47 protein-coding genes and 1 tRNA gene (2 of these 48 cut by a window edge) are annotated in these 57,671 nt (G+C 36.8%); 30 read left to right on the forward strand and 18 right to left on the reverse strand.

All coding sequences use genetic code 11. The features are described 5' to 3' along the window. A protein-coding gene (locus BUL40_RS00295; RefSeq protein WP_080317614.1) for a hypothetical protein crosses the window boundary here: on the forward strand, positions 1 to 138 show its 3' end. The gene continues 795 nt to the left of window position 1, outside the view; 138 of the gene's 933 nt are visible here — the last part of the coding sequence; its start codon lies off the left edge, out of view; its stop codon occupies positions 136 to 138. Positions 139 to 239: 101 nt separating this feature from the next. After that, complete coding sequence (locus BUL40_RS00300; protein ID WP_080317615.1) at positions 240 to 479, forward strand: hypothetical protein; 240 nt, start codon at positions 240 to 242, stop codon at positions 477 to 479. Here BUL40_RS00300 and BUL40_RS00305 read toward each other — a convergent pair. Next, positions 472 to 1,092: a hypothetical protein gene (locus tag BUL40_RS00305; protein ID WP_080317616.1), complete on the reverse strand. Its 621-nt coding sequence runs from the start codon at positions 1,090 to 1,092 to the stop codon at positions 472 to 474. The genes BUL40_RS00300 and BUL40_RS00305 overlap by 8 nt on opposite strands. Before the next feature lie 655 nt (positions 1,093 to 1,747). Between BUL40_RS00305 and BUL40_RS00310 the strand changes: the two genes are divergently transcribed. Together BUL40_RS00310 and BUL40_RS00315 are read left to right on the forward strand one after the other, a co-directional pair. Continuing rightward, positions 1,748 to 2,563, forward strand: coding sequence for a hypothetical protein (locus BUL40_RS00310; RefSeq protein ID WP_080317617.1), 816 nt, complete (start codon positions 1,748 to 1,750; stop codon positions 2,561 to 2,563). Between the two features lie 20 nt (positions 2,564 to 2,583). Next, entirely contained in the window at positions 2,584 to 3,099 is a 516-nt protein-coding gene (locus BUL40_RS00315; protein WP_080317618.1) for a hypothetical protein, read from the forward strand. Positions 3,100 to 3,206: 107 nt separating this feature from the next. Here the strand turns inward: BUL40_RS00315 and BUL40_RS00320 are convergent. Further along, a tRNA-Asn gene (locus BUL40_RS00320) sits at positions 3,207 to 3,280 on the reverse strand. Between the two features lie 69 nt (positions 3,281 to 3,349). Continuing rightward, a complete protein-coding gene (rseP, locus tag BUL40_RS00325; protein WP_029511516.1) occupies positions 3,350 to 4,705 on the reverse strand; it encodes an RIP metalloprotease RseP in 1,356 nt (451 codons plus the stop codon). 153 nt (positions 4,706 to 4,858) lie between these two features. Here rseP and BUL40_RS00330 point away from each other — a divergent pair, with 153 nt between their 5' ends. From BUL40_RS00330 to BUL40_RS00345, 4 genes are all read left to right on the forward strand, one after another. After that, complete coding sequence (locus BUL40_RS00330; RefSeq protein WP_080317619.1) at positions 4,859 to 5,530, forward strand: SCO family protein; 672 nt, start codon at positions 4,859 to 4,861, stop codon at positions 5,528 to 5,530. A 63-nt stretch (positions 5,531 to 5,593) separates the two neighbouring features. Then, entirely contained in the window at positions 5,594 to 5,833 is a 240-nt protein-coding gene (locus BUL40_RS00335) for a FeoA family protein (protein ID WP_010518713.1), read from the forward strand. Position 5,834: 1 nt separating this feature from the next. After that, the gene (gene feoB, locus BUL40_RS00340) at positions 5,835 to 8,069 is read left to right on the forward strand and encodes a ferrous iron transport protein B (RefSeq protein ID WP_080317620.1); all 2,235 of its coding nucleotides are present in this window, start codon (positions 5,835 to 5,837) and stop codon (positions 8,067 to 8,069) included. Beyond that, positions 8,069 to 8,209: a FeoB-associated Cys-rich membrane protein gene (locus BUL40_RS00345; protein WP_095529361.1), complete on the forward strand. Its 141-nt coding sequence runs from the start codon at positions 8,069 to 8,071 to the stop codon at positions 8,207 to 8,209. The genes feoB and BUL40_RS00345 overlap by 1 nt, the downstream gene beginning before the upstream one ends. Positions 8,210 to 8,213: 4 nt before the next feature. Here the strand turns inward: BUL40_RS00345 and BUL40_RS00350 are convergent, their stop codons facing one another. Genes BUL40_RS00350 through BUL40_RS00360 form a run of 3 tightly spaced genes read right to left on the reverse strand, consistent with a single transcriptional unit; the run spans position 8,214 to position 11,131 of the window. Next, complete coding sequence (locus BUL40_RS00350; protein WP_010518715.1) at positions 8,214 to 8,633, reverse strand: DUF2141 domain-containing protein; 420 nt, start codon at positions 8,631 to 8,633, stop codon at positions 8,214 to 8,216. 40 nt (positions 8,634 to 8,673) lie between these two features. After that, positions 8,674 to 9,102 carry a hypothetical protein gene (locus BUL40_RS00355; protein ID WP_080317621.1) on the reverse strand — a complete coding sequence of 143 codons (429 nt, stop codon included), beginning with the start codon at positions 9,100 to 9,102 and terminating at the stop codon, positions 8,674 to 8,676. Beyond that, positions 9,089 to 11,131 (reverse strand): S9 family peptidase, encoded by a 2,043-nt coding sequence (locus BUL40_RS00360; protein WP_080317622.1) that lies wholly within the window; start codon positions 11,129 to 11,131, stop codon positions 9,089 to 9,091. Before BUL40_RS00360 ends, BUL40_RS00355 begins: the two co-directional genes overlap by 14 nt. A 175-nt stretch (positions 11,132 to 11,306) precedes the next feature. Here BUL40_RS00360 and BUL40_RS00365 point away from each other — a divergent pair, with 175 nt between their 5' ends. The 4 genes from BUL40_RS00365 to BUL40_RS00380 all read left to right on the forward strand — a co-directional run bounded on the left by BUL40_RS00365 (position 11,307) and on the right by BUL40_RS00380 (position 19,214). Continuing rightward, on the forward strand, positions 11,307 to 14,525 hold the full coding sequence (locus BUL40_RS00365) for a S41 family peptidase (RefSeq protein WP_080317623.1): 3,219 nt from the start codon (positions 11,307 to 11,309) through the stop codon (positions 14,523 to 14,525). A gap of 24 nt (positions 14,526 to 14,549) precedes the next feature. Then, complete coding sequence (locus BUL40_RS00370; RefSeq protein ID WP_080317624.1) at positions 14,550 to 15,308, forward strand: SDR family NAD(P)-dependent oxidoreductase; 759 nt, start codon at positions 14,550 to 14,552, stop codon at positions 15,306 to 15,308. A 134-nt stretch (positions 15,309 to 15,442) separates the two neighbouring features. Further along, a complete protein-coding gene (locus tag BUL40_RS00375) occupies positions 15,443 to 18,661 on the forward strand; it encodes a VPS10 domain-containing protein (RefSeq protein ID WP_080317625.1) in 3,219 nt (1,072 codons plus the stop codon). A 73-nt stretch (positions 18,662 to 18,734) separates the two neighbouring features. Next, on the forward strand, positions 18,735 to 19,214 hold the full coding sequence (locus tag BUL40_RS00380; protein ID WP_010518721.1) for a hypothetical protein: 480 nt from the start codon (positions 18,735 to 18,737) through the stop codon (positions 19,212 to 19,214). On the opposite strand, the gene BUL40_RS00385 is transcribed toward BUL40_RS00380, so the two are convergent. The 8 genes from BUL40_RS00385 to BUL40_RS00420 all read right to left on the reverse strand — a co-directional run bounded on the left by BUL40_RS00385 (position 19,211) and on the right by BUL40_RS00420 (position 31,879). Next, a complete protein-coding gene (locus BUL40_RS00385) occupies positions 19,211 to 23,209 on the reverse strand; it encodes a DUF2194 domain-containing protein (RefSeq protein ID WP_080317626.1) in 3,999 nt (1,332 codons plus the stop codon). The genes BUL40_RS00380 and BUL40_RS00385 overlap by 4 nt on opposite strands. Then, positions 23,193 to 25,175 carry a hypothetical protein gene (locus tag BUL40_RS00390; protein ID WP_141239623.1) on the reverse strand — a complete coding sequence of 661 codons (1,983 nt, stop codon included), beginning with the start codon at positions 25,173 to 25,175 and terminating at the stop codon, positions 23,193 to 23,195. Before BUL40_RS00390 ends, BUL40_RS00385 begins: the two co-directional genes overlap by 17 nt. A gap of 9 nt (positions 25,176 to 25,184) precedes the next feature. Beyond that, positions 25,185 to 25,964 carry an endo alpha-1,4 polygalactosaminidase gene (locus BUL40_RS00395; protein ID WP_141239624.1) on the reverse strand — a complete coding sequence of 260 codons (780 nt, stop codon included), beginning with the start codon at positions 25,962 to 25,964 and terminating at the stop codon, positions 25,185 to 25,187. Between the two features lie 13 nt (positions 25,965 to 25,977). Continuing rightward, positions 25,978 to 27,579, reverse strand: coding sequence for a hypothetical protein (locus tag BUL40_RS00400; RefSeq protein ID WP_080317629.1), 1,602 nt, complete (start codon positions 27,577 to 27,579; stop codon positions 25,978 to 25,980). Then, positions 27,579 to 29,126, reverse strand: a complete 1,548-nt coding sequence (gene pelF, locus BUL40_RS00405; protein WP_080317630.1) for a GT4 family glycosyltransferase PelF — start codon at positions 29,124 to 29,126, stop codon at positions 27,579 to 27,581. Before pelF ends, BUL40_RS00400 begins: the two co-directional genes overlap by 1 nt. 118 nt (positions 29,127 to 29,244) lie before the next feature. Further along, positions 29,245 to 30,273 (reverse strand): endo alpha-1,4 polygalactosaminidase, encoded by a 1,029-nt coding sequence (locus BUL40_RS00410; protein ID WP_244901795.1) that lies wholly within the window; start codon positions 30,271 to 30,273, stop codon positions 29,245 to 29,247. Positions 30,274 to 30,400: 127 nt separating this feature from the next. Further along, positions 30,401 to 31,222 (reverse strand): ZIP family metal transporter, encoded by an 822-nt coding sequence (locus BUL40_RS00415; protein ID WP_010518728.1) that lies wholly within the window; start codon positions 31,220 to 31,222, stop codon positions 30,401 to 30,403. Next, a complete protein-coding gene (locus BUL40_RS00420; RefSeq protein ID WP_080317632.1) occupies positions 31,223 to 31,879 on the reverse strand; it encodes a metal-dependent transcriptional regulator in 657 nt (218 codons plus the stop codon). Between the two features lie 192 nt (positions 31,880 to 32,071). Here BUL40_RS00420 and BUL40_RS00425 point away from each other — a divergent pair, with 192 nt between their 5' ends. From BUL40_RS00425 to BUL40_RS00435, 3 genes are all read left to right on the forward strand, one after another. Further along, positions 32,072 to 34,348 carry a TonB-dependent receptor gene (locus BUL40_RS00425; RefSeq protein WP_080317633.1) on the forward strand — a complete coding sequence of 759 codons (2,277 nt, stop codon included), beginning with the start codon at positions 32,072 to 32,074 and terminating at the stop codon, positions 34,346 to 34,348. Positions 34,349 to 34,454: 106 nt separating this feature from the next. Then, positions 34,455 to 35,393, forward strand: a complete 939-nt coding sequence (locus BUL40_RS00430; RefSeq protein WP_080317634.1) for a TerC/Alx family metal homeostasis membrane protein — start codon at positions 34,455 to 34,457, stop codon at positions 35,391 to 35,393. A 25-nt stretch (positions 35,394 to 35,418) separates the two neighbouring features. Beyond that, complete coding sequence (locus BUL40_RS00435) at positions 35,419 to 36,570, forward strand: lycopene cyclase family protein (RefSeq protein WP_080317635.1); 1,152 nt, start codon at positions 35,419 to 35,421, stop codon at positions 36,568 to 36,570. A 21-nt stretch (positions 36,571 to 36,591) separates the two neighbouring features. Here BUL40_RS00435 and BUL40_RS00440 read toward each other — a convergent pair whose 3' ends face one another. Further along, positions 36,592 to 37,566, reverse strand: coding sequence for a polyprenyl synthetase family protein (locus BUL40_RS00440; protein ID WP_080318006.1), 975 nt, complete (start codon positions 37,564 to 37,566; stop codon positions 36,592 to 36,594). Positions 37,567 to 37,700: 134 nt separating this feature from the next. Here BUL40_RS00440 and BUL40_RS00445 point away from each other — a divergent pair, with 134 nt between their 5' ends. From BUL40_RS00445 to BUL40_RS00470, 7 genes are all read left to right on the forward strand, one after another. Further along, positions 37,701 to 38,246, forward strand: coding sequence for an RNA polymerase sigma factor (locus BUL40_RS00445; RefSeq protein ID WP_080317636.1), 546 nt, complete (start codon positions 37,701 to 37,703; stop codon positions 38,244 to 38,246). After that, on the forward strand, positions 38,233 to 38,646 hold the full coding sequence (locus BUL40_RS00450) for a hypothetical protein (RefSeq protein ID WP_010518735.1): 414 nt from the start codon (positions 38,233 to 38,235) through the stop codon (positions 38,644 to 38,646). The genes BUL40_RS00445 and BUL40_RS00450 overlap by 14 nt, the downstream gene beginning before the upstream one ends. Beyond that, the gene (locus BUL40_RS15880) at positions 38,633 to 38,767 is read left to right on the forward strand and encodes a hypothetical protein (protein ID WP_262485907.1); all 135 of its coding nucleotides are present in this window, start codon (positions 38,633 to 38,635) and stop codon (positions 38,765 to 38,767) included. Before BUL40_RS00450 ends, BUL40_RS15880 begins: the two co-directional genes overlap by 14 nt. Positions 38,768 to 38,849: 82 nt before the next feature. Next, on the forward strand, positions 38,850 to 39,455 hold the full coding sequence (locus BUL40_RS00455; RefSeq protein ID WP_029511496.1) for a TetR/AcrR family transcriptional regulator: 606 nt from the start codon (positions 38,850 to 38,852) through the stop codon (positions 39,453 to 39,455). Further along, positions 39,456 to 40,796, forward strand: a complete 1,341-nt coding sequence (locus BUL40_RS00460) for a TolC family protein (RefSeq protein ID WP_176465420.1) — start codon at positions 39,456 to 39,458, stop codon at positions 40,794 to 40,796. A gap of 18 nt (positions 40,797 to 40,814) precedes the next feature. After that, positions 40,815 to 42,005, forward strand: a complete 1,191-nt coding sequence (locus BUL40_RS00465; protein ID WP_080317638.1) for an efflux RND transporter periplasmic adaptor subunit — start codon at positions 40,815 to 40,817, stop codon at positions 42,003 to 42,005. Between the two features lie 3 nt (positions 42,006 to 42,008). Beyond that, positions 42,009 to 45,515: an efflux RND transporter permease subunit gene (locus BUL40_RS00470; protein WP_080317639.1), complete on the forward strand. Its 3,507-nt coding sequence runs from the start codon at positions 42,009 to 42,011 to the stop codon at positions 45,513 to 45,515. Positions 45,516 to 45,564: 49 nt separating this feature from the next. Here the strand turns inward: BUL40_RS00470 and BUL40_RS00475 are convergent, their stop codons facing one another. Continuing rightward, positions 45,565 to 45,912 carry a toxin-antitoxin system YwqK family antitoxin gene (locus tag BUL40_RS00475; protein WP_010518740.1) on the reverse strand — a complete coding sequence of 116 codons (348 nt, stop codon included), beginning with the start codon at positions 45,910 to 45,912 and terminating at the stop codon, positions 45,565 to 45,567. 286 nt (positions 45,913 to 46,198) lie between these two features. Here BUL40_RS00475 and aspS point away from each other — a divergent pair, with 286 nt between their 5' ends. The 4 genes from aspS (at position 46,199) to BUL40_RS00495 (ending at position 50,317) form a co-directional block, all read left to right on the forward strand. After that, a complete protein-coding gene (gene aspS, locus BUL40_RS00480; RefSeq protein WP_080317641.1) occupies positions 46,199 to 47,947 on the forward strand; it encodes an aspartate--tRNA ligase in 1,749 nt (582 codons plus the stop codon). A 52-nt stretch (positions 47,948 to 47,999) separates the two neighbouring features. Beyond that, positions 48,000 to 49,781 carry a chloride channel protein gene (locus tag BUL40_RS00485; protein ID WP_080317642.1) on the forward strand — a complete coding sequence of 594 codons (1,782 nt, stop codon included), beginning with the start codon at positions 48,000 to 48,002 and terminating at the stop codon, positions 49,779 to 49,781. 1 nt (position 49,782) lies between these two features. Beyond that, the gene (locus BUL40_RS00490; protein ID WP_010518743.1) at positions 49,783 to 50,040 is read left to right on the forward strand and encodes a hypothetical protein; all 258 of its coding nucleotides are present in this window, start codon (positions 49,783 to 49,785) and stop codon (positions 50,038 to 50,040) included. Positions 50,041 to 50,125: 85 nt separating this feature from the next. Further along, the gene (locus BUL40_RS00495; protein WP_010518744.1) at positions 50,126 to 50,317 is read left to right on the forward strand and encodes a cold-shock protein; all 192 of its coding nucleotides are present in this window, start codon (positions 50,126 to 50,128) and stop codon (positions 50,315 to 50,317) included. A 59-nt stretch (positions 50,318 to 50,376) separates the two neighbouring features. On the opposite strand, the gene BUL40_RS00500 is transcribed toward BUL40_RS00495, so the two are convergent. Continuing rightward, positions 50,377 to 50,826, reverse strand: a complete 450-nt coding sequence (locus BUL40_RS00500; protein WP_080317643.1) for a nucleoside deaminase — start codon at positions 50,824 to 50,826, stop codon at positions 50,377 to 50,379. A 69-nt stretch (positions 50,827 to 50,895) separates the two neighbouring features. On the opposite strand from BUL40_RS00500, the gene BUL40_RS00505 reads away from it, so the two are divergent. Both BUL40_RS00505 and BUL40_RS00510 read left to right on the forward strand, forming a co-directional pair. Further along, the gene (locus BUL40_RS00505) at positions 50,896 to 52,662 is read left to right on the forward strand and encodes a 1-deoxy-D-xylulose-5-phosphate synthase (protein ID WP_080317644.1); all 1,767 of its coding nucleotides are present in this window, start codon (positions 50,896 to 50,898) and stop codon (positions 52,660 to 52,662) included. After that, positions 52,646 to 53,725, forward strand: a complete 1,080-nt coding sequence (locus BUL40_RS00510; protein WP_080317645.1) for a DUF3078 domain-containing protein — start codon at positions 52,646 to 52,648, stop codon at positions 53,723 to 53,725. The genes BUL40_RS00505 and BUL40_RS00510 overlap by 17 nt, the downstream gene beginning before the upstream one ends. Position 53,726: 1 nt before the next feature. On the opposite strand, the gene dgt is transcribed toward BUL40_RS00510, so the two are convergent. After that, positions 53,727 to 55,085, reverse strand: a complete 1,359-nt coding sequence (gene dgt, locus BUL40_RS00515) for a dGTP triphosphohydrolase (protein WP_080317646.1) — start codon at positions 55,083 to 55,085, stop codon at positions 53,727 to 53,729. A gap of 159 nt (positions 55,086 to 55,244) precedes the next feature. Here dgt and BUL40_RS00520 point away from each other — a divergent pair, with 159 nt between their 5' ends. Beyond that, complete coding sequence (locus BUL40_RS00520; protein WP_080317647.1) at positions 55,245 to 57,524, forward strand: inorganic phosphate transporter; 2,280 nt, start codon at positions 55,245 to 55,247, stop codon at positions 57,522 to 57,524. Then, positions 57,517 to 57,671, forward strand: the 5' end (the start) of a protein-coding gene (locus BUL40_RS00525; protein ID WP_080317648.1) for a DUF6503 family protein. Its footprint extends 559 nt past the window's final position; 155 of the gene's 714 nt are visible here — the first part of the coding sequence; its start codon is at positions 57,517 to 57,519; its stop codon lies off the right edge, out of view. Before BUL40_RS00520 ends, BUL40_RS00525 begins: the two co-directional genes overlap by 8 nt.

Consider the following 57,671-nt stretch of genomic DNA (forward strand, 5'->3'; position numbering starts at 1 on the left):
GCAATAAATCAAAAAAGAGTTCAAGCCTTTAATGACAAAAAGAAAAGATATCTAAACAGTCTAGAAAAGACAGGTTTCAATCTAACCCAAACCGTAATTGACGCTATTTGCAACAAAGCAAACCTTTTGATGGTTTAAAACGCTAAAAATTCCACAGGAGTAATATTGAAGATAAAAGGTAAATATTCTACTATAATATAGTGTGAATACTTACCTTTTGTACTTTAAATCCTGTAGCAATGAATATACCAGAAGTAATATTACCAAAAGTCAAAGAAGCCTTTAACGATATGCATCTAAACTATGATGAGGTTAATTTTCAATTCATGAAAGTTGGAGACGCCACTATACACATTTTACATGAGGGGCAATATGTATGTAGTTATAATAATGAACCTAAATTCAATCATAGGTTCGACTATGGAATGAAGCATCTACATCTAGATTATTATACCACAAACAACAAATATCTTATTTAGCCTTATCCAATTTCTTAAGACCTAAAAAAATCAATAAATGGTGGACTTCTACAAATTTTAAAAAGTTCATAATAGCAGTCAAAAAAAAATAAAAAAGTGCTATTAGAAATAATATTATAGCAGATAAGTCTTTTAACGTAATAGATTCTGTATAACCATTTGAAATATTATCAGAAATCAGAACACCTATTACATAAAAAACAAAAGCAAAGAAAAAGAAATGAGGCTTTCCTTTCCTGATATATCTATTTAGAGAATATCTTAAGATACTCCACCTACTATAATAAATCGGATAAGCATATAATTTATGCAATTTGCTATGAAAAGAGTAATCCAAAATACCTAAATCTTCAGGAGTAAGAATTACGGTAGGCATCCTGTTTTTAATAAGAATGTCCGTTTTTGTATCATAATCTTGTCTATGCAATTTAGATTTATTGTATAAACCATAATATTCAACATAGACTTTTAAAGTTGGTAAGTAAAAATCGATTACCCTATAATTTTTTACATCCCCTTTAAGATTAATCTCCTTTACTTGTTCTTTATACTTAATGCCATTTTCAATAAAATAATTGGCGATATAATCTTCTCCTAAGGTTGGTTGGTACAATTTGATTCGGTTGTTTATTTAATATCGATAAAAACAGACAAGATATTATTTTATTGATAAAATTCACATGAACATTCTACTAATCCTAACAAATCCTAACCAGTACGCGCGCGTGAGTGTGAAATATTAGAATTACATCATCAAATAACGGCATGTTTACGGCATTTAATTAATTAATCTAAATTAATAGTTAATTCAGAAATTTTGATTAATCAACTTTATTTCAAGTTTTACCCAAACAGTATTGCACTATCTGTATCGCGTATAAAAAAACTATTGATTAACAATGGTTTAAAATAAAAGTTGTTATTTTATGCCATGCGTTATTTATTGATAACAATTCTAGTAGTTGGCTGTAATACTTCCCCCGAAATAGACCGACTAAAAATTGAAAACAAGAATTTAAAGAAAGAAATAGACAGTTTAAAAACTGAACTGAATGAATGCGATATGCTATTAAAGGCATATGAAGAAATCAATTTACACCTTTAGGTTAACACTTTATTTAAGTTATAACCTGTACCTGTAGTAAGATTAATATATTTTCTATAACCGAAACCAATCAAATAATCATTAATGTATGAGTTACATTATTGTAATCACATTTTAAGAAATATTCAAAAAAATTGACCATAATCAAAACACCTTCAAAAACATGAGATTTATAATATTATTATTTCTAGCCGTAAATTTAACAAACGCCCAAACCAGTTATTCCGAAGTAAGCAACCCAGATAAAAAGATAAGGGGAAAATTTGATTCTTATACTGCTTACAACGATGAGACCTATAAAGTGGGAGATAAATTTAACCTTCAAATAGCCGCAAATAATGGTGTTTATTTATCAGTATTCAGACCAGGTTTAATGATGTCTTACAGCCCTGAAAACTTCGGTGAAATAATTGAAATTTTAAAATTTAAAGCTCAACATACTATGGGATATGGCTATATGTACGCCATTGCAAAAGGTGAAAATGAAAATACATATCAGATAGCATTTGATGAAGCATTGAGATTAAAAGAAATCAAGAAGTTTTCAGACAACATTCAAGTTAAGGAAATTTATGATGAAATGAATGAAACTACAACCTATGAGACAACAAGCGTAACAATTGCATACAAATCACAACCCTATTTGGATTTTGATATTCGTAAGTTAACAGGTGGGAAGTATTATTTACGAGTATTATATCGCTCAAGATATGACATAGATGGATGTTTTAGAAAAAATGATAAGATCCAAATAAAAACTGATAAATATGGCATTATTGAACTGAACAATGTCTTGGAAACAGTTTGTGGCGATACAGGAGTATTAGCATATGAAATCCCTAAAAACTTACTTGAAAAATTATCTAGTAGCAATTGGACGTTAATGAGAGTACATCACAGCGAAATGTATCTTGAATATAAACCTGATGGCAATGATGATTATTTTGCTCAAATTTCAAATGCAATTCTAAAATATTAATTACCTCAATACTTCAAATCATGAAAAAATTGACATTCATAATCATTCAACTAGCATTCATGTTTGTAATGAGTCAAACAATCGAAGTAAATAATGGAAAAGTGATTTGGCAAAAAATATACAACAATAACAATAGCATCGATGAAGTCTATAATGCAATGGTTAAAACTGGACATTTTTATGATTTAACAAAAACAGAAAACCAAATAACCGCAAACATCAACCAATTCTTGCTTAACCGAAAAATCAGCGATTCTAAAGGAAGTCTTTATATGTATACTGATGATATAACTGGATTTGTCTTAGTCGAGTTTAAAGAAAAACGATATAGAATTACGGTAAAAAACTTAATCTTTATTAGTAACACTGAAATAAATATTTTGGGCAATGGAGTTGGAACGAGAGTGCCAATAGAAAAATATGCCCTAAACAGTAAAGGAGAATTTAGAAATTCATTTTTAAAGAGAGACGACGATATAATTAGCGCAAATTTGAATCAACTTTTCGAATTAAATAATCCAAATAATGAATGGTAAACTTTAAAAACTAATCTATATCTAAATTTCTTGGATAAAATGTTGGATAAAAAATAATGCGAAAATAAAAAAGCCTAGTAATTACAATAACTACTAGGCATTTAATGCTCCCCCTCTTGGGCTCGAACCAAGGACCCTCTGATTAACAGTCAGATGCTCTAACCAACTGAGCTAAGGAGGAATGTTTCATTCAAAACGGGTGCAAATATAAATTTTTCTTTTTTATACTACAAAGAAAAAATGCATCAATTTATTTAAAAATCATTTTGTACAAATCGTTTCCATTCGCAAACAACAGTAAACCAATCAATAAGAAGAAACCAACCATTTGTGCATATTCTAAAAATTTATCGCTTGGCTTTCTTCCAGAAATCATTTCGTATAGTAAAAACATTACATGCCCCCCATCTAGAGCAGGTATTGGTAATACATTCATGAAGGCCAAAATAATAGATATAAGCGCGGTTGTGGCCCAAAATGCCCTCCAGTCCCATGTTTCTGGGAACATGCTACCAATGGCCTTAAAACCACCAACACCCTTATAGGCCCCCGTAGAAGGATTAAATATCTTTTTTAAATTCTTGGCATAGTTGCCCAAAGTTTCCACACCTTGGTTAATACCCGCTGGTATGGCCTCAAAAAATCCGTATTTAACAGTGGCTACTTTAAAATAACCCATCTGCTCATACTCTTCCATTGTAAACTGTTGTAGACCCAAACCTAAAGTAGCTTCTTCAGAAACTTTGGCCACAACGTTTTTGGTCTTCCCTGATTTTGATTTTAAACTAAGGGTAACCTCTTTCCCTTTGTTCGCTTCTAATAACGGTGCCACCTGATCCATATATTCTGCCGGCTCACCGTTTATTGCAAGTAAGTGGTCACCTTTTTGCAAATCTATACCTTGATTGTGGCTACCTTTAGAAATGTCTTTTACATAAAAAGGCGAACGCAAAGAGATAAACCTTGCTTTATCCTCGTCTTCAATAAGTGTAGAAATAAAATCTACCGGTAGCTCCTTTTCAATTACTTGTCCGTCCCTTTCTATGGTAAGCGAATTTCCATTAATAAGTTCAAGCATTAAACTGCCGTAAGATTCTACGGGCTCACCATCTACCGCTAAAATTTTATCACCAGATTTAAGCCCTGCTTTGTCCCCTATGGTAGGCTCTACAATAGCAATACCGTCTTTTAAGCTGTCCATAGGAATATATTCCTTGCCGTATTTATAGGCCAGACCAATATATATTATAACAGCTAGTATAAAATTCACGGTAACCCCGCCCAGCATAATTATTAAACGTTGCCATGCTGGTTTACTTCTAAACTCCCAAGGTTTTGGTTCTTCTTTCATTGCTTCGGTATCCATACTTTCGTCTATCATACCAGCAATTTTTACATAGCCGCCCAAAGGCAACCATCCAATCCCGTAAACGGTTTCTCCAATTTTCTTTTGGAACAAAGCGAATTTTACGTCAAAAAATAAAAAGAACTTCTCTACTTTGGTTTTAAACAATTTTGCTGGAATAAAGTGTCCCAACTCATGCAAAACAATTAAAATAGAAAGGCTTAGAAAGAATTGTATAATCTGTATAACTACGGGGCTCATATTTTTTTATCTCTTAAAAACCAACAAAAGTACATTTTTAAAGGAGCTTACAAAACATTGGTCAACAGCCAGCAATTGTTTTTAAGAAAGAATTGGCAAGAATTACCGCTCAACTGGTTTGATTAATAGCATGTTCCCGTTTAATTTTGCTAAATGCTACAGTTTTTTTCCAAATTCAAAAAATTCTTTATCGTTCTAGGCATTTTATCGGTGATTATACTATATCTCATGTACAATGCTTTAAAACCGGAAAAAAGACTTCCTGTTTACCAACCCAACATGGTAAACCCAGAATTGGTAGATAGCACCTTGCTAGATGTTAAAAAGTACCATACCATAGCAGACTTTTCCCTGGTAAATCAAAACGGAAAAACCATTACACAAAAAGATTATAAAGGTAAAATCTACGTAGCTGACTTTTTCTTTACTACCTGCCCTACAATTTGCCCTATTATGACCAAGAACATGGCGGCAATTCAAGATAAAATTGGCGAAGAGGTAATGCTACTATCCCACTCGGTTACCCCCCAGATAGATTCTGTTGCCCAATTAAAAAAATATGCTCTTGAAAAAGGAGTGGACGATAGCAAATGGAATTTAGTAACAGGCGATAAAAAACAAATATATGCCTTGGCACGCAAGTCTTATTTAGCGGTAAAAAACGATGGCGATGGTGGCCCTTATGATATGATACATACCGAAAATTTTATTTTGGTAGATAAAGAAAGACGCATTCGCGGTTTTTATGATGGTACCAACCCAAAGGAAATAGATAAACTATTAGGTGATATTGAAATTCTAAAAAGTTCTTATTTAAAGGACTAATCCTCTTTAGTGTCTTTTTTTTACTGTATTTTTGCTCTTACTTATATTAAATCTAAATAAGCTTTGTTAACGACGGTTGATACACTTAAGAAAGGACAGAAAGGCATCATAAAAGAGTTTACCACCAATTTACTCCCTATAAAACTATTAGAACTTGGTTGCTTACCAGGTAATGTAATAGAACTTGTGCAAACCGCCCCTTTACGAGACCCAATATACATTAACGTTAACGGCTCACACATTGCTATAAGAAAAGCTCTTGCCAAACAAATAGAGTTAGAGCTAATAGAAGAGTCCCTGTAAAATGAGTAAAAACATAAACGTAGCCTTAATTGGAAACCCAAATACTGGAAAAACCTCCGTTTTTAATCAGCTAACAGGTCTAAAACAAAAAGTTGGCAACTATCCTGGCATAACGGTAGAAAAGAAAGAGGGTATCTGCAAACTACCTAGAGGGGTAAAAGCCTATATATTGGACCTGCCCGGGACCTACAGCCTAAATACTACTTCTTTGGATGAAAGTGTAGTAGTAGAATTATTGCTTAACAAGAACGATAAGGATTATCCAGATGTTGCGGTAGTTATTAGCGATGTTGAAAATTTGAAAAGAAATCTTTTACTGTTTACACAAATTAAAGATTTAAAAATACCTTCTATTCTGGTTATTAACATGGCCGATCGTATGGACCGTAAGGGCATTAGTTTGGATGTTGAACTTATGGAACAACGCCTAGACACCAAGATTGCCTTAGTTAGCACCCGAAAAGGATTTGGCATAGACCGCTTAAAAGAACTAATTGCCAATTACAAACAACTTTCTAATAAACCAAACATCAATACGGCGGTTATTGCCCCAGAATACTTTAAAAATTTAAAAGAGGTATTTCCTAAAGAAGACTTATATAAATTGTGGCTGGTTATTACACAAGATGTAAACTTTATGCCCATTGAGCGTAATGCCGCAGCATCCGTTAATGAGTTCAAGGCTAAATCAAAAACAGAATTAAAACGCCTACAACATAAAGAGACGGTATTACGCTACCAATTCATAAATGGAATTCTTAAAGAAACGTATAAAAAAGATTTTAGAACAGCTAAAGGGTTTCGTGGCAGTCTAGATAAAATACTGACGCATAAATTTTTTGGTTATCTCATTTTCTTCGCTATTCTTTTAACCATTTTCCAAGCCATTTTTGACTGGAGTGGTTATCCCATGGATTTTATAGATGCGCAATTCGCGGCATTGGCAGATTGGACCAAGAATACCCTACCGCCCGGTATATTAACCGATCTTTTGGCAGAAGGTATCATTGCCGGTATTGGAGGGGTAGTCATATTTATACCACAAATTGCCTTTTTATTTCTGTTTATTTCCCTATTAGAAGAATCTGGCTATATGAGTAGGGTAGTGTTTTTAATGGACAAATTAATGCGTCCGTTTGGGCTTAGTGGTAAGAGTGTTGTTCCATTAATGTCTGGTACAGCTTGCGCCATACCTGCCGTAATGGCCACAAGAACAATAGAAAACTGGAAAGAACGGCTCATAACCATACTAGTTGTTCCTTTTACTACTTGTTCCGCACGTTTGCCCGTTTACTTAATTCTAATCGCCTTAGTAATCCCAGAGGGTAGGTTTATAGGATTAAGCTATCAAGCACTTACTCTAATGGGGCTCTATTTACTAGGTTTTGTTATGAGTCTATGCTCTGCCATGATTTTAAATAAAATCTTGAAAATTAAGAGTAGATCGCTCTTTATGATAGAAATGCCTGCCTACCGCTTGCCCTTGTTCAAAAATGTTTTTTATACGGTGGTAGAAAAAACTAAAAGTTTTGTTCTAGGTGCCGGTAAAATTATTCTAGCCATCTCTATTGTTTTATGGTTCTTAGGCAGCTATGGCTGGTCCAATGAATTTAAAAATGCGGAAACGATAGTCAAAGAAAGGATTGATAACGAGGGCTTTAACGCCTACAGTAAGAATTATTTACAAAACAACCTTGAAGCATTTAAATATCAATTAAAAGACAGCGCACTTTCTAAAAACGATAAAATTGATTTAACCAATATTAGAACAGCCCTGCAAGAAAGAGATGTAGAATTACATGACCGATTGGTAGAACAGGAAATTGCTAGTTTTAAACTGGAAAACTCTTTTATTGGGCAAGCTGGCAAAGCGATTGAGCCAATAGTGAAACCCTTGGGTTATGACTGGAAAATAGGCATTGCTGTAATTACCTCTTTTGCCGCAAGAGAAGTATTTGTAGGTACCTTGGCCACCATATACAGTGTAGGTAGTGACGAGGAGGAAACTATTAAAAATAGAATGGCCGCCGAAGTAAACGCCAACGGTAAACCGCTATTTAATTTAGCAACTGGGGTTTCTTTAATGTTGTTCTATGCATTTGCCATGCAATGCATGAGTACATTGGCCATTGTAAAACGCGAAACCAACTCTTGGAAATGGCCACTTTACCAATTGTTATTTATGAGTGCTATTGCCTACGTAACAGCCTTTACGGCATACCAAATTTTAAAATAATGATACAAACTATAGTAGCCGTGCTCATCCTAATATTGGCCTTAGCCTATTTGGTAAACAAATTTTTATATCCCCTGCCCTTTTTTAACTCCAAGAAAGACCCTAAAAACTGTGGCAATAGTGATTGTGGTTGTTCGTAATTTATTATAGTTCTATCACTATTTTGGTATGTTTGCCTTGGTGTAAAAAAGCACATTCTTTAAAGTTAGGTGGGCCAAATGTTTTCATCTTACCAACGGAAAATGCCACTTTTTCCTTTGGAATACCCAACCAATTCATATCTAAGCGGTCGTTGCCATTTTCGTCATGAAAAATAGCCAAGGCATATTCCCCTTCTGGCATATTTTCCAAACTTACTTTGGTAACCCCTTTTACAGCTGGCATCTTATTGTATTTATAAACATGGGCTTCTTTTAAAAAACCTTCTTCTTGCTTATATACCGCTACACTAATATTACCCTTATCTGATGGTACTTTGTGTACTTCTACCTCTACTTCTTGGCCATACCCTTGTGTTATGGCAAAAAATACACAGGCAAAAAGTAATAACTTAAACTTTATCATAGTAGCATTGCTATTTCTTGGTTATATACGCTAACAATAGTTATTCCAAAGTATTGTTCATTCTCGCTAATTTTTCTTTAATAAGTCCATACCAGCGTCTTGTTTCTAAACTATCTGCCGTATTCCAATATAGTACCAATGAGTCTTGATAAACCATTTTTATCTTAGTCTGGTTTAAATCATCTACAAAAACATAGGTTTTGGTTCCATAAAGAGAATCTTTAAAAACACCCTTTTCTTTTGCTAACCATGAGAATCCAGATTGGCGTTCCATCTTTGGAAATTTTTCTACCAGATATAAACTGTCTACTGCATCTAACGGCACATTTTTTCGGTAAACTCCACTAAAAATTTTTAATTCATCTGCTTTTATAGATACATAGTTTTGATAATGTAGGGCAAAAGCAGCAATACTTACCACCACTGCCAACACTACTAAAATGTTCCAAATCCAATTACCTTTCTGCATTTTCCTTTGGGTTTTCAAACTTATTAAACCAAGCTAAGGTATGTGCAATTTTTGAAATTAAATTACTGGGTCTATTGGCAATACCGTGGCTCGCTTCTGGTATTTCTACCAAAACCGTTTCTATTTTACGCAATTTTAGGGCATGATATAATTGTTTTGCCTCAGACGGAGGCGTACGCAAATCGTTCATACCTACCATAACCATAGTAGGAGTTTCTATATTTCCAACTAAGGATAACGGGGAAAACTTCCAGTAATTTTCAAAATTTTCCCACGGTTGGCCAGGGTATCTAGAATTTGCATACCCAAAATAATTATCGGCCACTAATGTTTTGCTAATCCAATTCATGACCGGTTTAGCTACTACCGCCGCCTTAAACCTATTGTTTTTCCCTATCATCCATGCAGACATGATGCCTCCGGCAGACCCACCGGTAACATACAGTTTATCCTCATGTGCCACACCCTTTTCTATAAGATAGTCTACCCCATCCATTACATCTTGGTAATCATCACCTGGATAATTATTCAATAATAAATTACCAAATTCTTCCCCATAACTAGTGCTGCCCCTGGGGTTTGGGTAAAACACAACAAAACCATTGGCCGCATACAGTTGCATCTCAATAGAAAAACGGTCTCCGTAATTTAATATGGGGCCGCCATGATTCTCTACCAAAAATGGATATTTTTTAGATGCATCATAATTTGGCGGATATACCACCCAACCTTGTATATCTCTATCATCTACGGTAGATTTAAACCAAACCTCTTCTACCTTACCCAAGGTTTTAAAATCTAATAAGGCTTTATTTAATTGTGTTAGGGTGTTAAGGCTTCCCTTTTTGGTCAACAAGGCAATTTCTGCCGGAAATTCTGGAGTTGTATAAGTATAAGCAATAGCTCCTGATTTAGAAACAGAAAAAGAACCGCTGCCATAAGGCCTACCCAAAGTAGTACCCCCTCTGTTATCAGCAATTTTTGAAACCTTACCGTTTAAGGAAACATAACCTATTTTACCGTTTCCTTTATCATCATAATTAAAATACAAACCCTTACTGTCTGCAGACCAAACTATACCCGAAATGTTTCTATCTAAATTATATGCCAATTTGCGCTTATTACCTCCGTCTGCATCCATCAAGTGAATTTGTCTAATTTGATAGGCTTCATACTTATCTTCATAACTTAAATAGGCAATGGTACTCCCATCTGGAGAAACCACCGGGTTACTGTCTGGGCCATCTTGCTGGGTTAATTCTGTGATAATACCGGTTTTTACCTCAACCGAATAAATCTCACTATTTCTAAAACGATATTCCCAATCTGGCACCCGGTTGGCAGAAAAATAAATTTTAGAGCCGTCTTTACTCCAAGATAAGCTACCCCGGTGATGCCAATTACCAGAGGTTATTTGCCTTACGGCACCTCCATTTGCCGGCATAACAAATAACTGATTAAAACCAGGCGCTATGTAACCCCTACCATCTGCCTCATGATACACCCTATCTGTAATTCTGGGCATATTTGCCCATTTTGCCCCCTCAGGTTTTGCGGGCAATTTTGCTAATACCGGAGCTTTTTCTGGTACGTTCATAGAAAATGCCAACTGGGTACCGTCTGGAGACCACGTTATGCTACTTGGGCTATGTGGCAATTGAGAAATTTTGGCCGTTTTCCCGGTTTTTACCCAATACATAAAGATTTCAGAACCTTCGTCCGTAGCACTGCCATAAACTATTCTATCTCCATTGGGAGACCAACTTGCAGCATACTCAGACCCTTCATGAACCGTTAATTTTTGATGCTCGCTACCATCAGATTTTAAAAGCCATAGGTTACCAAAAGAGCGGTCCTTCATAATGTCAAAACCCATTTTCCTGTAAACAATCCAATCGCCATTAGGCGAAATTTCAGGATCGGTTGCGTATTGTAATTGAAAAATGTCTAAGTAATCAAATTTTGATTTTTGGGCTGATCCGTACGTGCTCAATAAAAAACAAAACGAAATAAAAAGAAGTTTCTTCATTGTTGGTCTGTTAGTTGGTTTTAAAGGTAAATGAAACTGTTGATATAGTCAAAACACAGGGTATACCTTGCTTTCCTTCTCGCCGCAAAATCTAAAATTTAATACTTCAATAACCCATTCTAAAAACTTATTGTAAACCCGTATCTTGTAGCTATCATAATCATCACTTAAAAAAATGAACTACACCAAACTTAAAGCAGCTTTTCTTTTGCTGCCCTTACAATTACTGTTTTTAAATCAAGGCATTGCCCAAGAAACTAAATTAATGCATCAACCAGCTATTAGCGATACGCAAATAGCGTTTATTTATGCCCAAGACTTATGGGTGGCAGATAAGGACGGTAGCAATCCTAGAAGATTAACTGTTGATAAAGGCATAGAATCCAATCCGGTTTTTTCACCGGACGGGAGTTTGATTGCCTTTAATGCGGAGTATGATGGCAACCATGACGTCTATATTGTACCTGCCACTGGGGGCGTACCCAAAAGACTAACGTACCACCCATACCGCGATTTAGTAAGAGATTTTACCCCAGATGGAAAACAAGTACTATTCGCTTCTAGAAGAAATACACATACCAACCGCTATTTTAAATTATATACCGTGCCTGTTGAAGGTGGTGCTACTACAGCACTAGATGTACCTAATGCTTTTTGGGCCACCTATTCTAAGGATGGGCAACAGTTGGCCTACAACCCCTATTTTGATGCCTTTCACCAATGGAAACACTATAGAGGTGGCCGTATTTCTAAAATATGGATATATGATATTGACTCGCATAAGATTACAGAAATTCCAAAACCTAATGGCGGCAGTAACGATGTACAACCACAATGGTATGGCGACAAGGTGTTTTTTAGAAGCGACCGCGATGGCGAGTTTAACTTATTTGGTTATGACACCAAAAGCAAACAAATTACCAAGCTAACAGATTATACAGACTTTCCTGCTATAGACCCTAAAATGCATAAAGGCTTAATTATTTACGAACATGCTGGAACGTTGCATATTTATGACACCAATACGGGTAAAGACACCAAATTAAGTATAACTATAACTACGGATTTATTGGAGCTAAGGGAACGTTATGTTTCAGGACAAAACTACGTTCGTTCTGGTAGTATCTCGCCTTCTGGGGCTAGAGTGGTACTAGATTTTAGAGGAGAGGTGGTTACCCTACCCGCAGAAAAAGGAGATATCAAGAATATGACACAAACTCCAGGCGTGCATGAAAAATTTCCGGCATGGTCGCCAGATGGCAAAACTATTGCCTATTTATCTGATGCCTCTGGTGAGTATGCTTTGCATGTGCAAACCGTAGCCACAGGTACCATCAAAAAAATAAAATTAGATGGTACAGGGTTTTACGGCAATCTGCATTGGTCTCCTAACAGTAAAATGGTAAGCTATGTAGATAATGGCCGTAACCTATATGTTACCAATATAGCCACCACTAAAACTACTAAAATTGACCAAGACGAATTGTTTATACCGGGCGACTTAAGAGAGCTTTTTAGTGATTGGTCTTACGATTCTAACTGGATAGCCTACACCAAGATTATTGGAACCAATTTTGAAAAAGCCTTCTTATATTCCTTAGCAGAGAACAAATCTTACGAACTTACCGATGGACTTGCCAACGTTACGGAACCTAAATTTGACCCTAGTGGAAAGTACATGTACGTTTTAGCTTCTACGGATGCGGGCCCTGTAATTAATTGGTTTGACCAATCTAACCAAGACAAAGTAAGTACCAACACTATATACCTTTTAACCCTTCAAAAAGATGTTGTTTCACCCTTAAAAAAGGAAAACGATGTTGAATTAGGTGAAAACAAAGCTGCGGAAACAAAAAAACCAGAAACCTTGAAAATAGATTGGGATGGCCTACAAAATAGAATGCTTGCGCTGCCCATTGAAACAGGTTCTTACCGTAACCTTGCCTTGGCTAATGAGGGTGAATTATTTTATGTTTCTGCTGATATATTCAACGGGGAACGCCAACTCTTCAAATTTACCTTTGACGAACGGAAGGCCGAAGCACAATTTCCTTTAGACTATTTTGAGGTAGCCAGCGGAGGTAAAAAAATGTTTTATAACAGCAGTAACTCTTGGTTTGTGTCCGATTTAGGTAAAAAAGCTGAAAATGGCCCCTTACCCTTAAACAACATCACTGTAAAAATAAATCCGCAAGAAGAATGGAACAATATCTTTAACGAAGCTTGGCGGGTTAATAGAGATTATTTTTATGACCCGGGAATGCATGGAGCAGATTGGAATGCCATGAAAGCGAAATACGAACCCTTTTTGGCACACCTTTCTTGCAAAGATGACTTGTACCGCGTAATGCGATGGATGTTTAGTGAGTTGGCCGTGGGGCACCATAGGTTTGATCGGGAAGGAGATGCGTTTAATGAGGTCAAAAATATATCGGGCGGATTACTAGGTGCGGATTACCAAGTAAACAACAATCGCTATCAGATAACCAAAATTTACGGCGGCCTTAACTGGACACCAGACCTAAAATCGCCTCTTACAGAACCTGGAGTACATGTAAACCAAGGTGATTATATCCTAGCCGTAAACGGTAAAAATGTTTTGGGGACCGATAATTTATACCGCTTTTTTGAAAACACCGCCAACACCTTGGTAGACTTAAAAGTGAGTACCTCGCCAGATGGCAGTAATGCCAGAACTTACCAAGTAACGCCATTGGCTACAGAATGGGCCATACGCAACCGTGATTGGGTAGAAGGTAATATGAAAAAGGTACACGAAGCTACAAATGGAAAAGTAGCTTACGTTTATGTGCCCAATACCGCGAAAGCAGGATTTGAATATTTTAAAAGATATTTTTATCCACAAGCCAATAAAGAAGCTATTATCATAGATGAACGCTACAATGGCGGTGGACAGTTGGCAGATTATTATATAGACATTCTTAAAAGACCCGTGCAAGCACATTGGAATTTTAGGTATGGAAAAGATTTAAAATCGCCCAGCGCCTCTATTCAAGGGCCAAAAGTAATGTTGATAGACGAAATGGCCGGTTCTGGTGGCGATTATTTACCATGGATGTTTCGCAAATTTGAATTGGGAACCTTAGTAGGTAAACGTACATGGGGTGGTCTTGTAGGTGTATTGGGTTATCCAGAATTTATAGATGGTGGGGTGGTTACCGCACCCAATGTAGCGTTCTATTCTGATAAAGGTTTTAGAGTAGAGAACGAAGGGGTTGCTCCAGATGTAGATGTGGAACAACTACCAGAATTAGTAATTAAAGGGCATGACCCACAATTGGAAAAAGCAATAGAAATAGTCCTTAAAGAACTTAAAGATAAACCCATCAAAAAGACGGTAACACCAACATATCCAATTAGAGTAAAACAGTAAGCACAAAATTGACTTTTAATCCAAATGAATTTTCAAAATAAAAAGGTATTGATAACAGGAGGCTCCAGAGGCATTGGCAAAGCAACCGCTTTAGCCTTTGCCCAAAAGGGCGCCCAGATAGGCATCAATTTTAAAACCAACAAAGAAGAGGCTCAAAAAACATTGGATAACTTACCTGGAGAGGGCCATTATTTGTTTCAAAAAGATATTTCTGAAAAAGAAAACTGTGAGCAATTAATTGAAGAATTTATTGGTATCTATGGGCAACTAGACGTGTTGGTGAACAATGCTGGCATTTCAATTTTTCATGAAGTAGATAAGGTAAATTTAGACGAATGGTCTTCTGCGTGGGAAACAACTTTTAAAACCAATTTATTTGCTGCCGCTAACCTAACTTTTTGTGCAGCTAAAGCCATGATGCAAACCGGTGGTGGCCGCATAGTAAACGTATCCTCTAGAGGAGCTTTTAGAGGAGAACCTACCAAACCCGCTTATGGAGCCAGCAAGGCAGCCTTAAATGCTATGAGTCAGTCTTTGGCCAAAAAGTTAGCCCCGCATAAAATCTACCTAGGTGTGGTTGCTCCAGGATTTACAGAGACCGAAATGGCCGCGGTTACCCTTACACCAACAGAACGCGAAAACCTTTTGCGTGAATCGCCCTTTAAACGCATGGCGCAACCGGAGGAGGTGGCCCATGCTATCTTATTTTTGGCTTCAGAAGGGGCGGAATATTCCTCTGGTACTATAATAGATGTAAATGGGGCCAGTTACCTCCGTAACTAGCTACAATTGAATTAATTCGTTAAAATTTTATTAATACGGAGCAATAGCATGCTAAAGTGAGTGGCATCTATTGCAGCCCTACATAATTGCTTGTAAATTATTGGCTTAATTCTCATAATAACCGACTCAAGAAAATGAAAAAAATTACACTACTCCTATTTCTGGGCTTTACCTTACTACTTACGGCCCAAGAAAATGAAGGCGCCTTGTCTTCCAAAAATTTAAAAGGTTTAAAATTTAGAAATATTGGTCCGGCATTTACTTCTGGGCGTTTGGCAGATATCGCTATAGACCCTACAAATGAAAGCATTATATATGCTGCCGTTGGTTCTGGCGGGGTTTGGAAAACAACCAATGCAGGCACCACTTGGGAGCCAATCTTTGATAATGAAACAAGCTATTCTATTGGCTGTATTACCATAGACCCTAACAACCCACATAATTTATGGGTAGGTACTGGTGAAAACGTTGGTGGTCGCCATGTTGGTTTTGGAGATGGCATCTACCGTAGTACAGATGCTGGTAAAACCTGGAAAAATATGGGTCTTTCCAAAACAGAGCATTTATCCAAAATTATTGTTCACCCAGAAGATTCTAACACCATTTGGGTGGCAGCCCAAGGTCCACTATGGAGCAAAGGTGGGGAACGTGGTCTGTACAAATCTACAGACGGTGGTACTACTTGGAAAAAAACATTAGGAAACGAAGAATGGACAGGTGTTACTGATATAGTAATAGACCCTAGAAACCCAGATGTATTATATGCCGCAACTTGGGACAGACACCGTACCGTTGCCGCTTACATGGGCGGTGGTCCTGGTTCTGGTTTACATAAAAGTACAGACGGTGGTGAAACCTGGACAGCACTCACCAACGGTATACCTAAATCGAACCTAGGTAAAATTGGATTGGCCATCTCCCCTTTTAACCCAGATATTATTTATGCGGCTATTGAACTGGACCGCACCAAAGGTGGTTTATTTATTTCTAGAGATAGAGGAAGTTCATGGAGTAAGCAATCGGATATGGTTTCTGGAGGAACTGGACCGCATTACTATCAAGAGCTATACGCCCATCCACACCATGATGGTAGAATTTACCTAATGAACAATTATGTTTTAGTATCTGATGACCATGGTAAAACCTACCGTAGAATGAACAGGAATAAAACACATAGCGATGTGCATGCAATGGCCTTTAAAAAGAACGACCCTAATTACATTTTAATGGGTTCTGATGGAGGTCTCTACGAAACTTATGATGACACCGAAACATGGCGTTATTTTGACAATCTGCCAATAACCCAATATTATAAATTAGCAGTAGATGATTCTGAGCCCTTTTATAATATTTATGCCGGAACCCAGGATAATGGCTCCCACAAAGGACCCTCAAGAACCATGCGCGAAGCTGGTATTTTAAATCGTGATTGGAAGAAGGTTTTAGGGGCAGATGGACATCAGTCTGCTATTGAGCCTGGCAATCCGGACATAACCTATGGTGAATTTCAACAAGGTACATTATTTAGAATAGACCATAAAACTGGTGAAAGTGTTTACATACAACCACAAGCTGGTGAAGGTGAACCATACGAACGTTTCAATTGGGACGCCCCCATTCTAGTTAGCCCCCATGATCCCAAGCGTATCTACGTAGCCTCTTACCGCGTGTGGCGCTCAGATAATAGAGGAGATGATTGGACAGCCATATCGGGTGATTTAACCAAAGGCCTTGAGCGTATTAAACAACCTATAATGGGTGGTTTACAAAGCTGGGACAACCCTTGGGATTTAAAGGCAATGTCTACCTTCAGCACCATCACGTCTTTAGCAGAATCGCCTTTGCAAGAAGGTTTATTATATGCTGGCACAGACGATGGTATTATTCAAGTTTCTGAAGATGGTGGTGCTAACTGGCGTAAATTTAACTACCAAAATTTAAAAGGTTTGCCTGCGAATGCGTTTGTAAATGATATTAGAGCAGATTTACATGATGCCAATACCGTTTATGCCGCCTTGGATAACCATAAAAATGGCGACTTTAAACCCTACTTAATCAAGAGTACAGATGCCGGTAAAACGTGGAAATCTATTACTGGCAACCTACCCAGCAAACTATTGGTTTGGCGATTGGCACAAGATCATGTAGATAAAAACCTATTGTTCTTGGCCACCGAATTCGGCATCTATTTCACCAATGATGGTGGTAGCAATTGGATAAAACTAGAAGGCGGTATACCTACCATCTCGTTTAGGGATATAGCTATTCAACGAAGAGAAAATGATCTAGTGGGTGCTTCTTTTGGTCGTGGTTTCTTTGTTTTAGATGATTATAGCGCATTAAGAAATTTAAATACAGCGGATTTAGCCAATAATGAAGCCTTACTTTTTGATACCAGAAAAGCCTATTGGTACAATCAAATTGATGATGTTAGCAGCCAAGGAGCCAACCAATATGTTGCAGAAAACCCTAAATACGGTGCCACGTTTACGTATTTTATTAGAGACGAATACAAAACGTTGGAAGGTCTACGTAAGGATACCGAGAAAGAGTTATCTAAAAACAAGCAGAACATCCCTTTTCCTGGTTGGGAAGCCTTAGATGCTGAAGCTTTGGAAGATGGGGTAATGCTTTTATTTACCATAAAAGATAAGTCTGGCAATGTTGTAAAGACCTTAACCACAAAACCAAAGAAAGGATTTAACCGAATAACTTGGGATTTATCTACTAACAACAAAGCTATGGTTCCCTTAGAAAAACCTAACCGGGAATTTGGAGGAACAGCCGTTTTACCGGGGACATACACAGTTAGTCTTGCTAAAATGCAAGATGGAAACCTAGTAGAATTAGCAGGTCCAAAAAACTTTGAAGTTGTACCGTTGTTAGAGCCTGCCTTAAAAGGTATTTCTGACACGGAAAGAATTGCATTCAAAGAGCGTTATGAGGCATTTACTTTACGCTTAAATAAAACGAATTTACAGTTAGATAAGGCACAGAAAAGATTGGACGCCATGCAAAGAGCGTTCTTGTTGGCAGACAGCCAACCCAGTAACCTAGCAAATTCTTTATATAATCTTAAGAAAGAATTAAACGATTTAGAAATTCAATTGAATGGAAGTAAGAGTAAGGACGAAGTAGGCGCCAACCAAGCACCAACACCTAACGATGCAAGGTATTTGGGCAGAAGAGCCCTTGGTACCACTTATGGGCCCACAGGCAATCACAGCAAAGCAATTGACAGGGCATCTAAACAGTTAAATACCATAGTACCTCAAGTAAATACAGCTTTGGCAAAAATTCCGGCATTAGAAAAACAACTAACGGCTATTGGAGCGCCACCAATAGAAGATTAATACCGGTAAAGCCAACTTTAAATAAAATCCCCTTCTTTAAAAGAAGGGGATTTCTTTTGTCTATTTTTAACCTATGAAAGCTGCTACCCTTGCACAACTAAAAAAAGAATTGCAACATCTAGACCGTGAAGAACTTTTACAATTTTGTCTACGTTTGGGGCGGTTTAAGTTGGAAAATAAAGAACTTATTACCTATCTCTTATTTTACGCAGATGATGAAGACGGCTACATGGAAACAGTAAAACAACAGCTAGATAATCAGTTTGCAGAGATAAACACTACCAGCTACTTCTACATTAAAAAAAGTGTTAGAAAAATAGTAAAAGGATTAAAAAAGAACATTAGGTATTCTGGCAAAAAAGAAACCGAAGCCGAACTGTTATTGTACTTCTGCAAAAAGCTATTAACCATGAAGCCTTCCATTAAACGCAATAAGGTGCTAACCAACACTTATGAAAGGCAACTTGCCTTGGCCCAAAAAAAAATAAGCGGCCTACATGAAGATTTACAATACGATTTAAATCTATTACTAGAAGATCTTAAGTCTTTTTAGAAGTTATACTTAAACGGTTTTAAATGGTAGGTAAATCCTAAGTTAAAAGCATTAGAAAAGAAATTTTCTATGGTATAAAATTCTGCCCCAGCACTTACTGTAAAGTATTTACCAATATTAGCGTTAAGGTTGGCCAAGTACCTTTCAAAATTTGGCTGATTCTGATTTTCATAAAAATAAGTTGCGCTGCTATCCAAGTAAAATTTGTCGTCTTGTTTACCAATTATAAGATGTACCCCCGCACCACCAATAAAACGTTTATCTGCTAACCAATACGGAAAACCATCTCTTTGGTCCTTACTTGCAATACCATAAGATGCCTCTGCTAATGGCCCCAATTGCCAATTGGCATTTACAGCTAACACGTTATAGGTTGTCCTTACCGTGCCCGTAGCCATAAAAGCAGCATCCGTAAAGTAATTACCCTCTAGGTTAATTACTTGGGTAAGTTTTGGAAATAACATCAATTCATTATAACTCTCCGCTGTTGCCATATAAATTCCACGCACATATCCTGGTCCTGTAGGGACTGGATTAAAACTCAGTTTATTGCTATAAAAGTTTTTTTCCTTTGCAAAACTTATGCTGGCAGCAGCGTGGAAAAATGTATTGTTAAAGTTATCCCCTTCTATCCTTGCCCTAAAGGTTAAATCGTATTCCTTGTTCCTATCGTTCTTAAAAATATATTCCAAGCCCAGTAAATTACGCTCCTCATTATCTAGCGTATCTCCTATAAAGTTTATGGGGTATACAAAACCTCTAACACCTGCCAAAGCATGAATATTATTCTTATTATCCGTAAGATTATACCCTCCCTTAAAGTTGAGTACCGTTGGGTCTAACCTATCATTCATTGAGTTGCTCTTGAAAAAAACATCGTGGCCTTCTAAAAGTCGCTCTTTAGACCTTAATTCTGTTTTAGTATTATCACTAAATAATTTAGGATACTTACCTACCAAAAACATTTGTTCATTGATGGGAAGGTATTCTATATTTTTATTGATTTTGCCCCGTAATTCAATGTAATTTTTTCCACTTGCAATTTCATTTGCAATTTCTGAAGCAAGAGACAAATCTCCCATATACAATAGCAGAGTAGCCATATGATAACGTACTTCATTATCTTCTGGATGTAAATCCATATAATTGTGATAGACACGCCTCATTTTGGTAAAGCGCCTTACTTCGTAATTCCAAGTAAGCAAATCTTTAACGGGTACGGTTGTTGCGCAGTCTGACCATGCCAAGGCTCCCGTGTAATTTTCCCTATTTCCAAAGAGTATTGCTATTTTATCGGCAATAGATACAAGTTCCTTGGCGCAATAAGATTTATTTAGAAGCTCAGCATAAGCTCTATTTTCATCAGATTTAATTAAAATACCGTAATATTCTGCTGGGTTGGATTCTTTTAATTTTTCAAATTGGGTAGATTTTAAAAACCAAAAATCTCTAGTATCCCCATCTATAGCTTCAGAACAGTACGCCCAGGCCAAAGCATTGGAATAATCCAAGGCATCAGCATAATACCAAGCCAATTCTGTTGCCATTTCCTTGTAATTTTCTTCACAAGGTTCAATAGTTGCCAAAGCTGTATTTAAGTCAGCTTCTTTATTATCCAGTAAAAACTTTATGTATGCTTTTTGGTTTGCTCCATTAGCTGAAACCTTGCTTAATTGCCTATATGCTTCTTTAATATTTTTTAGATTGTCATCTGAGTAAAAAGCAGCTATATATTCATTTAAAAAATCTGTACTGCCTTGCTGGGTCTTAAGCATCCTATCAAACCAAAGTTTTTGTACGGCCATATTATTGTAACCGTGTTCTTGGCCAATTGAAAGTACATTATGCAAAAAGGCAGAATCTTCTGAAGTTTTAAAATACTTATCAAAATAATCCCACATGCGCTCTTGTTTGTTGGCGCCTAACATTAAATCCGCGTATTTTTTCCAAAGAGAGACTGTTAATTTATTGCCTGCCGTAACATGTTTCTCCATTTCTTCTGCGGCCTTAAAGTTTTCTCCTGTATTTACCAGTTTTTCTAATTTCATGTTTAAGGGCAAAAACTGAAATTTAAATTCTGTAAAGGTTTTTCTTTCTGCTGCAATTCTGGCAACAACAGTAGCATCATCCTCTCCTGATTTAGCTTTAAGTTTGCCTACGGCTATAAACGGATCATGAGTTTTAATTTGGTATAAATGACCATTTAAAATGGGAAGTTTGGTGAATTCTAGAATATTACCGGTTAATTCTTGTTCAAATTTAGAAGACTTTTCCGTTGGTACATAAGCAAACCACAAATGCTCTGTTTGTTCTTGACCATAACTGTCTGAAAATACCATATGCACACCATCCTCATCTGTATGTTCATATTTTGCGTAGCGCCATTTAATGGTATACTCAGAACCGTCTTTAGCGGTAACAAAGCGGGTATAAGGGTATTTACTTTTAAATGATAATAACTCTTCTTCAAAAGTTTCATACAAACCCTTTTTCCCATTCTTAGTTCGCCAAGGTAGCTGGTTGGCATTTCTATAGCGGTAATGACCACTTGTTTTTTTATTAGAACCATCTGGTATTTGAAAAACATCGTCTGGGTGCAAAAAGTGGTTCCAGATTCCAGTAAATAAAAACAAAGAATGAATCTCAATTTTTAAATCGTCCGAAATTTCAAAACCACTACTTATCCTAGGATAATCAAAAAAATGGGGATTCCATCTATCCGGGTCATATTCCCTATTACTACCCCTATCAAAATCTCCAAAATATTGACTCTGCATGTATCTTAAGGTAGGGAACGCTTCTTCTAACTTGGCCAACCCTAAACTATCAATAACATTAGATGGAGGAACATAAGAAACCGGCAATGCGCCAAATTTTGCCGTTTTCCATTTTTTTTCTGCCGAGTTCAATGCCGTAACCATATAATCCGGATTGGGCCATTCTTCCTTGGTCAAAGAAACATGGTTATAACCATGCAAACCTAGTTCGTGACCGTTATTTAGCAACTGCCTACCAAACCAATTACTTATTTCTTCTTCATAACCGCTACGGTTAAACCTATTGGCTTCCCATTCTGTAAAGATAAAGGGAGGCTTTACATTGTAATTGTAATCAAAAGCTGGGTATGCGGTATACTTAAGCTCTAGCCTCTCTGCCAAAGCCAACATGTCTGGCCACCAAACATCTGTAAAGTATTTAGACATGGTAATATTCTGATTGCTTTTTACAGGTTCCTTGTATATATTGTATACAGGCGCAGGAAAATCATCTAAATGTACATTGGCCACATTAGAAACAGGGTAAGGCATACCCTCTAAACCTAACAACAAACTAGAAAACAATACACCCCTAGAAACCTTGTAAAAGTTATCGTCCGTATTATGCACAATCACTTTTCCCCTACCAATCTTATGCTCAAAAATTAAAGGGTAAGTTTTATTGTTTTTAGCGGTTACCCAAACTTTTAAATCATCTTTAAAGTTGTCTGCAGCAAAACCGTTGTGAGCATAATTTAATCCTGGATGAACTTTACCTTTAGCTTCCGGAAATAATTCTTCCTTTAAGAAATAGCCTTTAGCAGCTACATCCCTATTTAATTTGTACGTAGGATCCATACCCATTAAATATGCCATGCGTTCATCTGCATTAACATTTACCAAAAAGAGACTACCGCCTCTGGCAACAAAAGCATGTAAGGTGTCTATAGCTCTTTCATTTAACTCAAATGTATTTGAAACGCAGAGTAGTTTTACCGAGTTGGGTATTTTTGTGGTCAGGTTAAATTGATCATTACCAATTGTTGTTAAGGGCAACTTTGCATAATCTGTAACCTTTGCCAAATTGGTATACGTATTGCTTTTTTGACCTATATAAGCTAAAACGGGATTGGAATTATTACGTTTAACCCTACTCCAATCTTTTTGCAAATCCTTACTTGGTTGACAACCATAAACCAACACCAAAACAAGACATAAAAACTTAAATCCCTTGGTCATAATTAAATATCATTTCGTTAATGCCACTAAGATTAGGCGCATTTATTATTTCTAAAACTTTTAAGTGTTCTGTTTCCTGATAGGTTTTTACGGTACGCCCTTTTGCTTTGAGGTCTTTAAGTAAGGTCTCTATACCTGTATAAGTTTCTTCTTGGGTATGAAACAAGGATTCTGAAGATTTTTCTTTGGTAAGCACAACAAAAACACTTTCTGGAAGAATCTCATCATCTTTAATTTTAACCGCACCTCCTAAGGCTTTCTTAGCATGAAAAACCGAATCTCTTTTGGCATATTCTGCCACAAATTGTTGATGTGACAAGAACAGATGCTCCTTTTGTGCTAGCTTATAACCATAGTAATTGTTAACAACTACGTAACTGTTCTGAAATTGATTTTGGTACAACTTATCATACAGGTTTACAATTTCTTTTTTTAACTCTCCCGTTTTGGCAGAATAAGTATTGGTAACATCTACCATTAAGGTAGTAATGGTTAAAAAGGCCAAGACAACTATTGTACTAACTCTTTTAAATTTTACCCAAGCGGTTTTCTTAAGTAAAATCATATCCAAAATCCTTAAAATAGCAAATAATGAAATTGCAAATTGTATAGGATAAAGTACCGTAAGTGCTTTAAAAAACAAATCTATATCCATCCATTTAAAGCCAATTACACTAATATTAAATGCTAATAAAAAGAAAATGGTAAAAGATAAATTAGGTCCAATATTCTTCTTATTCAGCCGTAAGAAAACAAGTCCTAAAAGCCCTACACTGGCGGTGATTTGGTAGAGTAGCAATAAAGTGTTAAAGTCTACCAACAAAGATGGAAAATAAGAATATGTATCTACGCTTAAAATGTTACTAGTAAAGAAAGAATATATATCTATTTTCCTGATATAACATACCAAAAGTTTTATACCCACCATAAGTAGAATAGCCAGTAGATAGGATAGAAAGCTTTTTAAAATATATTTTTTATTCCTACCAAAATCTACTAAGGACGCCACCAATAAAATTGGCATTAGCATAAATAGAACGTAGTAATTAATCAATGCAACCGCACTAGCCATTAAGAACTGAACCAAAAAATATTTTGTTTCAAAATGTGCTATTTCTTTTGGTCTGCACAGAAAAATAAAAAATATCAAAGCAAAGAACAATCCTAAATAAATAGGAGAATGTTCCATAATTATAGTGGGGTTTACTGGCAATAAATAAAAAACTGTTGCAAAAAACATAGTTCCTACAAAAGGTAATCGCCATCTAGATCCCGTAAAAGTTGCAATTAAATAGAAAATTACGGCGCAAAGCATAAAGGCTTCTATAAGACCAAAAGTATATAAAGCCATCTCCTTACTTATACCTGTTAATTTTGCATACACGTTTACAAGTGCCAACTCTCCTACCACACGGTAGTCGTCTATTAGCCAAAAATTAGCATCAAAATTTTTAACGATATCCAAAGATTCTAACCAAGATTTAGATAAGGTGTAACCATCTAAACCTACATAACCAAACCGCATAAGAATGGCTACAAAACCAATACCCAATAATAACAAGGTAGGTCTATGAAATTGTTTCGGCATATAGTTTTTTAGTTCTTTATGCCATAGTTTTTTTAAATTACGTTCCCGCTTTTCTAAGAAAATAAAAAAAGCAATCAGCATACGCCTTTTTAGATTTTTATCTTTTCCTCTAGGATTTATTAGTGAACCAATTTTAAAGTAGTTGTAGAAAGAAATACCAAATAACAATAAGATTAGGGTAAACGTGCTATACATGTTTAATTGTACTAAAACAAACATACCCAGTAGTAATGCAGCCCCGTATATTGCGGTACGTCTAACAAAATAAGAGTAAGTATAATTTTGTAAATGTTGCCTAACCGCAAATTGATGTACCACCAACAAGCCTAATAACAATAGGATAAGTCTAAAAGGCGCTATCAAAAAATTATCGAACATTCGTTATTCTTATTGTTTATATTGATTTAGGGCGATGTTGCTCACAAAATAGGAGAATGGCAATCCGCTAAGTCTTTTATGAACTTGCTGGGTCACCTCTTCCTCTATAGCATACTCCACCACCAGAACTTCAATCTTAAATTCATCTTTAGCTTGTAGAAGTTGTTGCTTTCTTTGATTAAAATCTTGCTGCTTTCTTAACCGATACGCTTTTTCCTTAAAGTTGTAATCCGTAGCAACAGATTCCACCAATACCGTACTTATAAGTTGATGCGTTTTTGGTAATAGATCCAATCCCCCATTTTGCACCCAAATGTTAGGTTTAGCCTCTTGATCTATGGTATGGATCAAGTGTAGCACCTCATTTTTTAATTCTGGTAAATTTCCCCATGCACCAACATTATCCATGGTGTCTAAAAACAAACCATCAAATCCTTTTTGCAATAGGGCCAAGGCATGCTCTTTCATAAGGTTTAATGCTCTATTGTCTTTTAAGTTGATATAACAACTGCCCCAAGTTTCATTTTCTCCCATGGTGTATGGTGCAAAATTTTTATAATCCTCATCGTCTTTACTTATCTCTGTAAAGCTTATGTATGCCAACACCAAATTGCATTTTGCTTTTAATGCTTTTACCTCTTGTGCATTGTACAGGTTCCCTTCTACAATTAATAGCTTTAAATTATTGGGTAACAAATCGGGGTTTACCTTGGCATATGTTACCACAAAATCTTGCTGCGCCCTGGTTTTTATACTCCAGAGCCCGGCCATACCTAATAGGGTTATCATCACTATATTTTTTTTAATAGGCTGCACTGTAATGAAAGTCTAGACGATTAAAAAAATTGTGTAAATGTTTATGGGTAAGAACGGTAAAGACTATTGCTCCTAGCAACATACCATACACGCTTAAATCGTGTGTAAACGTTCTGCTCAACACAAAACCAACACTAAAATTCACCAAAGTTGCAATTGCTAAAGCACGCAAACTAGGTCTCACTACATTTAGGGTAAACATGTAAAGTACATTTAGCATGCCCCAGCTCAAGAAAATATAACCTATACTACCCGCAATGGATACGTGCATACTTGTTGTTGCCAACTCCTCGCCAAACTTGGCAATATAACCCCAAGGTTCAGTAACTAAAAGGTAGATAACCACGCTAGAAATTATAGCGGTAATCCAAAGAATAAGAATGTGGCTTCTGTACAACTTCTTAAAATGATTACCAAAAATTTTTCTATCTGTAAAAGCTAAGCCTTTTTGGTTTTGGTCTAATTTTCTACTAAATTCTGCAATGGCATATTCACCAACGCCAACGAGTGCAAAAAACATAAGAATGGCCAAATCCATCCCTATTTCATAATTTTTCTCGTACAATAAGGGAAACTTAAAACTGTTGGTCCAATTTGCAGACCAAGCAATTATACGATCCATAAATACAAAGACGTACAAAAGCATACCATAAAAGAAATATGGGTAGTTATTATAAAACACTTTTATTTTAGATGGCCGCTCGTATTCTCTTTTATCTACACCTATTTTTTGTTTAAAAAAATACCAGATAAATGCCAGATTAAACGTGATAGCTGCTGCAAGTCCAAGAAAATGGCTTACATAAACATGCACCTTAAAAATCTCGTGCAAGACTAAGGCTATAATTGTGGCCAATGTTATGGTAATGGTTACCGCCCATCTCTTTTTAAGCGGATAAAAAGGCGCTATAGTTAATAATAAAGTGGCCAGCATAAACGAATACCCACACAAAACCAACATAAAAGATATAGGAAACAAGTGTAGTAGAAAATTGGTCAAAAACAAGAATAGTACTCCTCCTAAGAAAAGTTTTATTCCAGATTGGGTATAGGAATAAATTAGATGTCTTGTTTTGGCATATTTCTTATGCTCCCAATAGAAAAAAGCCTGTCTACCCATTAATTGTACAAAACCACCAGAGATTACAAAACCAAAGATTACCCCTAGTACTACGGCAGTAGATTGTACGATATTAAATTTAAGATAGGTCCAAAGTGAATAATTAAAATAAATAATTGCAAATACCTGTATAAATATCGGCAACAAATAAAACAAGCCTATTCCGTAATACTTGGCAAACCAATTAAGTTTTACTTTAGAATAGTCATTAACTGGCAGGTAGGCTTGCGTTCGCTGTTCTTTTTTTTCTGCCGTATTTTTAACGTCTTCCCTAGGCATAGCTACAATCTGATTGTAAATAGCAGCTGCCAAATCTTGTAAGGAGTCAAAACCGTAATCTTGTTTGGTGTCTTGATTACGGATACCAAAAGATTCTAGCGTTGCATAAACTACCAATAAACCTTGGGGTTTACCCACTTGCGCAACTACCTTAGTGCTCAAATCATTGTACCTATCTACTGTGTCCATTAAGCTAATTGAATCTTTTTTAGGGGTAATTTTTCAATTTGGGGAACAGGCAACGTCAAAGACTTGTATTCTTTTGTAAAGAGTGTAATAAACTGCTCTATAGTAAATAGTTCCAAAACCCTTTCTCTACAGGCCCCTCCCATTTTTTTTCGGAGCGTTTCGTCTCTTAAAATAGAAATAACTTTTTCTGAGATACCTTCTAAATCCCTAGGTTTACAGATATAGCCACAAGCTGGTGTCAAGGCTTCTGATACGCCACCAACATCTGTGGCCACTACAGGTATACCACAGCTCATAGATTCGATTACCGTATAAGGAAAACCTTCAGAAATTGAGGTAAGTATAGAAATATCGCCCTCTAAAAATAATTTTTCCGGTTTAGCATGGAAACCAGCAAGTTTAAAATGGTCTTCTAATGCTAGTTCGGCAATTAAATTTTGGCATTGTTCCGTATACTCTGGAACCGCATCTTTATTGCCATACACTAAAAAAAGCACATTAGGAATAGATTTGCGTACTTCTGCGCAAACCTTAATCATGGTAATAATATCTTTTAAATCGAATATCCTAGCCGCTGCTACTACCGTAGGGCGTTCTTTTTTGCTACTAGTCTTAGCAGGAACAAATTTTGATGCTTCTACCCCGTTATAAACTACACTTACTTTTTCCTTTTGCGCACCATAACGAAGTGCCCAATCTATATTAAATTTACTCACCGTTAAAATACGATCGCACTCCCTATATGTTAAGCGTGTTAACATTTCGGAAAAAACGATTAAAAGTCTTTTTAAAAACGGTGAATACGCCGTTTTACTTATTGCCAACATACGTTCTCTAATAAACACCCCATGCTCTGTAAGCATTGTTTTTGAGCCGTATTTTTCTTTATTTTTTAGCGCAGGTATAATTCCCGTACCTGCAATAGTTAAGTGGGTAATAGCTGCTTTTGGTGGATCTATGGCCAAAGGAATCAAAAACCGATAAATTAATCGGATACCCATACTCATGTCTTGCAGGCTAGCACTATTAAGCTCTTTTTGAGGCCAAATGTTAGCTATACAGTAATTAAAACAATTCCAGACAGACTCGCTTCTTAGCGTAGATTTATAGTCATAATTGTTAAAAAACTGCCACATTTTAATAAAGGCTTGTTTTATAGCCTCTAACTCGGCATTTGTTTGTGGTGTGTCCTTAAAAGTATTTTCTAGAAAGACCTTAAAATGAGGTACAAATAAATTTTGAACGTTCTCATATGTGGTAAGCTCCCTACGCATAAGAATGGTCTTATATTCTTCATTATAATCCACACAATCATAAGGTTCTTCTGGAGACCAAACCGGAATTTGCACTACCTCTTTTACCGAATTGCCCAAATCATATAACGGTTCATATTCTACATCTGCGGTGAGTGCATACAAGCTAAAATCAAAATCCTTAATGTTTTGGGTTAGGTAATGCGCCCATGTAGACACCCCGCCGCCTTTATATGGGTACGTACCTTCTGTAACAAGAAGTATGTTCTTATTTATTTTAGATGGGGATGGCATTGTTCATAGTTAATGGACAACAAAAATCCACCTGCAAATAGCCAATAACAAAATTTTAGGATTATAAGCAGATTACATCTACAAACAACATCAGAGTTAGAGATTTGTAGGAAAACGATTAATCTTCAAAGTATTCAAAGGCATCGACAATATCCAAATAAACACCGTCGAACTGAGAAGACAGAATCAAGTTTAAATAAGAATCTGGATTGTATATAATAGTATTTTGCCAGTCTTGCTCCCAATATTTTACTTTAAAATTGCCTGGCCAATTTGGATTTTCATCTGCCAACCAAACAGGAGGTTCAAAATCCCAATTACTATCCCAATAATAACGGTAATCCTCTGCTTCGCCAATAGACATGTACGCAATAACTTTACGTGTACCTCCATTAGCTTTAGTTTTTAAGGCAACAATATCTTCCGCGGTAAGTTGTTGCTCAGTAGCAAAAAACGCATCTAGGATAAAAACGTCATAATTTGTAGCCTGCAGGGCTGCCAACCAAGCACTTTTAGAAGAAAAAGCAGCGTAATTTAAAAAGAATAGATGGTTTTGGGCATCAGATAAAAGCCCAATATTATTGGTGTTTTCATTAGGTAAAGGATAAGCTCGCGTAGGTATTACGTCTAATTCTCTTTCCGTAGCCACAAAATGAATAAACCCTCTTTCTTGGGCATTACTTATACTAGTATTTATTTTATTGTTAGTACGGCAATAATCGGTTACCAATATGGCATTACCTTCCGCTTTAGACTTTTCTAAGTAGTTTAATAGATATCTAGTTCTACTATTACCAGTGGCCGAGTTATCCCTGGGATCACCATACCAAAGCGACTCTTGCCCGTGACCGTCTATTGCATTTAAATAATCTATAGCTAATTCCCCATCTACTGTACCATCTAGGGTCACTAGTTCTACACCATTTTGTGGAATAATGTTGAATTCTGGATTTTTTTCTTTGGCGTAACGCGATATTTCTATAACAAAAGCCCGCATTTCGTCTCTATAAAAGGTAGCACTCAAAGGTTGTTCTTCTGTAGGTATCATGACTTCCTCTTCAAACTCTTGTGTAGTTTGGGAACAGGTAAGAAAAAAGACTCCCATTAATACTGAAAAAATAAAACCTCTGTGTAGCATATATCGCATAAATTCAGCTTTCAAAGATAATCGCAAATTTTAGACCAGAAATTTTTATGCCATCCATATTCATGGCATAAGGCAGCCTCATTTTTAGCACAAAAACCTAAAAAGTTAGCCTAGCTATTTTCAAAGCCTAACCCAACCCTACGTCTAAGGTCATCATAATAACAAAACCAGCAATGAAGCCCATGGTAGCAATATCTGTGTATTTATCTTGTTGCGTTTCTGGTATAACTTCTTCTACTACCACAAAAATCATTGCTCCTGCGGCAAAAGCAAGCGCATAAGGCAATATAGGTTCAAATGTGAGTACCGCCCAAGCACCTAAAACACCCGCAATGGGCTCTACAATAGCAGAGGCCTGCCCATACATAAAACTTCTTCTTCTGCTTAAACCATGCCTACGCATTGGCACAGCCACTGCAAAACCCTCCGGAAAATTTTGCAAACCAATACCCAAAGCCAAGGCAACGGCACCACCAATGGTAGCTCCTTCAAACCCAGATGCTACGCCTCCAAACAGTACACCAACAGCCAAACCTTCTGGTATGTTGTGCAAGGTAATGGCCAATACTAAAAGAACGGTTCTATGCCATGGGGTTTTAATTCCTTCTGCCTCATCAGTTTTAAAATTGATGTGCAAATGGGGCAATATCTTGTCTAACCCAAAAATAAAGGCTGCTCCAAGTAAAAATCCAATTGCGGCAGGTATTACCTTAACAAAACCCTCTCCCGGACTCATTTCTATTCCCGGAGCCAATAAACTCCAGAAACTAGCGGCTACCATAACCCCACCCGTAAAACCAAGCATACCGTCCATGATAGAGCGCCTAGGGTTTTTAAATAAAAAAACCAATCCCGCTCCAGCGGCGGTTAAACCCCAAGTAAATAAAGTAGCATATAAAGCTGCTAAAATGGGGTCTATACGTTCAAAATAGGAGACAATTGCTTCCATTTAATTTTCTTTTTTAATGTATAGGTTATTTGCTATTTGACTAGAAATATGAAGTTCCTTACCATCTATTTTAACCAATAAGGATTCATCAAAATCTTCAACATCAAGAACCTCAATGGTATGCCCTAGTGCTATTTGGTTTTTATCCAAAAATTTTAAAAATGCGCTAGAAGTATCTTTTACCCCAACACAAATACCTTTTTGTTGGGTTTTTAACTCGCTCAATAATTGTTTTTCCCGCTCATGAAATTCACCATCTTTAGTGGGTATAGGGTCTCCGTGTGGATCGTACTTGGGAAATTCTAACAATTCATCAATTTTATCAATTAACTTCTCGCTTTTAATATGCTCTAATTGTTCGGCAACTTCATGTACCTCATCCCAAGAAAAGTCTAGCTTTTTTACTAAAAACACTTCCCATAGCCTGTGTTTACGAATAATGGATAGCGCAGTCTTTTTTCCTTTGGCGGTCAAAGAAACACCTTGATATTTAATATAGTTCACCAAAGTTTTTTCCGCTAATTTTTTGGCCATATCCGTAACTGAAGACGGTTTGGTATCCATCTCTTCTGCCAAGGCATTGGTACTAATGCTCTGTTCTTTATGGCCTCCTAAATGATAAATAGCCTTTAGATAGTTTTCTTCGGAACGGGTCATCAATTACAGTATTGTCATCTAAAATCAGTATTAAACAAACTCAATAGCAAAAGGTTAAGACCACAAAACAAATACTATTTAGCTAATTCCAATAATAAATTACAAGAAATAACAGCTTTAGTTTGAATTGACACAAAAATACATTTTTATTTGTCAAATTGTATTTTTAGTTTTGTCTAAATATTAATTTATATGAAGCAAAATCTATTTTTTGCACTTATCATAGTATTTATTAACAGCGGTTTAGCCCAAAACGAAGCTATTAAAGGGAGGGTATTTGATGCGGATGGTCCCGTACCGTTTGTAAACATTTATCTAGAACATAGCCAAACCGGAACAGCAACAGATGAAAATGGCAAGTTTATCTTGTCCAATCTAGCGCCCGGAACCTACACTTTAATCGCATCTGCCATAGGCTATCAACCTTTTAAGAAGAATGTTACTATAGCAAATGGAGAAACAGTTACTTTAAACCTTAACCTAATTACGAGTGCACAAAATCTAAACGAAACCGTAGTTACCGGCACTTTAAAAGCAGTAAATAGAATGGATAGCCCCGTTCCGGTAGAAGTGTACTCCCCTACTTTCTTAAAACAAAACCCTACCCCAAACATTTTTGAAGCCCTACAAAATGTAAATGGTGTAAGACCACAAATTAACTGCAATGTTTGCAACACTGGAGACATACATATAAATGGCTTAGAAGGCCCTTATACTTTAGTTTTAATTGATGGAATGCCAATAGTAAGCGGGTTAGGTACAGTATATGGTTTGTCTGGTATTCCCAACTCACTTATAGACCAGATAGAGGTGGTAAAAGGTCCGGCTTCTACTTTATACGGCAGTGAAGCGGTAGGTGGTCTAATAAATATTATAACCAAACATACGCCTGAGGCACCAACCTTCTTCGCTGATTCTTTTGGCTCTAGTTGGGGCGAGTTTAACCTAGATATTGGTACTAAATTTAGCTTGGGCAAAAAGGCCGATGCTTTAATAGGGTTAAATTATTTTAAATACGATACCCCTATAGATAACAACAACGACAATTTTACCGACTTAACACTGCAAGACAGGATTTCCGTATTTCAAAAATGGAATTTTAAACGTAAAAATGCCCGAATATTTTCTTTGGCGGGCCGCTTTTTTTACGAAGACAGGTGGGGTGGTGAACTACAATGGACGCCAGAATTTAGAGGTGGAGACGAAATTTATGGTGAAAGCATTTATACCCGTCGTTGGGAGGTTATTGGAAAATATCAGTTACCCGTAAATGAAAACGTATTGCTTTCAGTTTCTTATAACGACCATCATCAAAATTCTGTTTATGGCAATGTGCCGTATTTGGCAGACCAAAGAATAGGCTTTGGACAATTAACCTGGGATAAAACGCTTGGAAAACATGATATTTTATTAGGCACGGCATTACGCTATAATTATTATGATGATAATACCCCTGCAACCGCTAATTTGGAAGGCAATTTTGCGGATGAAATTTGGATTCCAAGTTTTTTTCTTCAAGATGAATTCAAAATCAATAACAAGCATGCGTTATTAGGAGGTATCCGTTATGATTATGACCAGCGCCATGGCAGCATACTTACACCACGAGGTGCTTATCGCTACAAAATAACCGATAATGACATTGTCCGGTTTAATTTTGGAACAGGTTTTAGGGTAGTAAACCTTTTTACGGAAGACCATGCCGCATTAACAGGATCTAGAGATGTAGTAATTACAGAAGAATTGAATCCTGAAAAATCCTTCAATTTTAACCTAAACTACCTAAAAAAGGTATATATGGACAATGGTATGTATATTGGTTTGGATGCTTCTTTATTTCACACACGCTTTAGCAATCAAATTTTACCAGACTATGACACCAATCCCAACCAAATTATTTACGATAACCTAGACGGTAGTTCAGTTTCTCAAGGCGTGTCTGCCAATTTAGATTTGGTTTTACCCAGCGGTTTAAAGTTTTTACTTGGGGCCACCTATCAAGATGTAACCAACAAAGAAAATGGCAATAAAAAACAACAAATTTTAACTGAGCGGTTTTCTGGAACCTGGAATGCTTCTTATACTTTTCGCCAACTAAATTTAAGTGTAGACTATACGGGGAATATATATGGGCCCATGCGTTTACCCTTGTTAAGTGATCTTGATCCAAGAGCCGAATACTCGCCCACTTGGAGTATTCAGAACATACAATTTACCTTTAAAGGATGGGCTAATTTTGAACTTTACACCGGCGTAAAAAACCTTTTAAATTGGACGCCTAATAGAGGAAACCCTTTTATAATTGCCCGCGCAAACGACCCATTTGACAAAGAAGTTCAATTTGATGCCAACGGGGAAGCAATTGCAACACAGGATAATCCTTATGCCCTAACTTTTGACCCAAGTTATGTTTATGGACCAAACCAAGGCATACGTGGTTTTCTTGGTCTACGCTATTCTATAAACTAAAAAGCTTTCTTAATTCATATTTTACGCTTTACAATAAAAGATTTGCGCTAAAGGGTTCTCTACATAAACCAAAACCAATTACTTTTGATTAAATTTTCAAAGAAAAATGCAAGAAAATCTACCTTGGTTTATACTTATTGGCCATGTGCTTTTACTACTCTTCATTGATTTTTTTGTACTTCATAAAAAGAACGAGATAGTCACCAACAAAAAAGCGTTGTGGGAAACCCTATTTTTTGTTTCCAACGCACTTTTATTTACAGGTGCCGTTTACTATTTTTATAAAAATGGTATGGTTGCCAACCCTACGCAAATACCCGCTTCAGAAGCGGTATTTAAATATATTTCTGGCTATTTAATAGAACTATCTTTAAGTGTAGACAACCTCTTTGTAATCGCCATTATATTTACCGGGTATAATATTCCGCTCAAATACCAACATAAACTGCTTTTCTTGGGTATTCTAGGGGCCATAATCTTTAGGGCAATTTTAATTGCATTTGGCTTATTGTTGATCAATAAATTTCATAACGTAACCATCATTTTTGGACTGTTCTTGCTGTATACGGCAATTAGCATGTTCAAAAAAGAAGATTTAAATAAAAACAAAGACAAGAAAAACAAAGGCATTGCTAAATTCTTTAATATTTCTGATGTTATCGATGGTGACAAATTCCGCACTATTGTTGATGGCAAAAAAGTTTTTACCGCCTTATTTGGCGCCCTAATTACCATAGAATTTACAGATTTATTATTTGCTCTGGATAGCATTCCTGCAATTTTGGCCATTACCACAGACCCGTATCTTATTTTTAGCTCTAACATATTTGCAATCATGGGGTTACGTTCCCTGTATTTTTTCTTGGCCAATATGTTAGAACGCTTTTACTATCTTAAATACAGTGTTTTTGCAATTCTAATTTTTGTTGCGTTTAAGTTAATGTTAGCCAATTGGTTAAAGATACCTGAGTGGATTTCCCTTACTGTGATTGCCATTTCTTTGGCTATTGGTATTTGGGTATCTATGGTACGCTCCAAAAAGTAAAGTGTTGCTTTTGTACCTTTAACAAATGCATTATAACTACGTAATTGTTGGTGCGGGCGCAGCTGGCTTGCTTTTACTTAAAGCAATGGCCAAAGATGGCTTTTTTGATAATGCATCTATTCTGGTAATAGATAAAAATAGAAAAACAGAAAACGACAGAACTTGGTGTTTTTGGGAAAAAGGAAAAAGCGAATTGGATTCTTTTACCCACAAACAATGGAATACCATACAATTTAAAACAGATAGTTTTACCAAGGCAGAATCCATTGGTCCTTACCGCTATAAAATGATAAGGGGAATTGATTTTTATGAACAATTGATTCCCGCACTAAAAGCGAAAAAAAACATACATTTTTTACAAGACAGGGTTACCCATATAGAAGTGAAAACCAAACAGCTATTTATCGAAAATGGTACAGAGCCTATTTGTGCAGACTATATTTTTGATAGCAGGTTTAACTATACGGAATTACTAGAGCAAAGCAAATACCCTGTCTTGCAACAGCACTTTATTGGTTGGCATATTAAGATAAATTCGCCCATTTTTAACGCGGACACGGCCACTTTCATGGATTTTAGTGTGCCGCAAAAAGGCAATACACGATTTATGTATGTTCTCCCTTTTTCGCAAACTGAAGCCTTAGTGGAGTATACCTTATTTTCTGCCGCACCTTTAGAAACCAAAGAATACGAAAAGGCTATTTCTGATTACCTGCTGCAATTGGGCATTCTAGAATTTGAAATTATTGCCAAAGAAAAAGGCAACATACCCATGACGTGCCATCCGTTTTATACTAAAAACCAATCGCATTACTTAAAAATTGGTATCGCAGGCGGATGGGCAAAGCCAAGTACAGGCTACACCTTTTACAACAGCACAAAACAGGTACAAAAAGTGCTCGCCCTAATTAAAAACAATCAACCCTTAACCCAATTAAAACCAAAGAAAAAATTCTGGTTCTATGATGTTTTATTATTAGATATTCTAAACCAAAGCAACTATCTAGGGAGCATCATTTTTGGTAGTATGTTCCAAAAAAGAAATTCCAAACTCATTTTAAAATTTTTAGACGAAGAAACCAACCTGTGGGAAGACCTACAACTTATTTGGGCCTGTCCTAAAAAGCCTTTTTTAAATGCGCTGTTTAAAAGAGTATTCCATAGGCAAAGAACCTAACTATTTGTCCGTAATCCATGCTTAAACCCTACGCGTCATCAAACTTTCGCCAAAGGCCAATAGAGCATCTTTACTACCGTTAGAAACATTAATGTGTTTAAGTTGTTCAAAAGCCAATTGGGTATATTCTTCTACCGCAGCAAGAATAGCGGCAACCGCTCCACTTTTTTCAAAAATAGCCTTTACCGTTTCTATTTTAGTCTGGCTATCTTCTGGTTGCAGACTAAACAATTGTTGCAAGCTCTTTTTGTCTTCTCCTTTTGCATTTTGCATGGCAATGATGTACAGATAGGTTTTTTTGTTCTCGATTATGTCTCCACCTACTTGTTTGCCAAAGCTTTCTGGATTACCAAAAGCATCTAAATAATCGTCTTGTAATTGAAAGGCAATACCTAGGTTTTTACCAAAGGCATAAATAGCTTCTTGATCTTTTGCAGAAGCCCCAGCTACAATTGCACCCATTTGCAAAGCGGCAGCCACCAAAACTGAAGTTTTAAACGCTATCATCTGTAAATACTCCTCCAAAGTAACATCATCCCTTACCTCAAAATCAACATCATATTGTTGGCCCTCGCACACTTGTAATGCTGTGGTATTAAATAATACCAATAGCTCCTTTAGCATTTTGGCATCATATTGAGCTAAATATTGATACGCATTAATCAGCATGGCATCGCCAGAGAGTATCCCCGTGTTAACATCCCATTTTTCATGAACGGTGGTTTTACCACGGCGTAAAGGCGCATCGTCCATAATATCGTCATGTACCAAAGAAAAGTTATGAAATACTTCCACGGCCATAGCCGCAGGCAGTGCTTTTTTATAATCGGTTCCAAAAAGTTCGCACCCCATCAACGTTAAAATAGGCCGCATGCGTTTGCCACCAAGTTCCAATATATAATTAATTGGTTCGTACAACTGTATAGGCTCTTTATGGGTAGCGTTTTCTTTTAGATAGGTTAAAAAGGTTTCACGGTAGTCTTGCAAACGGTGCATAAATGGCTTTTTGCCCAAAAATACATCCAAAAACATTAACAATTTGTGAATCCAATCGTCTAAACAATAGAAAAAAATGCAATAGAATAAAAAAGTATCGTCTCTATAAATGAGGCAACCCTCTAAATAACCCATTGAAAAACAACAACCACATACAATTGTCTAATTTTTTTAAGGAAGAATACCAATCCTTAAAAAGGTACGTGTACTACCGTATTAACGATACGGCAGATAGCGATGCAGAAGATATTATACAAGATGTGGCCTTAAAGGTTTTTTCCAGGCAAGATGATGCCATGCCCATTAACAACATAGCATCTTTTGTTTACAATGCGGTTAGAAACAAAATAATAGACACGCTACGTACACGAAAAACTAAGGATTATGATGAAAACAATTTGGAACAATTATGGACTGAATTTAGTGAGCGATTCTACACCGAATCTGAAGAAGCATATTCTGATGCTACCAAAGAGAGATTAAAACAGACCTTATTTGAACTAAAACCGGTGTATAGAGATATTATAATAGCTATAGATTTTGAAGGCTATACCTACAAAGAAATTGCACAAAAAACTGGTATTGCCCCGGGCACACTAATGTCTAGAAGACATAGGGCCATGTCTATTCTACTAAAAAAATTGGAACAAACTAAAAAATTGGATTATGAAAACCACTAACGAAAAATACATGGAAAAAAAGATGGAAAACTATGTAAAAAAAGCACTTAAGATAACCGCTGCCATTGTTTTTGGCATTCTGCTTTTTGCTTTGGCCATTTATGTTTTAATGCGGTTGTGGAATTGGTTGGCCCCAGACCTATTTGGCTGGCAAACCATAAACTATTGGCAAGCATTAGGCCTTTTTGTTCTGGCCAAAATACTATTTGGCTTTGGGGGCGAAGGCTCTAAATGCAGACCTAAAAAGTACAAGAAAAAGAAAAAGTGGAAGGCCAAGTGCGATATGCGCAAAGACTTTTCTGATTGGAAATTTTATGATGACTATTGGAAAGATGAAGGGGAAGCCTCTTACAAGGCTTATGTAGCACGTAAAAAAACGAACCATTATGAGCAAGATTAAAACAACCACCGCATTGGGTGTTTTTAAGTTTTTAGGATTCTACTCAATACCCAAACAAAAGATGCAACCGCTTAAAAATGAGGAAGAGAAGAACACAAAAAGACAAATAAAAACCCAATAGATTACCATTCTGTTAAAAAAAGGTAAAAACCGAGGAAACTTTTTTGGTTTTCAAAGTTTCCGCATTAGTTTTGCCGCTTCTTATGAAAGATAAAATCTTAAATAAAGCGACAAATCTATTCTTAAACCTTGGCTTTAAGAGTGTTACTATGGACGATTTGGCCCAAGAAATGGGAATTTCAAAAAAAACCATCTATTCTCATTTTGAAAACAAGTCCAAACTAGTAGAAGAAGTTTCCATGAATTTGTTTTGGGTAATTTCTAATGGCATAGACCAGATCGTGCAACTACAAAAAAACCCAATAGAAGAATTATATGAAATAAAGCGCTTTGTAATGCACCAATTAAAGGACGAGAGCACCTCTCCTATCTTTCAATTACAAAAGTATTACCCAAAAATATACCATACCATTAGAGATAAACAGTTCGAGGTAATGCAGCATTGCGTAGTAGAAAACTTAAAAAGAGGTGTGGCCATGGGTATTTATCGGGCAAATTTGGATGTAACTTTTGTTGCTCGCATCTATTTTTTGGGTGTAAACAATCTAAAAGACCAGACCTATTTTCCTTCAAACAAATTTACCATGACCCACTTAATGGATAATTTTTTAGAGTATCACCTTAGGGGGATAGTTACTCCAGAAGGTAGAAAAATATTAAACTCAATCATCAATTCAAATCAACAATAAATGCGAAAAATCCTATTTATAAGTATAACGCTCGTTGGTTGGCTTACAATGGCACAAGAGCAGCCCAAAGAAGCATATAGCTTTACGCTAGAAGAGGCAGTTGCTTTTGCTATGGAAAACAACTATACGGCAATTAATGCTACGAGAGATTTAACCGATGCGCAAAAACAAAAATGGGAAACCATAGCGGCGGGTTTGCCACAAATTAATGGTAATATAAACTACCAAAATCAATTAAAGCAACCGGTGCAGGTAATTCCGGCCGAAATTTTTGGAGGCGAACCCGGAACATTCACAGAAGTAGTTTTTGGAACAAAGCAATCTGCAACAGCTACCGCAACATTGACCCAACTTATTTTTGATGGCTCTTATATTGTAGGTGTACAAGCGGCAAAAACCTTTGTAGATTACACCCAAAATACTAAAGAAAAGTCAGATTTAGAAGTACGCAAGTCAGTGGTAGAGGCATATGGCAATTTATTGCTGGCCAAAGAAAGTGTTCTCATTTTAGAAAAAAACAAGACTACGTTAGAAAAGAATCTTTACGAAACGGAAAAGATTTACGAAAACGGTCTTGGAGACGAAGAAAGTGTAGACCAATTGAAAATTACACTTGCTTCTATTGACAATCAGCTTAAAAATGCAATAAGGTTACAAGATATAACCTTACAAATGTTCAATCTTATTGTTGGGCTACCTATAGAAACACAGACTACGCTTTCTGAATCTTTAGACGGCCTAACGCAGAGTCAAATAGATTTTAATCTACTAGAAACACCATTTGCCATAGAGAACAATGTAGACTTTAAGCTCATGAATAATTTAAACGAGCAACGGTCTTTAGAATTAAAGCTTGCAAAAAGTAAAGCGCTACCAAGCATCAACGGTTTTGTTAACTATGGAGCCTCTTCTTTTAGCAATGAATTTAACTTTTTGAGCAACGAGGCAGATTGGTTTGACAGTTCTATTCTAGGCATAGAGATGAACATTCCCATTTTTAGTTCTTTTAAACGTTCTGCAAGCACACAACGTGCAAAAATTGCTTTGGAAAAAGCTAAAACACAAATGACGGAAACCAGGCAACAATTACGCTTGCAATGGGAAAAAGCTAAAAGCGATTACATTTTGGCCATAGAAGAGTTTAATACGGCAAAGGATAATCTGTCGCTAGCAGAACGTATAGAGAATAAAAATCAGATTAAATATAGTGAGGGTCTTGCTACAAGTTTTGAATTAAGACAGGCACAAACACAACTTTACGATACCCAGCAACAGTACTTGCAATCCATGGTTAACGTAATTAACCAAAAAACAGAACTGGCAACAGTTCTAAATCAATAATCAATTAAGTCAATCAGAATGAAAAAAATAACAACCGTATTTTCCATAGCATTAGTACTTGCTGCTTGTGGTAGCAAAGAAAACAATGCATCTATAGAAACTTTAGTTGCTGGTAAAGATGTTACGGCCATGAGTGCTAAAAAACAGGAATTGGACGCGCAACGCAAAGCAATTGAAAATCAAATTTCTTTATTGGATTCAGCTATAGTAGCCAATGATCCAGAAAGAAAGCTACCCTTAGTTAGTACACTGGAAATTAAACCAGAAGAATTTCATCATTATCTAGAGTTGCAGGGCGATGTGATGACGGACCAAAATGTTCTTATATATCCAGAAATGGCCGGCACCTTATACCGTGTGTATGTTAAAGAAGGCCAAAAAGTAAGCAAAGGACAACTTTTGGCCGCTATAGATGACGGCGGAATGTCTAGCCAATTGGCACAAATAAAAACACAAGCAGCGTTGGCCAAAACAACCTTTGAACGTCAAAAAAGGTTATGGGAACAAAATATAGGCTCAGAAATTCAATATTTACAGGCAAAAGCACAATACGAAGCTCAAGAAAGTGCCGTAAAACAATTAGAGAGTCAACTAGGTAAGTCTAGTATTAGAGCGCCTTTTTCTGGAATAATAGATGATGTGATCAAAGACCAAGGAACGGTAGTAAGTCCAGGACCTGGATCTGAGGTTTTTAGAATAGTAAACTTAAACGACATGTATATTGAAGTTGAAGTTCCTGAGGCCCATTTGCAAACCGTAACCCCAGGCAAAATGGTAGAGGTATACTTTCCTATTCTAGGTGAAACAATCAAAACAAAGGTTAGGCAAACGGGTAATTTTATAAACCCGAGTAACAGGGCGTTTAGCGTAGAAATTCCCGTGCCAAATAAAGGAGGCACTATAAAGCCCAACTTAACGGCACAAGTTAAAATTAACGATTATACCAATGAAAATGCCATCTTAATACCGCAATCCGTAGTTTCTGAAAATGCAGAAGGAGAGCAATACATCTATATAGCCCAAGAGAGTGGAAACAACAACTTTATTGCCCATAAGCAAGTTATTGAGACCGGTAAGACACAAGGAGATTACATAGAGGTGTTGAACGGCCTAAAAGCTGGGGACCAAATTATTTCTGAAGGTGCAAGAAGCGTTAGGGACGAACAAGAGATACGCGTGGGCAACACAACCGAAACAGCCAAAAAATAAAGCATGGAAAAAGCAAAAAAGAACGCCAATAAACTTTTTGGTCCTAGTTCATGGGCCATAGAGAACCCTTCGGTAGTATATGTAATGATATTCCTCTTTTTGATATTTGGACTATCTGCCTATTTTGCCATGCCAAGGGAGGATTTTCCAGAAGTATCTGAAACCAAAATTTACATTAGCACCATTTATCCGGGTAATACCGCAGAAGATATGGAGCGTTTGGTAACGGATCCTTTGGAAGATGTGCTTAAAAACGTAAGTAATGTAAGAGAAATAACCTCTACTTCTCAAGAAGATTATTCCATGATCCAAGTAGAGTTTGATGAGGATATTACCGTAGAAAATGCCAAGCAAAAGGTAAAAGATGAAGTAGATAGCGAAAAAGCAGGTGAAGACTGGCCAGTGTTTAACGGCGCAAAGGTAGAGCCTAATGTTTTTGACCTTAACATAGCAGAGTCTTTCCCTATCATGAACGTGAACATTACTGGCGATTATCCTGTAGAAAAACTGAAGGAATTTGCCGAGTACCTTGAAGACGAAATAGAAGATTTACCGGAAATTAAAGGTGTAGACATCCGCGGCGCTCAAGAAAAAGAGGTAGAAGTTGCGGTGGACGTTTACAAGATGATGGCCGCTCAAATAAGTTTTGACGATGTAATCAACACCATTAACGGTGGTAACGTAACCATGAGTGCCGGTAATTTAATTACCAGTGGACAAAGGAGAACCATTCGTATTCTAGGAGAAATCGAGGATCCACAAGAGCTTCAGAATTTTGTGGTAAAATCCCAGAATGGAGCCGTTTATTTAAGAGACATAGCAACCATCTCCTTTCATGAAGAAGATAAAACCACCTACGCAAGAGATTTTGGCGAACCTGTGGTGATGTTGGATATTAAAAAACGTTCTGGTAAAAACACAATTGAGGCGGCTGATAAAATAAGGGCCATAGTTAAAGAATCTAGGGAAACGGTTTTTCCTAAAAACCTAGATGTAACCATTGCAAACGATTCTTCTAGTAGAACCCTTAACCAAGTAGATGATTTAGTGAACAACATCATCTTTGGTATAATCCTAGTGGTAACCGTTTTAATGTTCTTCTTAGGATTTAGAAATGCTTTATTTGTTGGTTTTGCTATACCCATGTCTATGTTTATGAGCTTTATGATCATTAACCTTATGGGTTACACCCTCAACACTATGATTTTATTTGGCCTGGTAATGGGTCTAGGTATGTTGGTAGATAATGGGGTGGTAGTTGTAGAAAACGTTTACCGTTTAATGGATCAAGAAGGCCTATCTAGAAAAGAAGCCGCCAAAAAAGGTATTGGGGAAATTGCCATTCCTATTATTATCTCTACCCTTACTACCGTAGCTGCATTTGTTCCCTTGGCATTTTGGCCAGGCATTATGGGGCAGTTTATGATGTATTTTCCAATAACCCTTTCCATAGTATTGGGTTCATCCTTATTTGTGGCCATTTTTATGAACTCCATGTTGGTTTCTCAATTTATGGAGGTAGGCGAAAAAGTATTGACCAAAAAACAGCTAATACGCATAACCCTTATTCTTTGTGGTTTTGGCCTATTCATATTCTTTGTAGGAGGTTCTGTTAGAGGGCTAGGAACCTTAATGATCGTAATTGCCGGTATGTTCTGGATTTATAAGTACTTCTTAAAAAGATGGGCTATTAATTTCCAAACCAAGACATTGGTAAAATTTGAAAACTTCTATGAAAAGCAACTGATAAGGGCCGTACGCGGTAAAAATGTATACTGGTACTCTGGTGTTACCTTTATATTACTGCTACTTGCGTTCGTATTTTTTGGAATGTCCGTAGGTTCTCAAAGAACCAAAATAGAGTTTTTTCCAGATAATACACCAAATGAGATTTACGTATACATAGAGTATCCTCAAGGAACAGATATAGATAAGACCAATACGATCACCAAAAAAATAGAAGAACGTGTTTATGGTGTAGTAAATAGGCCTAAATATAATAATGGAGACACCAATTACTTGGTACAATCCAGTGTTTCTCAAGTAGGGCAAGGTGCACAAAACCCATTTACAGAAGGAGGGTCTTCTGCAGAAATGCCGCATAGGGGTAAGATTACCCTTTCTATGCGTGAGTTTAAATACCGCAATAGTCTGGATACGGAAGAACTTCGTCTTAAAATTCAAGACACCTTAACCGGTGTTTATCCAGGGGTTACCATTTCTGTAGAGAAAGATGCTGTTGGGCCACCAGCTGGTTATCCTATCAACCTAGAAATTGCAGGGCAAAATTATGATACGCTAATCAATACGGCAGAGCGTATTAGAAATTTTATCAATAGCAAAAATATTGCAGGTATAGAGGAACTAAAAGTAGACGTAAACAAAGGAAAACCCGGCATGCAAGTAATTGTAGACCGAAAAAAAGCCGGTGAATTGGGCGTTGCCGTGGGTCAAGTGGGCAACCAGCTTAGACGTTCTATCTTTGGAGACAAAGCTGGTATCTATAAAAAAGATGGAGAAGATTACGACATCTATGTTCGCTTTAACGAAGACCTGCGTTACAACACCAGTGCACTTTTTGAACAGAACATCATTTTTAGAGACCCTGCTAGTGGGCAAATTAAGGAAATACCAATTTCTGCGGTGGCCAATAAACGAAATACTTCTTCCTTTAGCGCTATTAAACACGTAGATACCAGAAGAGTGGTTACCGTTTACTCTGCTCTAAAGCCAGGATTTACAGATGCTGGTGCCATTGTAGCAGAAATACAAAAAGAAATGGAAGCCTTTAATGGCTTACCAGACGAAGTTAAGATTGATTACACTGGACAACTAGAAGAACAAGAAAAGCAAATGCAGTTTTTGATGGGCGCCTTTTTTGGGGGACTTGGGCTAATTATGCTTATCCTTATTTTCCAGTTTGGCGGTGTGTCCAAACCAACTATTATTATGCTGGCTATTTTCTTAAGCTTTATTGGAGTGTTTGGTGGACTTATTGTTACGGGATGGCCCTTTGTTATTATGATGACCATGATGGGAATTATTTCCTTGGCCGGTATTGTGGTGAACAATGGTGTAGTTCTCTTGGATTATACCCAAATTCTCATGGATCGTAAAAAAGTAGATCTTAGTATTTCAGATGAAGAATTGCTTACTATTGAAGAAGCCACAGAAGCGATTGTTAAAGGTGGTAAAGCCCGTTTAAGACCAGTTATCTTAACCGCTATTACAACTGTTCTTGGCTTAATACCCTTGGCCATAGGCTTAAACATAAACTTTGTAACCTTATTTTCTGAGTTTGACCCACAGATTTACATGGGTGGAGACAACGTTATCTTTTGGGGGCCTTTGGCTTGGACGGTTATTTTTGGTTTAATTGTAGCCACCTTCCTAACTTTAATTATCGTACCGGTATTGTTCAATATCGTATATCGAATTAAAATTAGATTAAAAGGAGATTATACCAATTCAAAATCTACGGTACCAGATGCGGTACCAGAGACCATATAAAAGAAAAAGCCCGGCCAATTGGCCGGGCTTTTTTTAACACTTACCCTAATTAGTGTATCGAAACCACTTCAGATTGGTTCCAATTTTTTACGTTGGTTATTCTATTATCAACAAAATCTACTTCTCTTAAGACATCGCCTCTCCAAAACAACCACTTACCTTCTCTTGTACCATCTACGTACTTACCGGTAGCTATTTTTTTACCATTGGTATCATACATGAACCACTGGCCGTGTAATTTATTATCTTTTAGGTAACCTGTTTGTGCAATTTCGCCATTATCATGAAAATAAGTTGCCTTTACCATCTTACCCTCTTTCTCAAACTTTGGCTTAACTTCTTGTGCAAAAGTAACCATAGATATCATTAACGCTACTATAATTGTAATATTCTTCATTGTATGGGGTTTAATTAATAATTCATTTACACTAACGTTACAAATATACATATTATTTTACACTAATTACATCTTTACATAACTTTTACTTAACATTAGATTTACATTGGAGACTTTATCGCTTGTTTTACAATTACTTACAACATCAATTTCTAGTTGGTTTAACCCTTTAAAGTCAATAAAGTAAGATACTAATAGGGCATTTGTTACCACAAAAACTTACTAGTAATTAAAGTTGTTATCCAACCGCATATCTCATTACCTTTGCGCAGCTAATTTTATAACCATGTACAGAAGTCATACCTGCGGTGAATTAAGAGCCCCACATATAGAACAAAGTGTAACCCTTAGTGGATGGATTTCTAAGGTAAGGGATAAAGGTTTTGTGGTTTGGATAGATTTAAGAGATCGTTATGGCATTACCCAACTTGTTTTTGATGAAGAAAGAACTGATAAAACGCTTCTAGAACAAGCCAAGCATTTAGGAAGGGAAACTGTTATTCAAGTTAAGGGCACGGTTATAGAACGGGCTTCTAAAAACGATAATATTCCAACCGGAGCAATAGAAGTTTTAGTTAAAGAACTTACGGTTTTAAACAAGGCGCAGTTACCCCCTTTTACCATTGAAGATGAAACGGACGGTGGTGAGGACCTTAGAATGAAATATCGATATTTAGATATAAGAAGAAATCCGGTTAAGAACAACCTTATTTTTAGACACAGGGTTACCATGGAAGTTAGAAAGTACCTTTCTAACCAAGATTTTATAGAAGTAGAAACACCTTATTTGATTAAATCTACTCCAGAAGGCGCAAGAGATTTCTTGGTACCTAGCCGTATGAACGAAGGGCAATTCTATGCCTTGCCACAATCTCCCCAAACTTTTAAGCAATTGCTTATGGTTGGCGGCATGGATAAGTATTTTCAGATTGTAAAATGTTTTAGGGACGAAGATTTAAGAGCAGACAGGCAGCCAGAATTTACGCAGATAGATTGCGAAATGGCTTTTGTGGAACAAGAAGATATCCTCAACATTTTTGAAGGGTTAACCCGCCATTTGCTTAAAGAAATAAATGGGGTTGAGGTAGCTGCGTTTCCACGTATTACCTATGATGAAGCTATGGCAAAATATGGTAACGACAAGCCAGACATTCGTTTTGGAATGGAGTTTGGCGAGTTGAATGCCATTGCACAACACAAAGAATTTAGTGTATTTAATAGTGCGGAATTGGTTGTGGGAATAGCTGTTCCTGGTGCTGCTAGTTATACCCGCAAAGAAATAGACAAACTTATAGATTGGGTAAAACGCCCGCAAGTAGGCGCTAAAGGGATGGTTTATGTAAAGTACAATGAAGATGGCACTTTTAAATCTTCTGTAGATAAGTTTTATGACCAAGAAGATTTAGCTAAATGGGCAAACGCCACTGGAGCAAAAAAAGGTGATTTAATCTGTGTTCTCTCTGGAGAAACCAATAAAACCAGAGCTCAGTTAAGCGCTTTACGTATGGAAATGGCTACGCGTTTAGGCCTTCGCAAACCAAACGAATTTGCCCCGCTTTGGGTTATAGATTTTCCCCTTTTGGAATTGGACGAAGAGACCAATACCTACCATGCCATGCACCACCCGTTTACATCTCCAAAACCAGGACAAATAGAATTGTTAGATTCCCAACCTGGTTCTGTAAAAGCAAACGCCTATGATTTGGTGTTGAACGGTAATGAGATTGGCGGCGGTTCTATACGTATTCACGATAAAGAAACACAGGCCATTATGTTTAAGCATCTTGGATTTACACCAGAAGAAGCTAAAGAACAATTTGGCTTTCTAATGGATGCTTTTCAATATGGAGCGCCACCACATGGCGGTATCGCATTTGGTTTAGATAGATTGGTTGCCATCTTAGGTGGCCAAGAAACCATTCGAGATTTTATTGCTTTCCCTAAAAATAACAGTGGTAGGGACGTAATGATAGATGCCCCGGCCAATATAGATCAGGAGCAATTAAAAGAATTACACATAAAATTGGATTTGTAAATAGAAATTTAGGTTAAGATTTTTAATACTTTTATTGGGAATCCATGCCTTTATGAAAAAAAGCACCCACCTTTTTAGGCAATTCTTAAAATGGCGCTACAAGAATATTAGTAACAAATATTTTGTTCAACTAATTAGTATTCTTATTGGGTTTTTGGCTGGTTTAACTGCGGTAACCCTAAAAAACATCACCTATTTTATAGAAGCGCTTTTGGAGAATGGTATTATTCTATCTGAAAATCAGCTGTATTTTATTTTACCAATAGTTGGGTTAACCCTGGTGTACCTATATACCAAATTTGTAAACAAACATCCGTTGGGTAATGCCGTTTCTTCTATCATGTTTGCGTTGTCTAAAAAAAATGGCATTCTTAACGTAAAGAAAATATACAATCCCCTTATCACCGCCCCGTTAACCGTAGGGTTTGGTGGTTCTGTAGGTTTGTTAGGGCCTGCGGTAGAATCAAGTTCGGCCCTAAGTTCCAATATCAGCAAATTTTTAAGAATAGATGCCAAAACAAGAACGTTGCTTATTGCATGTGCTTCTGCAGGTGCCATAGCCAGTATTTTTCAATCCCCAATTGCGGCCATAATTTTTGCCGTAGAAGTTTTTAGTTTGGATTTGACCATGCTTTCCGTTCTGCCCCTATTGTTGGCTTCCATTTCTGGGGTGCTCACCTCCTATTTTTTCTTAGGTAATGAGGTGCTTTTTAATTATTCGCTACAAGAAAGCTTTGAGTTAAAAGACACATTTTTTTACATCTTATTAGGTGCTGGTACCGCAATTGCGTCTATCTATTTTACCAAAATGTATTTTTGGATAAACAATGCCTTTAAAAAATTAAAGAGCCCTAAGTACAAGTTGCTGGTTGGCGGTATTGCCATTGGTATTATGCTCTATCTAATACCACCACTCTATGGTGAAGGTTTTGGTTTTATAAACAATCTATTACACGGAGACGATCTAGTTGCCCTGGGCAAGACGCCGTTTGATGCCTACACCGCGAACATCTGGGTGGTTATTCTATTATTGTTCGGCATTACAATTTTCAAGGCTATAGCCATGACCACCACAATTGCCGCAGGTGGTGCCGGTGGTATTTTTATCCCTACTATGGTAATGGGTAGCGCTTTGGGCAATGTAGTGGCCAAATTGATAAATAATATTGGTCTAGGGTTTGCTGTTTCAGAAAGTAATTTTACATTAATTGGGATGGCAGGGCTTATTGCCGGGGTAATCCATGCGCCGCTAACCGCCATTTTCTTAATTGCAGAAATTACCGGGGGGTACGAACTTTTTGTCCCCCTAATGATAACGGCTTCCATTTCCTATTTGGTTACCAAGAATACAATGGACTTTAACATCTATACCAAAGAATTGGCAGAAAAAGGGGCTTTGCTTACCCATGATAAAGATCAAACCGTTCTTACCTTAATGAATTTGGATGACGTTATCGAGACCAATTTTAAAATGGTTTATCCTGAAATGACCCTGGGAGAAATGCTCAAAAAATCTGTGGCAAAATCTACCCGTAATATATACCCCGTAGTAGAAGCAGACAGAAAAATGGTCGGAATTATCTTGCTGGACGATATTAGGGATATTATGTTTAAATCCGAACTTTATGAAACCACCAAGGTAGAAAGTATAATGCATGCCGCCCCAGAATATATTTTTCAAGATAAGGACAACATGAGCCAGGTAATGAAGAAATTTCAAGAAAGCGGGGCTTGGAACCTACCGGTAGTTAAAGATGGCATTTATGTTGGGTTTGTTTCCAAATCCAAACTTTTGACAGCATACAGAAGAAAACTAATACAGCATACCACATAATATGAAATCTAGATACCTTGTTGCGCTTATTGTTTTGGCCTCATTTGCGGCTATTGGATACGGACTTTATACTTCGGATGAAACCACAACAACCCACCACAAATACATAGGTTTTGGAGTTATAGGCTTGTTTTTTATAGCTATGCCATTGTTTTTATTCACGGAAAGCAAGGGTAAGCAGATGAAAGATTATATGTTAACCAAAGAAAATATTGAGAAAATGCGTAAAAAAGAAAGCAAAAATACTGATAATCAATAATTTTCGTAAAAATAATGTACAGTTAATCCTAATCGTCCTTAAAAAGATTACTTTCGTACTTTATTTAATTATTTATTTTTTTTTAATGACTGGTACAGTAAAATTTTTTAATGAGTCCAAAGGTTACGGATTCATTACCAACGACGAAACAGGTAGAGACATTTTTGTACATGCTACCGCCCTTAACGGTTTAGTTTTGAACGATGGAGACAAGGTAGAATATCAAGAAGAAGAAGGACGCAAAGGTATGGTTGCTGCCCAAGTGGAAGTAATCTAACACTATATTTTATTTTGAAGACTCATGAAACCTTGGCCAATGCCAAGGTTTTTTTATGGCTAATTTAAATTTCTACGTTCTATAAAAAAGCGCTTTAAAAGTGCAGACGCCTCTTCTTCCATAATACCGCTGACCACTTTGGTCTTAGGATGCAAACAAGTACCCATTGTCCTGTAGCCGCGTTCTACATCGCTAGCGGCAAAAACAATTTTAGAAACCTGACTCCAGTATAAAGCACCTGCACACATCTGGCATGGCTCTAGGGTTACATAAAGGGTACAATCATGTAAATATTTTCCACCAATAAAATTTGCAGCAGCCGTAATGGCCTGCATTTCGGCATGAGCAGTTACATCTAGCAAGCGTTCTGTTAAATTGTGCGCCTTACCTATTATTCGGTTTTGGGCAACAACAACTGCGCCTACGGGCACCTCTCCCAAATCAAAAGCTATCTCTGCCTCTTGCAAGGCTTTTTTCATAAAATAAGTATCGTCAAACGGATTCTCCATAATTCTTCTCCTTAATCAAAACTACAAATCCTAGCTTAAGATTACTCTATTAATAGGTATTTTTGATATATGAAAAAGGTGTTGGATAAAATTAATGCTCCGGCAGATTTAAAAGTACTTCAGCTAGATGAATTAGTGCTTTTAGCAAAAGAATTAAGGGCTTTTATCATAGATGTAGTGGCTACTAAAGAAGGGCATCTAGGTGCTAGTCTCGGTGTTGTGGAATTAACCATTGCCATACACTATGTTTTTAACACACCTACGGACAAACTAATCTGGGATGTAGGTCACCAAGCCTATGGCCATAAAATTTTAACTGGTAGAAGAAGTCGTTTTCATACCAATAGGCAACTCAACGGTATAAGTGGTTTTCCTAAAATGGACGAAAGCGAATATGATGCGTTTGGTACCGGACATAGCTCTACCTCTATTTCTGCCATTTTAGGAATGGCTTTGGCTTCCCAATTAAACAAATCAGATAATACGCAACACGTTGCGGTCATTGGGGATGCTTCTATAGCCAGCGGTATGGCATTTGAAGCTTTGAACCATTTAGGCGAAACCAACACCAACGTACTGGTTATACTAAATGACAATACCATTGGTATTGATCCCAGCGTAGGTGCATTAAAAAAATACTTAACTAACGTAAAGAAAGGTACGGCAAAAGAAGAAAACATCTTTGAATGCTTAAACCTAACCTATTCTGGCCCCGTAGACGGGCACAATTTACCCTTACTAATTACCGAACTAGAACGGTTAAAAACAGTGGACGGACCAAAACTTCTACACGTAATTACAACAAAGGGCAAGGGATTAAAACAAGCCGAAAAAGACCAGGTTACCTACCATGCCCCTGGAAAATTCAATGCCAAGACAGGAGAACGGGAACATAAACCCTTAGCACCAGAGCCCCCCAAATTCCAAGATGTATTTGGTAAAACCATTATAGAATTAGCAGAAAAAAATGAGCAAATAGTTGGTATTACTCCAGCAATGCCCACAGGAAGTTCTTTAAAATATATGATGGAAAAAATGCCAGACCGTGCATTTGACGTAGGTATTGCCGAACAACATGCGGTAACCTTAGCTGCTGGCATGGCCAGCAATGGCCTTATTCCATTTTGTAATATCTATTCTACTTTTGTTCAACGCGGTTATGACCAAATAATACATGATGTAGCCATCCAGAACATACCTGTTGTTTTCTGTTTGGATCGGGCTGGACTAGTGGGTGAAGATGGCACAACCCATCATGGTATTTATGATATTGCCTTTCTTAGGTGTATTCCTAATATGATTGTTTTTTCCCCTTTGGACGAAGTAGAACTTAGAAACATCATGTACACTGCCCAAAAAGGACTTAAGCAACCCATTGCCATTAGGTATCCAAGAGGTAGAGGCTATAAGATAGACTGGCAGCAACCCATGGAACAAATTACTATTGGGAGTTCCGTTTGTTTAAAACAAGGAAGTAAAACAGCGGTGTTGTCTTTTGGCCCCATTGGTAACACCGTAAAACAGGCCATTGCCGCAGCCAACCATCCCGCTAAAATTGGACATTTTAATATGCGCTTTGCAAAACCCTTGGACACGCAGGCATTGGATGCTATTTTCAAAAATTATGAGCAAGTTGTAACCGTAGAAGATGGATGTATTATTGGTGGCTTTGGTTCCGCTGTGCTAGAGTATGCAAATTCTAAAGGATTTAAAACAAAAATTAAACAATTTGGGGTGCCAGATAACACAATTGGTCATGGTACAATAAAAGAATTGCACGATATTTGTGGAATTAGTTGGGAACAAATAAAAAATTACCTTGACCAGACCAATTAAACTCTTTACAGCACTATTTCTCTTTATAGGCATATTTGCCTTTGGCCAAGAAGAAAGAGAAACTACACAAGACAGTACACAAGTAGCCATAGACTCTATGGCCATAGATACCATTGTAATACGTTGGGAGCAAAAGAAAATAGATAACATCAAAAAAGGGGTAGACCTACGGGCTCCTAAGGTTTCGTTTTTAGGCACAAAACCTTTAAACCAAAGAGCTCGTTTTGCCAGCCCAACCAGTTTTTGGGAAAACTCCAATCAATTTAATCTAGATATTACAGAAACCGCCTTTGTTAACTGGAACGCTGGTGGTGAAAACGCCGTGTCCGCATTGGGAAACCTGAATTTTACCCGTAAATACAAATTTGCACACACCTCTTGGGACAACGAACTACGTTTGCGCTATGGTATTAATGCACAAAAGGGAAGAAAACTCAGAAAAACAGACGACTTTATAAAGCTTACCTCAACCTTTGGTTTTAGAAAAGATTCTACCTCAAAATGGTTTTGGTCTGCCAAACTCAATTTTAACACCCAATTCTCTAACGGGTACAAATACCCAGACCGTTCTACACCTATTTCTAGGTTTATGGCTCCGGGCTACCTATTGTTAGGTGCGGGTACAACCTTTAATCCAGAAGGTAAAAAGTTTGAACTTTACCTATCTCCTATTACGCAAAAAGCCACTTTTGTTTTAGATGATGCGCTCTCACAACAAGGTGCGTTTGGTGTTAACCCAGGCGATAATGTTTTTATGCAATTTGGTTTTCTACTAACCAACAATTGGGAAGAAGAAATCTTTACCAATATCTTTATTAACCACCGTTTATCTTTGTATACGGACTATATAAACAGTTTTGGTAATATTGATGTGGATTGGGAAATCAACTTCTTGTTTAAAGTGAACAAATTTATACAAGCCAATATCAGCGGACATCTTATTTATGACGATGATATAAAGTTTGATGAAGTTTTGGCAGAAGATGGTTCGGTTGTAGACCCAGGTATTCCTAAAATCCAATTTAAGCAAAGTTTGGGTCTAGGCTTAATATATACCTTCTAATTTAGAGGTGTTTACCAGTAAGTGTGTTGTTTAGTTTTACCGCTGCACTGTCTGACAACCCCGCTACAAACGAACAAACCCCCAATAGTAATTCGTAGACAGATTTATCAACATCTTTTAAGTGATCCGGCAAGGTACCCAACAATAAACGGTCATAACTGCCCGCCTGGTTGCCTTTGGCATTTAAAACCGCTTCGCAATAATGCTCTAAAATATTCTCAATAATCTTATAACCGGCTAGTTCTTTTTCTACTACTTCTTTAGACTGATAAATTTTATTTACGCATAGGTTAATAATATCTTCAATTTGCGCCTTATAGGTACTTTTATCCAAAAGGGCACAATCAAATATTCCATTTAAAATAGCCGTTTCATTCTCCATGAACACCCTAGCTGCTTCGTTTATCAAAGTATTAATGGCCAGTGCGCGTAAATAGCTTAACCGATCACTAACACTTTCCATCTCATGATATTTATTGGTGTTTATGGAATCCTTGACCAACTTAATCATGTACTCCAAAGCATAATCTTCTGGAATTAGACCTAGATTAATACCATCCTCAAAATCGATTATCGTATAGCAAATATCGTCTGCAGCCTCTACCAAATAAACCAAGGGATGTCTATGGTAAGAGGGGTTATCTCCTGCGGTTTTCTTTAACAACCCTAAATCATTGGCCAAGGCATCAAAAAAGTCCTTTTCAGATTGAAAATAGCCGTATTTTTTGTCCGAAATATGTTTGGTTGGCTTTTTTGGAAGCGAAGCCTTAGGGTATTTAACAAAGGCTCCTAAGGTGGCATAACTTAAGCGTAACCCACCCGGTATACCTTTTCTAGAAGCTGTAAGCAACCTTAAGCCATTGGCGTTCCCTTCAAAATCTACCAAATCTTGGTATTCAGAGTCAGTTAGGAATTTCTTGTACTGCTTTCCCAACCCAGAAGCAAAGAAATTACCAATTGCCTTTTCCCCGCTATGTCCAAAAGGAGGATTACCGATATCATGAGCCAAGGCCGCGGCGGCAGTAATGGTGCCAAAATCATTAAAACGATACCCTAAATCCGTACTTAATTCAGGATATTTTTTTAAAAGTTCAATTCCTACCTTTCTACCTAAACTTCTACCAACCACGCTTACTTCTAAGCTATGCGTTAAACGGGTATGCACAAAATTACGATCCGACCCAATATGTATGGGCAATGGCATAACTTGGGTCTTGTCTTGCAAACTCCTAAATTCAGAAGAAAATATGATACGATCGTAATCTACCTCAAATCCTAATCGGGTTTCATCCTGTGCTTTTCTAGGTCTTTCTTGGGTATCTCCAAATCGTTTTAAGGACAATAATTTATGCCATTCCATGCCAACGTCTTTATTTCTAGCGAAGATACTTTAAACCTTTTTTTTATTGAATTTATAATTACTTTGCTTTTTTAGAATACTACAACGGGTATTTGGTAACGTTTAATTAACCTGCAACTTAATTTATAATAGCAATTTTGCGCTATTTGAAAGCGACCTATGGGGGAGAATATTTACTTGTTTATGGTGATTGCACTTGCAATCCTTGCCATTACGGATTTAGTTGTAGGTGTTAGTAATGACGCTGTTAACTTTCTAAACTCCGCAATTGGCTCCAAAGCCATTTCTTTTAAAACCGTAATGATTGTTGCTAGTTTGGGTATTGCTTTTGGAGCAATGTCTTCTAGTGGTATGATGGAAGTTGCTAGAAAGGGTATTTTTAATCCTACGGAATTTGTCTTTGCGGAAATCATGGTCATTTTTATGGCGGTAATGATAACGGATATTCTGTTATTGGATTTTTTCAACACCCTGGGCATGCCTACCTCAACAACCGTTTCTATTGTTTTTGAACTATTGGGCGCTGCAGTGGCAATTTCATTGGTTAAAATAGTAAGTGCAGATGGCAGTTTTAGCGATTTGGTTAACTACATAAATACGCAAAAAGCAACGGAAATTATTTTTGGGATTTTACTCTCTGTAGTGGTGGCCTTCTCTATTGGTGCTTTGGTACAATTTATCACAAGGATTTTGGTTTCTTTTGATTTTAAAAAGAACCCTAAGTGGATAGAATCTATTTTTGGAGGTGTTGCTATTACCGCAATCATCTACTTTATATTGGTTAAAGGTTTAAAAAGTGCAGATTTATTTGATGCTTCTTTTATGCAATTTATAACCGAATCTACAAGTCTGTTTCTACTAATAAACCTAGTTTTTTGGTCCTTGATATCTTGGGCTTTTACGCTCCTTTTTAATTGGAATATCTACAGAATAATAATTATTCTAGGCACTTTTGCCTTGGCAATGGCGTTTGCCGGTAACGACTTGGTAAACTTTATTGGTGTTCCCATCGCCGCCTTACAATCCTATCAAGACTGGTCTGCCTCTGGTATAGGTCCAAACTCTTTTAACATGAAAGGTTTAACGGCAGCCGTAAAAACGCCTACGCTGTTGTTATTACTATCTGGCGCCATAATGGTAATTACCCTATGGCTTTCTTCCAAAGCACGTAGCGTTGTAAAAACAAGTGTTGACCTAGCCAGACAAGATGAAGGAGACGAACGTTTTCAACCTAATTTTTTATCAAGACAAATTGTAAAGTTTACCATTACCGCTTCAAATAATATTACGGCAACGCTACCTCCATCGTGGTTAAAAAAACTGGATTCAAGGTTTACCATGCCTAAAAATTACATACCAAAAAGCAAAACCCAAGATGCGCCGGCATTTGATATGGTAAGAGCCTCCGTAAACTTAATGGTTGCCAGTATTCTTATCTCTTTGGCTACTTCTATGAAATTACCATTAAGTACCACTTATGTAACCTTTATGGTAACTATGGGTACCTCTTTAGCAGATCGTGCTTGGGGGGCAGAAAGTGCGGTATACCGAGTTGCAGGGGTACTAAATGTAATTGGTGGTTGGTTCTTTACGGCCATCTGTGCATTTACCGCAGCAGCAATAATTGCTTACATTCTACATTTAGGAGGGTTCATTGCTTTAGTGGTATTATTGGTAATCGCAGCTGTTTTACTTCTTAGAAATTATATGGCTCACAACAAAAAGAGCAAAGAAATAAAAGCCGAGGACAGTTTAAGAAAAGCAGAAAGCAGCTCTATACAAGGAGTGATACAAGAAAGCGCCGATAATATTGGCCATGTTATAGCACGTAGTAATAAAATTTATACCGGTGCAATTAATGGATTAGCCAGACACGATTTAGAAACTTTAAAAAAGAATAATAAAGAAGTAAGTAAAATGTCTAAGGAGATAGAAAGCTTACAAAACAATATATTCTATTTCATCAAAAATTTAGACGAGTCTAGTGTTGGTGGTGCTTCTAATTTTTACATTAACCTTTTGGGGCATCTGCAAGATATATCACAAAGCTTGGAACATATAAGTAAAGTGGGATACAAACACGTTAATAATAACCACAAAAAACTTAAATACAACCAAATAAAAGAACTAAAAGATTTGGACCAGCATTTAGAAGAGCTGTTCAACGGAACCTCCAAAGCATTTATAAGCCACTCTTTTGAGAATTTAAGTCCATTACTGGCTAAAAAAGAAGTTCTTTTTGATGTCATAGATCAGAAAATAGAAAAGCAAGTTGCACGAACCCGTACAGAAGAATCTAGCCCAAAAAACACCACTTTATACTTTTCTTTACTTACGGAAAGTAAAGACATTGTAAAGGCTACTATGCGTTTAATGGAATTGTATTACAGTGAACATGACAGCTCCATAGAGCCAGCTAAGCTTCCTAAAAATGCGTAAACTAACTACAGTTCTCGTTTTTTTAGCAAGTATAATATCAACTTTTGCCCAAACTTTAACTGGGACGGAATTATTAGACAAAGCTATTGCGTATCATGACCCAAATGGCCAATGGCCCACTTTTAAAGACAGTCTAAAAGTGGTTAT

This window comes from Croceivirga radicis (genome assembly GCF_002072105.2).
Taxonomy (GTDB): Bacteria; Bacteroidota; Bacteroidia; order Flavobacteriales; family Flavobacteriaceae; genus Croceivirga; species Croceivirga radicis.

Excerpts from the sequence above, each read along its gene's own strand:
- feoB (WP_080317620.1), top strand. The coding sequence starts at position 5,835 with ATGAGTAAAAACATAAACGTAGCCTTAATTGGAAACCCAAATACTGGA.
- BUL40_RS00425 (WP_080317633.1), top strand. The coding sequence starts at position 32,072 with ATGAAGCAAAATCTATTTTTTGCACTTATCATAGTATTTATTAACAGC.
- BUL40_RS00465 (WP_080317638.1), top strand. The coding sequence starts at position 40,815 with ATGAAAAAAATAACAACCGTATTTTCCATAGCATTAGTACTTGCTGCT.
- BUL40_RS00345 (WP_095529361.1), top strand. The coding sequence starts at position 8,069 with ATGATACAAACTATAGTAGCCGTGCTCATCCTAATATTGGCCTTAGCC.
- BUL40_RS00390 (WP_141239623.1), bottom strand. The coding sequence starts at position 25,175 with ATGTTCGATAATTTTTTGATAGCGCCTTTTAGACTTATCCTATTGTTA.
- BUL40_RS00395 (WP_141239624.1), bottom strand. The coding sequence starts at position 25,964 with ATGATAACCCTATTAGGTATGGCCGGGCTCTGGAGTATAAAAACCAGG.
- BUL40_RS00420 (WP_080317632.1), bottom strand. The coding sequence starts at position 31,879 with ATGACCCGTTCCGAAGAAAACTATCTAAAGGCTATTTATCATTTAGGA.
- BUL40_RS00435 (WP_080317635.1), top strand. The coding sequence starts at position 35,419 with ATGCATTATAACTACGTAATTGTTGGTGCGGGCGCAGCTGGCTTGCTT.
- BUL40_RS00300 (WP_080317615.1), top strand. The coding sequence starts at position 240 with ATGAATATACCAGAAGTAATATTACCAAAAGTCAAAGAAGCCTTTAAC.
- BUL40_RS00370 (WP_080317624.1), top strand. The coding sequence starts at position 14,550 with ATGAATTTTCAAAATAAAAAGGTATTGATAACAGGAGGCTCCAGAGGC.
- BUL40_RS00440 (WP_080318006.1), bottom strand. The coding sequence starts at position 37,566 with ATGCACCGTTTGCAAGACTACCGTGAAACCTTTTTAACCTATCTAAAA.
- BUL40_RS00375 (WP_080317625.1), top strand. The coding sequence starts at position 15,443 with ATGAAAAAAATTACACTACTCCTATTTCTGGGCTTTACCTTACTACTT.
- BUL40_RS00520 (WP_080317647.1), top strand. The coding sequence starts at position 55,245 with ATGGGGGAGAATATTTACTTGTTTATGGTGATTGCACTTGCAATCCTT.
- BUL40_RS00455 (WP_029511496.1), top strand. The coding sequence starts at position 38,850 with ATGAAAGATAAAATCTTAAATAAAGCGACAAATCTATTCTTAAACCTT.
- BUL40_RS00505 (WP_080317644.1), top strand. The coding sequence starts at position 50,896 with ATGAAAAAGGTGTTGGATAAAATTAATGCTCCGGCAGATTTAAAAGTA.
- BUL40_RS00315 (WP_080317618.1), top strand. The coding sequence starts at position 2,584 with ATGAAAAAATTGACATTCATAATCATTCAACTAGCATTCATGTTTGTA.
- BUL40_RS00380 (WP_010518721.1), top strand. The coding sequence starts at position 18,735 with ATGAAAGCTGCTACCCTTGCACAACTAAAAAAAGAATTGCAACATCTA.
- BUL40_RS00310 (WP_080317617.1), top strand. The coding sequence starts at position 1,748 with ATGAGATTTATAATATTATTATTTCTAGCCGTAAATTTAACAAACGCC.
- BUL40_RS00475 (WP_010518740.1), bottom strand. The coding sequence starts at position 45,912 with ATGAAGAATATTACAATTATAGTAGCGTTAATGATATCTATGGTTACT.
- BUL40_RS00460 (WP_176465420.1), top strand. The coding sequence starts at position 39,456 with ATGCGAAAAATCCTATTTATAAGTATAACGCTCGTTGGTTGGCTTACA.
- BUL40_RS00450 (WP_010518735.1), top strand. The coding sequence starts at position 38,233 with ATGAAAACCACTAACGAAAAATACATGGAAAAAAAGATGGAAAACTAT.
- BUL40_RS00430 (WP_080317634.1), top strand. The coding sequence starts at position 34,455 with ATGCAAGAAAATCTACCTTGGTTTATACTTATTGGCCATGTGCTTTTA.
- BUL40_RS00365 (WP_080317623.1), top strand. The coding sequence starts at position 11,307 with ATGAACTACACCAAACTTAAAGCAGCTTTTCTTTTGCTGCCCTTACAA.
- BUL40_RS00500 (WP_080317643.1), bottom strand. The coding sequence starts at position 50,826 with ATGGAGAATCCGTTTGACGATACTTATTTTATGAAAAAAGCCTTGCAA.
- BUL40_RS15880 (WP_262485907.1), top strand. The coding sequence starts at position 38,633 with ATGAGCAAGATTAAAACAACCACCGCATTGGGTGTTTTTAAGTTTTTA.
- BUL40_RS00495 (WP_010518744.1), top strand. The coding sequence starts at position 50,126 with ATGACTGGTACAGTAAAATTTTTTAATGAGTCCAAAGGTTACGGATTC.
- BUL40_RS00400 (WP_080317629.1), bottom strand. The coding sequence starts at position 27,579 with ATGGACACAGTAGATAGGTACAATGATTTGAGCACTAAGGTAGTTGCG.
- aspS (WP_080317641.1), top strand. The coding sequence starts at position 46,199 with ATGTACAGAAGTCATACCTGCGGTGAATTAAGAGCCCCACATATAGAA.
- BUL40_RS00385 (WP_080317626.1), bottom strand. The coding sequence starts at position 23,209 with ATGACCAAGGGATTTAAGTTTTTATGTCTTGTTTTGGTGTTGGTTTAT.
- BUL40_RS00355 (WP_080317621.1), bottom strand. The coding sequence starts at position 9,102 with ATGCAGAAAGGTAATTGGATTTGGAACATTTTAGTAGTGTTGGCAGTG.
- BUL40_RS00485 (WP_080317642.1), top strand. The coding sequence starts at position 48,000 with ATGAAAAAAAGCACCCACCTTTTTAGGCAATTCTTAAAATGGCGCTAC.
- rseP (WP_029511516.1), bottom strand. The coding sequence starts at position 4,705 with ATGAGCCCCGTAGTTATACAGATTATACAATTCTTTCTAAGCCTTTCT.
- pelF (WP_080317630.1), bottom strand. The coding sequence starts at position 29,126 with ATGCCATCCCCATCTAAAATAAATAAGAACATACTTCTTGTTACAGAA.
- dgt (WP_080317646.1), bottom strand. The coding sequence starts at position 55,085 with ATGGAATGGCATAAATTATTGTCCTTAAAACGATTTGGAGATACCCAA.
- BUL40_RS00360 (WP_080317622.1), bottom strand. The coding sequence starts at position 11,131 with ATGAAGAAACTTCTTTTTATTTCGTTTTGTTTTTTATTGAGCACGTAC.
- BUL40_RS00415 (WP_010518728.1), bottom strand. The coding sequence starts at position 31,222 with ATGGAAGCAATTGTCTCCTATTTTGAACGTATAGACCCCATTTTAGCA.
- BUL40_RS00350 (WP_010518715.1), bottom strand. The coding sequence starts at position 8,633 with ATGATAAAGTTTAAGTTATTACTTTTTGCCTGTGTATTTTTTGCCATA.
- BUL40_RS00410 (WP_244901795.1), bottom strand. The coding sequence starts at position 30,273 with ATGCGATATATGCTACACAGAGGTTTTATTTTTTCAGTATTAATGGGA.
- BUL40_RS00490 (WP_010518743.1), top strand. The coding sequence starts at position 49,783 with ATGAAATCTAGATACCTTGTTGCGCTTATTGTTTTGGCCTCATTTGCG.
- BUL40_RS00330 (WP_080317619.1), top strand. The coding sequence starts at position 4,859 with ATGCTACAGTTTTTTTCCAAATTCAAAAAATTCTTTATCGTTCTAGGC.
- BUL40_RS00470 (WP_080317639.1), top strand. The coding sequence starts at position 42,009 with ATGGAAAAAGCAAAAAAGAACGCCAATAAACTTTTTGGTCCTAGTTCA.